Here is a 50,178-nt window from a genome sequence, read left to right on the forward strand (position 1 = left end):
GCTCTCGGAAGATGAAGTAAAGGCCCTGATCGAAGAGATCAAGGCCCAGGTTGGAGCTCAGGGCCCCAAGGACATGGGGAAGATCATGAAGGAACTTACCCCGAAGACGAAAGGCCGCTTCGACGGTCGTCGCGTGAGCGATCTCGTGAAAGCAGCTCTTGCTTAATTAGAATTCTTCCAGTCCGTTTGGCGCGGCAAGGATTACTTTGTTCGCCATTCCGATGAATAACCCGTGGCCCAAAAGCCCGGGTATTTTATTTAATTCAAAGTCGAGCTTTGCCGGGTCTGCAATCGGGCCGAACTTTGCGTCGGCAATCAGGTTTCCGGAGTCGCTGATGACCGGACCATCTTTGCCCGGAGCACCCATGCGGACGGCGAGCGTTGCACCGAGTTTTGTTACTTTGTAAGTAACCGATCCGATGGCGTTCGGAAGAATTTCGAGAGGAACGGCGAATTTTTCGCCGAGGGTCTGCACTTTTTTGCCCGAGTCCGCGATGATGATGTAATTGTCTGCCATGGAGGCGACGATCTTTTCGAGGAGGTGGGCGGCGCCGCGGCCCTTGATCAGGTTCTTTGCCGGATCGATTTCGTCAGCTCCATCGATTGCGATGTCCAAGTGGGTCGCTTCGCCGAGGTCGATCAGGGGAATGCCGAGCTTGCGGCACTGAAGCGTGGTGCTCCAGCTGGTGCTGACGGCGGTCACCTTCAGACCTTCGGTCTGGATGCGTTCGCCGAGACGTTCTACCATGTAAGCGGCCGTGCTGCCTGTGCCGAGTCCAACGGTCATGCCGGATTCGATCATGTTAGCGGCGCGGACGCCTGCTGCTTTCTTGAGTTCGTTTAAGTCAGCCATTATCGCCAGTGTCTCCCAAAGTTGTTTTGTTCGTCTTCTGGAAAATCTTCGTCGAAGTCGTCATCGTCTTCTTCCGTGTATTCGTCGGGAAGGCCCGTTTCGAGTTCGGTGACCGAGGGTTCGGTGATGTCCACGATGGTGATTTCGAATGTTAAATCTCTGCCTGCAAAGGGATGGTTTCCGTCGAGCGTGACGGTTTCTTTTTGAATTTCCTTGATCGTGTAGATTGTCGGATCTTCGTCATCGCTCTTGTTGCAAATGTCGCGCGGGTCTTCTGGAATGGAGAATTCCGTCATGTTTGAATCGCGGACCATTTCGAGTTCCATGCCGAGCCAAAGTTCGCCGATGTTGCGGAGCTCTTCCTTGGAAACCTTGATAATCAAGTCTTTGCGGTACGGTCCGTATCCCTTGTCATAGGGAATATGGGCTGTGATATGGTCTCCGACGTGATGGCCTTCCAAGGCGTTTTCAAGACCTTCGATCACGCTGTCGCAACCGTGCATATAGACGAATGGGAAAGATTCGGGAACTTCCTCGATAATTACGCCGTTTTCGTCCTTTAGAGAGTAGCCAATGCTAACTTTTTTGTTTTTCTGAACCGTTTCCATCAAGCCCAAATATAGAAAAGCTATATTAATTTCCATGTTATACGGGATCTATTCTGACATTCATGCGAACTTGCCCGCGCTCGAAGTCGTTTTGGAATCGATGAAAGCGCATGGCGTGGAACGTCGTGTTTGTTTGGGTGATATAGTCGGGTATGGAGCGCATCCGAACGAATGCGTTGCGCTGGTAAAAGAAAATGCGGATATCTGCATTTTGGGTAATCACGACAGCGTAGCCATCCAGTGGGACTCGGATACGGGATTCAACCCGTATGCGAAGAGGGCAATCGAATGGACGCAGAATGCGCTCACTCCGGAATCCAAGGAATACCTTTGCTCGCTCCCTTACGTTTTTGAAGAAAACGATATTTGCTTTGTTCATGCTTCCCCCATGTCCCCGGCGGACTGGATCTACATAACGGATTTGGAAGACGCTCTGGATGCGTTCGATCATTTTGGCGAGCGCCATTGCTTTGTCGGTCATACGCACAGCCCGGTGATCGTGGCGATGCGCGATGGAGAAATCCCGAAGGTCATTGAAACGGGTTCCTATGTTTTGGAAGACGGGGAACGCCTGTTGATGAATGTGGGAAGTGTCGGACAGCCGCGTGACCGCGACCCGCGGGCGAGTTACTGCCTGTATGATTCTGAAAAGCACAGTGTGAATCTTGTGCGTTTGAATTACGATATCAGCTTGACGCAAAAAGCGATGCGTGACGTGGGAATGCCGGACTTTCTCGTGGAACGCCTGGAACTGGGTCGATGAAGCTCGTTCTTGCTGTTTTTGGAAGACCTGGCTCTGCCTTTATCCAGGATGAAGTCGAAAAGTACACGAAGCGCTTGCGCTCTGCGAGCGTGCAGATCGAAGTCGTGGAAATGAAGCAGAGCAAGCGTGACGATCAGGTGAAGAGCCTTGCCGAAGAAGCGGCGGAATTTTCCAAACGTTTCCCCAAAGAAAATTACCAGTGGATTGTGATGGCGGAAGAAGGTAAGCTGATGAATACGATGCAGCTTGCGAACTGGATCAAGCCTCGTTTGACTTCGAACTGCGTCTTTCTCATCGGTTCCGCTTACGGCATTTCTCCCGAAATCAAAAAACAGGCGAACCTTCTGCTTTCGCTTTCACCGCTAACGTTTACGCATGACCATGCCCGTGTGATTTTAACGGAACAGCTTTACCGCTGTCTTATGGTGATAGCCGGTCATCCATATCACCACGTTTAACAGGCGCTCGTCGTTCAACCGTAGCGCGAAGGAAAACGTATGACTGCAAAGATGAATGCTTCTCTCGAAAAAAGCTTAAAGACGGTTTACGCCACTTTAGAAGAAGTGGAACGTTACCAGCATGCAAGCCGTGTTTTGGGCTTTGACCAACAGACGATTTGCCCGCCGCTCGGGATGGAAGAGCAGGGCGAAACTTCGGCGTTCCTGTCGAATAAGGCGTTCCAACTTTCGAAATCAAAAAAGTTTATTTCTGCGGCGGAAGATCTTTACGCCAAGCGTAAATCTTTGAACGAATGGGACCGCACCTTGGCGGAATCTTTGCACCGGGATTACCTGCGCAATAAGAACATTACGCCAGCGATGGACAAGCAGTTCTCTTTGGTTTTCAATAAGGCTTTTGTGAACTGGCTCAAAGCGAAGAAGGCTGCGGACTTTTCGATTTTTGCCGACTCGCTATCGGATGTCCGCAAGGTGAATTTGAAGCAGATAGCTCTTGCGGAAAAGGCGATGCGTGTACCATATGACAATCTTTTGGATGTTTACGAACGCGGCATGACGACAAAGGATTTGACCAAGTGCTTTGACGCTTGCAAGGAGCGTCTGGTGCCGATGCTTCAAAAAATTCAGAAGAGCAAAAAGAAGATCCGCACGGATTTTCTTTCTCGCAAGGTAAGCGACGAATCCCAGCGCCAGATGGCGGAATTCTTGCTGCAGACGATTGGTTTCGATTTTAAGCGAGGCGCCTTTACGACAAGCGAACATCCGTTTACGGATGGACTTGCCAAAGACGACTGCCGCGTGACAACGCATTATCATGAGGATATGTTTGCATCGAATATGTTCTCCATCATTCATGAAGGCGGTCATGCTCTTTTTGAAATGAACCAACCGAGTGAAAATTACGCGCATCACATCAACGGTTGCAAGACTTTGGGTCAGCATGAATCGGTTTCCCGTTTTTATGAAAATCGCATTGGGCGTTCCCGCGCCTTTGTGCATTTGATCTTTAAAAAGTGCAAGGAGTTTTTCCCGACCGTTTTTGAAGACGTTTCCGAAAAGCAGTTCTACGAAGCACTGAACGTGGTGAAACCGAGTTTTATCCGCACGGAAGCGGACGAGTTTACGTACACGTTCCACATCATGATCCGTTTTGAAATTGAGCAGATGATTGTGAACGGCAAGGTCGATATTCAAAGCCTTCCGCAGATTTGGAACGACAAGTACGAAGAATATTTGGGCATTCGTCCGTCGAATGACCGTGAAGGTATTTTGCAAGATGTGCATTGGGCTTCGGGCTTTGGCTACTTCCCGACGTATTCGCTAGGCAACATGTACAATGCGATGTATTACAATCGCATGAAGCAGGAAATCGATGTGGAAGACTGCATTCTCCACGGAGACTTCGGGACGATCAACGGCTGGATGAAGGAATATGTTTGGAAATACGCAGACCGCTTGAATTCCAAGGCTTGGATTCAAAAGATTACGGGCCGCGAATTTACGGCGGACGACTTTCTCGATTACATTGAACAGAAGTACGGCGAACTCTACGGCATTTAATTCACGGTTTATTTTAGAAGGCGAAACCCTTGGAAGGCGAAGCGAAAAAGAAAAGAGAATTGCATTTGACTTTCGCAGCAATGGCGGAACGGAGCATCTCCAAGCGTTTCCGCAGCAAGCTGTGGAGCCCTTTTGTTTCGGCAATCAAGACGTACCGGATGATCGATGCGGGCGATAAAATCGCAGTTTGCATTTCGGGCGGTAAGGATTCGATGCTGCTTGCGAAAATGATGCAGATGCTGCACCGTTATACGGAAAAGCCTTTTGAATTAAAGTTTTTGGTGATGGATCCGGGGTATAATCCGCAGAACCGGGAAAAAATCGAAGCGAATGCGGAACGGCTTGAAATTCCGATTACGATTTTTGAAACGGACATTTTTGAACAGACGGACAAGGTGGAACATTCGCCGTGCTACGTTTGTGCGCGCATGCGCCGTGGACATTTGTACAGCCAGGCGAGAAAACTCGGTTGTAATAAGATTGCATTAGGACATCATTTTTCTGACGTGATCGAAACGACAGTGATGAGTATGTTCTACGCTTCGCAGCTCCAGGGAATGCTTCCCATGCTCCGCAGTCAAAATTACCCGGGAATGACGCTTATCCGTCCGCTGTACAAGATTCACGAAGACGATATCATCGCCTGGAGCCGTGCCAATAATTTGAACTTTATCCAGTGTGCTTGCCGTTTTACAGAAAAGAATTTTGAAAATGAAGATGGCTCCGGTTCGAGCAAACGTCAAGAAGTCAAAGAGATTATTCGCAAATTGAAGCGTGACAATCCGAATATTGAAAAGAGCATTTTCAACAGTCTTCATGCGGTTTGCATTGAAACGTTCCCAGGTTTTAAGGCGAATGGAAAGCCGCATTCCTTTTTGGAACGCTTCGACGAAGAAAATTCCGAACTTTCATGATTGCGTGCCAAAAAAATGCGGTTGCAAACGTCGCCAAGACGCGAGCCAATATCGGCTTTGGAGTAAAGCCGTAAAGGATCCGCATGCGTTAGTCTGCGAAAAGATGTAAAAGAATGGGTGTGATGACCGAGGTGATGACACCTGTAACGCCAATGGCGAGGGAGCTCATCGCACCTTGAGTTTCACCCATTTCCAAAGCTTTAGCAGTGCCGACTGCATGCGAAGCCGTTCCCACGGCAATGCCTTGCGCCACGGGATGCTTGATTTTGCAGACTCGGCAGATGATCGGGGCAACGACGCCGCCCGTAATTCCTGTAATCACAATGGACGCGATTGTAATCGCTGGGATGCCACCGATGCTTTTCGAAAGTTCAACGCCCATCGGAATCGTGATGGACTTGGGTAAAAGTGAAAATTTTAACACGTCTTCAATTTGGAAAATTCCTGCGCAGAGCGTTACAATGGCGAAAGAGGTTAAGGTTCCCACGAGGATTCCGATCAAAATCGGAACGAGATGCGCTTTCAGCTTATCGAGCTGCTTGTAGAGCGGCACGGCGAGTACTGCTGTTGCAGGGCCAAGGAAAATCGAAATATAATCACCGCCGAGATTATAAGTTTCCAGTTTGATTCCGCTGATGAGTAAGAAGCCGATGATCAAAACGGCAGCGATCATCATCGGGTTGCAAATCGAAAGCTTGAATTTTCGACTGCAGGCGACGCCGACTTCATAAGCGACGATCGTCAAGACAATTCCAAAAAAAGGAGTGTTCAAAACTTCACGCATCTTTTTTCCTCTTTTTCTGGACGTTTACCATAATGTCGGTGACTTTGCCAGTGACGGCGAACGTAACGATTGTCGCAAGGACGCTGAGCAAAAAGAAAAGGATCAAATTGCCCTTCAGTACACCGTAAACGGCCAAAATGCCAATGGTCGGCGGAAGAAAAAAGAAGGGGAGCCGCTTCAGGAAAAAATCCGACATCTCTGCAATTTGATCCACTTTGACGAGTTTTGTACAAAGTAACAAAAAGAGGATCAGCATGGCTAAAATATTACCGGGCAGGGGGATTCCGCAAACTCGGTGAAGAAAATCTCCGATGAAGCAAACGGAAAGAATCAGAGCTAATTGGAGTAGTAAACGCATTGTGCGCCAAAGATAAAATTTTTATTTTTATGGCTATGAATATTTTTGACAAATTGGGGCAAGTTTTGCCCTCCGTAGAAAGCCCCGCCCGTTATATGGGCGGAGAAGCGAATAGCATTGTGAAAGACCCTTCTAAAATGGTGGGAACTTGTGCTTTTGTTTTTCCCGATTTGTACGAAATAGGCCTTTCGAATAATGGCTTGCGCATTTTGTATCACGTGGTGAACCGTGAACCGGATTTGTACATGGAAGTGGCGTTCGCTCCGTGGGACGATATGGCGGAACAGATGCGCAAACATGATATTCCGCTGTACACGCATGCGACTTGGAAACCTGTCCGCGAATTTGATGTGGTCGGCATGTCACTCCAGTCGGAACTCAATTTTACCAATGTGCCGTATGTGCTTGAACTCGCTGGCATCAGCGCCTTCTCCAAAGATCGTAAAGAAGACGATCCGATTATTTTGGCGGGTGGTCCTGCAATGGCGAACCCTGAACCTGTCGCCGATTTTTTTGATGCGTTCAATATTGGCGATGGCGAAGAGATGTTCCCTAAGATCGTGCGGACGGTGGGGGAATGTAGAAGAAAAGGGATGCGCCGATTTGAAATTTTGGAAGCGATTTCAAAAATCGACGGTGTGTACGTTCCAGTATTTCGCCAAGTCGTCGAGGGGGAATATAAACAGCTCGTTCCGGCAGAACCCGCTGTAGGCTCTTACGAACATACAAACGGTGTGCGTCGCATTTTTATTCCGGAACTCAAAAAAGAAGATTGCCCGGTCAAGAATTTAATCCCGAACATGCGCTTGGTTCACAACCGCTTTAGTGTGGAAGTGATGCGAGGCTGTGCGCAGGGTTGCCGATTCTGCCAGGCGGGTGTTTGGTACAGACCGTGCCGCGAACTCAATCCGGATGATGTGATAGATCTTGCGAAGGAAGGCTTAAAGGCGACAGGTGAACAGGAACTCGGCCTTTTGAGCCTTTCCACGGCAGACTATAAGCCGATTGAATCGTTGACGGATTCGATTATCGATGACGCTTTCTTTGACAATGTAGACGTGTCGCTTCCGAGTATTCGCGTCAGCAGCTTCGGTCAGCACCTCGCAGAAAAAGTCGCCGCCTTGAAGGGTGGACGCAGTGCGACCTTTGCACCGGAAACCGGTTCGGAACGTATCCGCAAGATGATCAACAAGACGATCACCGATGAAGACATGTACAGTGCGGCGGACTATGCTTTTTCTTCGGGCCTGAACAAGATCAAGCTTTATACGATGATAGGCTTTCCGACAGAAGACGATGCCGATATGGAAGCTTTTTGCAATCTCATCGAGAACCTGGTGAAGATCGGCCGTAAGCACATGCGCGGATTCCAGATTTCCGTGAGCATAGGTATTCTCATTCCGAAGTCTTTCACGGGCTTGCAGTGGGCTGGCTTTATGGATGAGGAAACGTCTTGGAATCATATCCAGTATGTGCGCAAGCGGTTCTTTAAGCATCCGAATGTGAAGGTGCAGTGGGCGGACTGGAATACATCTCGCCTGGAAGCGTTCTATAGCCGTGGCGACCGTTCTCTTGCCCCGATGATTTATGAAGCCTATAAGCGCGGTATGATCTTCGAAAGTGATGGACATCGCATTCGGGCCAAGGACTGGGAAAAAATTTGGGACGACTTCCATTATGACGTCAGCTGGATTTACGAAACCCGTCAAAAGGATTCCGTTTTTCCGTGGGACTTTATGCACATCGGTGTTACCAAGTCCTTCCTCTGGAGAGAGTATCAGAAAGGCTTTAACCCGGAAATTTTGAAAACGGCAAAGCCCGTTCCGAACTGCAAATGGGGCGATTGCCAACATTGCGGAATTCCGGGGAGCGGTAAGGAAGTTCGACTGGCGAATAATCCGGTTCGTTACGCAGCACCGAGCCGTACACCGGAAGAAATCAAGAAGCTTGTGGCGGAACGTCGCCCGGTTTACGATCAGCGGTACGCGTACAAGATTACGTTCCAAAAGACAGGTCTTAGCCGTTTCCTTCCGCACCAGAACATGCTCAGCGCGTTCGTGCGTTCCTTTGGAAGGGCAGAAGTTCCGCTCCGCTACAGTGAAGGCTTTAGCCCGAAACCGCGCATCATCAACATGGGCGCTCTACCGCTGGGTCTCGAAACGGTCTGCGAAATCCTCGGCGTGGAAACCTTAAAACCGTTGGATCTTTCGCCAGAAAATCTGCCGAAACTGATGGAAACTTTGAGCGAACCGTTTCCAATGGGCATGAAGGTTTTGAATATTGAACCGCTTACGTACAAGCTCTCTTCTCGCTGTCCGAAGTCGATGACGTATTCCTTTAAGCCGGAGGTTTTGCCGGAAGGCTTGGTTGAAAAGTTCCAGTCGAAGACGCTTCCTATCGTGCTGAATCACCGCGGTCATGAAGTGAACTTGAACGAACATATTCTGGATTTGCAGATATGCGACGGAAGAATCTTTATGCGTGTGAAGTGCAATGAGCAGGGCGGTACAGCAAGCCCGTATCCGCTCTTTGGCGGACTGATGGGCGTTAAAACGGCGACGGCGACGGTCGATGATGTCACACGTCAGTATTTAATCCGGAAGGAATCCATGGAATTCGAAGACTAAGCTTTACTGCATCCAAGTATTGTTGAAGTCGAATCCGATGGTGAACGAAATCTTCGTCGGGGAAATCGCCTTCGGCAAAACCGGAATGTCGATCGGGTTTAGACGACTTCCAGCTTCTCCGTTTTCGTCTTCGCCTGCGCGGTCTAAGCCGCGGGCAAGGTTCAGCGAAATGTTGAAGGGCAACGTGTAGAACAGCTTGTTTGCCAAGCGGAATTCTAGGCCCACGCTTCGATCCCAGAAATCTCGCGATTTGAACTTGGAAATCGGAATGCCGTGGTCGTTCCACGCTGCACCGACTTGAGCGTAAAGGTTCAAGAAGAAGTCACGCGTCGAGAAAATCCAGAATTCATTACGCCAGTCTTCAAAGATCGGGAAGAGGTAGTGAATTTCTGCCTTCGCCATTTTAAGACCGCTGCGGTTGAACTTTTCGCTTGTTATCAAATACGGATAGCCTTCAAGCAAAAGAGGCGTGTAATAGTAACTGTCGAGTGTATCCCTGGAATCCTTGGCACTCCAAGCTCCGATGCCTGCATAGGTTGCGCCAACGGCTATGCGGGAACCCTTTCGAATCGGCGCGGCAATGCTTCCGTGCGTGTTGAAGTAGAAACTGTGCAAGTTGAAGTTCCGGTACTTCGGTTCGATTTTTCCGCTCGGGCTAATGGTAAAGCTTTCGGCAAAAGTACCCGGACGGAACAAGTCGGAATTCGCAAATTGATAACTCGCCGAAATTCCATTTCCAACGCCTGCGGTATTTGTCGCTGTCGCTTCTGCGGTTCCGCCGTCGAGCGTAAATCCAACGCTTACGGCAAGGCGCTTCTGGTAAGTCCATTCCAAGTTTTTGTCGTACAGGTTGAAGTTTGCCCAATCGTAGCCACCGCTTACATAAACGCTGTCACCTGATTTGAAAACGCTGTAAGCAGCGGACGCTTGAATGGCATTGAGCGGAACGGAATAATGGGTTGTTCCCACGGAATCTTCGTAGCTTCTCGGATCCTCATAGCGCACCGTATCTATGGAACGGTAGTTCGCATGCGTATAAGAAATTCCAAACGTTACCGGAGTCGAATGGTTTTCCAGGGAGGCGACGAATTCGCGTTCGATTTTCGGATTCAGACCGTCACCTGTGATGTATTTCCAACCGTTGCCGACTTCAAATAAAATCCCGGCGGAAATGATGTTCTTCTTTAGCGGATCGGAAAGTGACATGGCAAAGCCGAGCTTCGGAGTCGCTTGGCCATCGCCTTTCACGCCAAAGTCCGGAGAGCGTTCCTGCACCATAAAGATCGGGGCTATCAGGAACTGTGTCGGGATCGGCTTGTAATTGCGTTCGCTGCCTGCAAATGCAATGTCGGCGTACTCGAGTTCCTTCTGGATTTTTTGCGGAAGCGAACCCGTCAGGACGAGTGGCGGTGTCACCGGCTTTTTCAAAACGGAGTCTCGTTTGGAAACGAGCGTGTCGATTTTGCAAGCGGTCAGCACCACTGCGGAATCTACAACTGTAGAATCCTTGGCGCTCGAATCTTGGAGTGCGAACTGCGGTTTCGGACAAGTCGTAAAAGTTGTATCGTAAAGAACGATCACGGAATCTTGCATCGCATCGTAATCTGTGAGTTCTATCGAGTACAGCGAAAATCCGTCTTTATCGTAGTTCGTGTAATAAACGGTTCCCGAATCAACGACTGGAGTAAAGGCGCCACCGACAACGTTTGTCAGCGGATGTTCTGCATCCCCGTTCAGCTTTTTCGAATACAGATTAAAGATTCCGTTTTTATTGCTCGAGTAGATAAGCGTTTCGTTATCGATCCAGTTCGGGTCGCGGAGGTCAAAACCTTTTTGTGTCAAATCTTGCAGGCCCGAACCGTCGCTGTTGATCACGAGGATGCCGCGGACGGAATCGTCAAAGTAGCTGAAAGCGATCTTCTTTCCGTCGGGGCTGAACTTCGGAGAAAAGATGTTGTAATAAAGAAAATTGGAATCCGGAACGAAAATGTCTTGGGTCTCTGCTGGACCTTTTGCCCCGGAATCGGGAACGGTCGTTTTGCTGAGAACGAAACGGGTTGAATTGATTTCTCGGCGGGCAAAGACGATCTCTTTCCCATCAGGGGAAATGTCTGGGTAAACGGCGTCGGCAAGAGCGGTCGCAAGTTGCATGTTGCCGTTCGTATCGGCGATAGCGATGTCAAAATGAACGTGTCCATTGCGGTCGCGCTTTTTGTAGGTGGTGTAGGCAAGGATCAGTCCACGGCCCGGAATTTCGCGAACGGAAATGCCCTTGTCGAACCAAGGCTTTTCCGGTTTGAAACCGCTCTTGGCAAAGTTTGCAAGGTCAATGATCGAATCTTGGACGGTGATGGTAATGCCCGAAGCGGAATCCGTTACCGTTGAAGAATCTTCGGCATGGGTCGGAATCTTAAAAATACCGCCATCGAACCAAGGCCCTCCAAAGTTCGAAACTCCGTAGATATTTCCACCTGCGACAATCGGAAAGTCATTGTAGAAGGCATCCTCGGTCCATTTTTTACCCGTTACGAGAACGCCTAGGCTTTTTTCCTGTTCCTTGTAATGCGCGGTGATTTCTTCTTTCCAGTTCTTGTATAGCGTTTCTTCGTCGATACCGATGACTTTTTCGATCGCTGCGGAAAGCGTCACCCGGTAGGGCTTTGAAAGTTCCGACCAAATGTTCGGTATTGCTTCAGGACCGTATTTAGCGTCGATGTAACGGACTAGGGAAAAACCCTGCGTATACGGACCGAGTTCCGCATCGAGGGAATTATCCGCAAAGTCGTGCATGTATTTTAGATCCAAAAGGTCTTCGTTCAATGAAGCGACGCGCAAAAGCATATCGCGGTGCGAGTCCCAAGCATCGAACCCCATGCGTGATGATTCAAATTGGGCGGTACCTTCGGCAAACCAAAGCGGCTGCAAGGTAAACGGCAAAAGAACGCTTGCGTTTTGGACATTGCGTTCGTTGTAATAATCGATGTAAGAAACCTGAAGCCCATAAACCCAATAGGGAAGCTTGCTTCCGCTTTCAATGCTAACGAGATGCGAAAACTCATGCGTCACTACGTCAGCGATCCAAGGGTGCGTGCTGCGGATCTTAAAATCCCAGTTCGAAAGGAAGATGTTCACCGTATTTTCATTCGGTATAGCAGAACCGTTGGCGTACAGGGCGTTCTGCAGCGAAACGTCGGTCTTGAGAGGCATTTCAATTTTGTACCGCGAAACGATGGAATCGTAAACCGCTTCTGCAGTCGATGCGACAATCCCTGCATGGGTCGTGTATTCCGCAGGGTATGCGTAATTGAAATGAGCAGAGGATGCGACTTTCCAACGGATGTCGCTGTTGTTGCCCGAAAAACTGAGTTCCGTCGCAAAAACGGAACTACAAATTGCCAAGGCGGCATAAGAAACAGAACGCAAATATCTCACAATAGGATTAATATACAAACTAGCGCTTGAAACGCTTATGGATTTCGCTCAAAGGAAGCCGCATTAAGGTAGGACGTCCACTTGGCGAACTCATCGGATCCTGGGTTGTCAGGAGCGAGGCCATGAGTTGCGTCATTTCTTCTGTACTAAGCTTATCTCCAGCTTGGATCGCGTTGCTCTTTGCCCAAGCTTTGGCAAGCGTTTCTTGGGACGGATTGCCCGGATTTTCGCCTTCAAAGACAGCGGAAACCAGCTCACGGAGTGATTCTACGGAACGGGAGAACTGCAAATCGCGAGGCGTACCGCGAAGTTGGTAAGTATTCTTGCCAAAAAGCTCCAAATGGAAGCCCAGCTGGTCAAAGGTTTCGAGCAGGCTCGGAATCATGCTCGCTTCCGCTGCCGAAAATTCCACAATTTCTGGAAAGAGCAGTTCCTGGCTTTCGAGAGATGCTTGCGCACCTAAGGAATTCAAAGCCTGCTCGTAAAGGATTCTCTGGTGCGCCGCATTCTGATCGATCAGCAAAAGCCCTTCACTATCTTCGCATACAAGGTAAGTATTCGCCAGCTGAAAGAATTGGGGCGGGGTCGACTTATCCATGCGGGTAGGCGGGCGCAGATTCTGCGGCGAGAGCGGAATAATGTTGCCGTTTTCCGGCAAAGAGAAAAGATCTTGGATGATGTCGTCGGGGTCGTCGGACCGGTACTTCGAGGGCTTTTCCCGAACCGTTTTTTTCGCAGGTTGTGGGCAGGGGAAAGGCTTGGGCATCGGAGCGCTTTTTGCAAATGCCGACGGATCCTTGGCAATTGTCGCCGGAGAAAGATCTTGAGTATTTTCTTCTTCTGCGGCAGACGCTTTGCGTGTAAAGAGAGGCTCGGGGTGGTGCGCTAGCATACTCGGGGCGGCGGCCCTTGGCATCGGGCTCGGAGCTGTAATCTCTTCAAGACTGATTGTTGGATGATCTTCTTCCGGCTTTTGGAACGCATTGCGGATCGCGTGATGAACGGCAAGGAAAACATCGTTTTCGTTTGCAAATCGCACTTCGCGCTTGTTCGGGTGCACGTTCACGTCGACGGCGACGTCATCCATTTCTAAAAAAAGAACGGCAATCGGCGCATGGGTGGAACCATAAGGCTCATACGCCCGCGTCACGGCTTTTGTCATCACTGGATTCCAGATCGGTCGCTTTTGTACATAAAAATAAAACTTGCTTCGTTTGTTCTTTAAAGCGTCCGGCGGAACGGCGAATCCCGAAACGCGAATGCCCGCTTCTGCGTAATCGACAGGGATCATGACGCGGGCTGTTCCCGCACCCAAGGCTTCGGCGATACGGCTGCGCAAATCGTTTCCTTCAACACCCGTGAAAACGTCTCGTCCGTTGACTTTGTAATCGATGCGAACGTTCGGGTTTGCTATGGCAAGGCGCGTGACCGTGTCGAGAATGCGCGACGCTTCTAAGGTATCGCTTCCGAGGAATGTTTTGCGCACGGGAGCGTTAAAGAACAGGTCTTCAACGAGAAAACTCGTGCCTCGGGGAGAAGCGTTTGTCGATTTACAGTCCGGCGTGCCGCCGGTTAAATGTACTTGGTGCGCTTCTTCTGCGTTTTCTTCACGGCTTGTGATAGTCAGTTTGGAAACTGCGGCAATCGATGCGACCGCTTCGCCGCGGAACCCATTTGTCGCCAAGTGGAAAAGATCTTCTGCGGTTTTTAACTTGGAAGTCGTGTGCGGTAGATAGCACATATCCAGATCGGCTTCCGACATGCCGCAGCCGTTGTCACGGATCATGATGGAGGATTTTCCTCCTTCCGAAATCTGCACTTCAATGCGTGAGGCTCCTGCGTCTAAAGCGTTTTCCATCAATTCTTTGACAACGGATGCAGGACGTTCCACCACTTCGCCAGCGGCGATTTGGTTGATAACTTCTTCGGGAAGTGCATGAATGCGGGAATTTTCCATGATTCATAATATAGAAAACTGCAAAAAACGCAAAAAAAACGTAAAAAAGCATGATATGCAAATTAGGAAATAACCAAAAGATGCAAAAAAAAGTAAATTTTAAGTATGCAGGACACTAAAATACCGAATGTTTTTTTGAAATTGGCGTATAGCGAGTTGCTCCTTTCGTATTGCACGGAAGATCTTGTCCCGCTCGTTCAAAATGCAAGCGTTTCCAGTCGAAAGTTGATTGAAAATGCTTGGCTGGAAGATGAAATGGTGAGAGTGGAAGACAATGCCCTCATCATTGAAGGTTTTTCGAACTGGCTTCTGTCCAAGGGTGAAAATCTCGACACCTTTGCAGATCGCATGTTTGAAAAAATGAGACATTTGCATTCTGTATCTAAACGAGCCATTTTGCGCTCGTATTTGCCGTATATTCATGATTTTTATGAAATGCCGGACCAACGTCAAGGCGTTTTGCGCTACAATGAAAAGCGCAATCTGTTCCACGAAAACTTGCGTTTTGTGGAAGGACCGGTAGAAGGCGATAACCGTCATGATTTCTTGATCGGTCGCGACAATGGCGCAAGTCATCCTGCTGCGGTCTACTCCGAATGGCTTTTGCGTTCTATGCGGCAAGCTCCTTGCCTGCTGGATCTCCCTGCTTATGAATCCGTTAACCAGCATTCTTGCCTCTGCTCTGCTGAAGAAGCTTTGCTCGGCCGTTTGGCGGGCAGCCAGGAAGGCGATAGCTTCTATGTGAGCGGAATTGCAGTCGGTAAGGTGGTGAAGTTCTCGGAATGCATCGAAAAGCTTCCGATCGATCTTGGCATCTCGGATCTTGGAGACAAACTCTGCGTCCGTGCCGATACCGATGTGATCGATACGTTTACTGGAACGCATCTTCTGTACAAGGGTCGCTATTACGGCGCTCCGGTTTCCATTGCAGAATTCGTTTATACGAAGGATGTGCGTACCAAAGATCCGTTCTTGGGACTCATCTCTTCGCTTGTTCTAGAAGAATACAGCGTGTGGCCGCCGGTCCAGAAGGCACACGATGAACTTCTGCACAAGATCAACCATGTGGCTGAAATCGTTTACTACGAAGCCGATGACTCGATTTCGGTGAACGGCAAGCATTTGATGCGTAACGTGCCGGCTCGTATTCTGCGTAACGTGCTCCGTGAATATTCGAAGACGGGCCGTGAAGAATTCGAAAACCGCGAATTTAAGCGAGATCCGGAAATTTGTATCGATCCGGTGAACCCGAACTTTGAAAGCCGGTTGAACCGTGTCGTGGATCATTTGGAAAAGGTTTCCGACGTGATGAGCTTGAACCGCCATCGTCGCGGGGGCTTCCGTTTTGAACCGCACTGCCATATCGATTTTCGCGAGGAACCGGCTGGAGTTCGCAAGTTGAAAAATAAGCAATAAATAAGAGCAAGTTTAGAGGCTACGATTCTATATTATATACGTAGAATTTGGCGGAAAGGTAAATCCTCTAACAACTCTATCATTGCTCCCCTCCTGGTAAGTTCGGGGTTCGATCCGCCAGCTTTTTGAAATCCTGTGATATAATCGCAGGATTTCTTTTTGTTTCTATTTACATTTGTAAAGGTTGTTAAACGAGATGGCTGTGGAAACTATGGTAAAAAAAATAGATGCAGTTGGATTGGATCGTGAAGGATATACCTTTATCGTTGCGAAAGATGGAACGGTTTACTATACAGGCGAATTGACACGTCATCTGTCGCTCATGTCAAGAACCTCCTGTCAAATGGAAGATATTGCATGGGGCGGTATTTTAAATGACCGCGGCGACTGGGTGCGTCGAAGCTATGACTTTGGAGATGCGCCTACGGTTGAGATTCGCAATGCTGTGATTTCTGCGATTCAAGAGCAAATTTATGCGTAATCTGTATTGCAACTAAAAAGTTGCAACGTTGGGAGGGGCATAAAATCCGTATTCAGGTAGAATACGGATTTTGTTATGGAATCTTATAGAAAGAAGTGTTCAAGGCTAGATTTGTCCTTGCATGAAAAGCGTTTTTGAATATGATGATTATCGGGGGTATTTGAAGGATGTGCATGATTATGGGAATCGTGCGAGCTTTTCTTGGCGTGCGATTTCGTTACGGGCTAATATTACCAATCCGAATTTCTTACGTCAGGTGATGCTAGGGGAACGAAACTTGAGTGAAAAGACGATGGATGTCGTCGGCAAGGCAATCGGCCTTCAAGATGCGGAACTTGAATATTGGCTTTTGCTTGTAAAGCTTGGCCAGTCCGATAAAGATGAGTCAAAAAGGCATTACCGTCAAGAACTCGCTCAATTCCGAGGGGCGGTTAGTCCGGTAAAAATTGGAGAAGGATTTTCTGAATATTATCGGCATTGGTATATCCCTGCGATTCGGGAACTGGTGACGCTTTTTGACTTTAAGGATGATTTTGCCTTGCTCGGAAGATCCGTTTATCCGCCGATCACGGAAAGCGAGGCGAGATCAGCGGTTCAGATCCTTGCGCGTTTTCACTTCATTTATAAGGATGCTGATGGACGGTGGGTGGAATCGGACCGGGCTCTGCGTAGCGGAACTCCGAAGCAACGATCTGCTTTGATTCATTACCATCGGGAAATGCTCGGAAAGGCGTCGGAAGCACTTTTTGCTTTAGATAAGGATAAACGCTTTGTGGGGGGCATGACTTTAGGTGTTTCCAAGGAATGTTACCGGAGAATTCTTGCGGAAACGGAAAAGTTCAAGAACCGTGTTGCGTCACTTGCGCTAAATGATTCTAAAGGCGATAAGGTGATCCAGGTGGCGGTACAAATTTTTCCGATGGGGTATTCACCGGATAGAAATCGATAAGGAGAGAAAATCACGGGAAAATGATTCGATGGATATTTCGTTTTGCTGTTTTAGGGAATCTGTTGTCATTTGCATCTTGCGGTGTGGACGTTGCAGGGGGGACTAGCGAGCATGAAAACGTGCTGAATTCAAAACAGGATTTAGAATTGTTGGATTCAATCAGTTGTTATCAAGTGGAAGCCGGCCGCTGTCGGGACATTGGTTTGGTTGTGCATTCTCATCATGCCGGCTCCACTTCGAAATACAAACCTTGTCGAATGAAAAAGCGTTGCATTTATAAAAGATTATCTTTTTACTATGCATCAAACGATTTTACTTTCTTTGCTTTTGATTACAAGCCTTTTTTCTGCTAACGATTCCACAATCACTGCAGTAACATTGCCGGCGGATACGACAGGAAGTGTTGCAGAAGCCGAATTGCCAGTGCAGGATTCGGTTGTAAAAACGACGGTGCAGAATCCAGAAGTAACGTCTGCAGATACGGTTGTGGCTGCGCCTCAAAATATTGAACAGGCGATTCTTGCGGAACCGATGCCTGCTGGTGAAATGGTTCGCCGTGCGCGTTTCTATTTGTTAAAGGCTCTGATTTCGCATAACAAGGAACAGGCCGTTCAGACGATTGAATATTTAAGGTCTCAGTATTCGTCCGTGCTCTGCCCGTTCAGCGGAATGGAAGAAGGCTTGGCCTATATGCATGCTGCCGTATACGATTCGGCGCTCACGGCCTTGGTAAAGGAACGTCGTTTGTTCGCGCCGAAAGCGAGAAAGGCGGTGACGTATGAAGATCAATGCGTGGTCGATGCCCGCAGCAACAATCTGCGTTCGTCTCGCTTGATTCAAGACGAACTGTTCGTGTATCTCGCGGACAATTTCCCCAAAACAGCTTCTCAAATCGACAGTCTCGTTCTCGAAATCCAAAACTCGTCTGTCGAAAATTTCTACAAGGATGCGGCGCCTGCGTTTGTCCCGGTCGTCTTTAATGCATCCTGGGGCCGTACAGAGGCTTCGACCATTCAAAAGGTTTCTACGGCAGGTTCCGCCTTTTTCGCCAAATATCCGGCAAATGAAAACGGCGCATGGCTCGAAGCGAACTTTGTAGAACCGTTGCAAAAACGTGCCTCCAATGAAACAAAGGATTCAAACGATCCGATTCAGAATCATCTGTATACGAGCGGAGTCGGCTTTGAATTCTTGAGCGGTATCGGGATGTTCGCCGGAGACTTGAAAGATGAATTCCATCACAAGTACTGGAGCTATTACGCGGCGGTGCCCATTCAAATTTTCCGCTTTGTCTTTACCCCGTTCCTTTCTTTTGGTACTCTTGAAACGCGCAACAACCGTCAGTTCTCGGACGTGCTCTGGGAAGAAGACAGCGATCTTTACGTTTACTCGAGCGGTATCAGCCTTGGCTTTGTCGTGTTTGACAGCCGCTATGTGAAGTTGGAACCGTTTGTAGGAATCGCTTCGGCGGAATCCATTCTTCCGGATGACAATAGTGATTATTACTATTACGCCGACAAGCCGAACAACAATTACTACCGCTTAAGAAAATATGTGAAGCATGAAAATTCCGTCGAGTATCTTTTAGGGGCAACGGGTGAAGTTCGACTTCTTACGATTGCTTCTCGGAATGTGCATGCTCCGCTGAATTCGATTTCTTTACGTGTCAAGTATATAGCGCAGTTTCTCGATCATGACTTTGGGTACAAAAAGATTGAAGGAGTCTCGCATAAGGTTCTTGCGGGCGTCGGATTCTTTATTTGGTAATGGGAAAAAAAGGCGAATCAGTCGTCGATAAACTGATAAACGTCTTCGCCTTTTTTTGACATGCCGAACTGGGTGCGGGCAATGGATTCGATGTAGAAGGAATCCTTCTGAAGGCGCTCGCCTTCGAGCTTGCGAATTTCGAGAATCTTTTTCAGAGAATCGGCTTCGAATTCTAGGTGGGCAATCTGCTTTTTGAGCTTATACTGATTCCAAAACCCTGTTTCTCCAAACGAAAACGACCACGCCATCGCCGCTAAAATCGTGGCGACCGCCGTGATGGTAAGTTGGATAAGACGCTTCCGAATATTCAAAGATTACTCCGCCGATGAAAAGTGAAATGCGTTTCCGTCTTTGGAATGGACGAGTCCCGCAATTTCCAGCTCTGTCAATATAGCAAAAAGCTCCGAAATCGGAAGAGAGGAACTTGTGCATAACTCATCTAAAGAGTGGGTAAATCCTGCATGTTGGGTAAAAAGAGTTTGTGCGGTATCGCTGATTTGTATGCCCATATGGGGAAGGTCTTGTGGTGTGATGTCGGAGAGACGCTTGCTTCCGCAGAGGTCCGCAAAATCTTTGGTATTCCAAATGGGAGTGGCGATGCCTGATGCGAGGCAGTCGAGCGGACCCTGGGCATTTGAAGAAAGCAGGTTTCCTGGCACGGCGAGAACTTTTCGTCCGAACTTTTGGGCGTATTCCACGGTGATCATGCCTCCGCCGTGTTTTTTACTTTCGACAAGCGTGACGCTTTTAGAAAGCCCTGCAATGATGCGGTTCCGCATGGGGAACATGAATTTGAGTGAAGCCTTATCGCCCGGGTATTCCGAAACGATAGCGCCACCCGCTTCGAGGATGCGATGGGCAAGAATCTTACGTGTCCCAGTGATTTCCGCTTCGATGCCCTGAGCGATAATCGCAACGGTCGGAATGGAAAAATGAATGGCTGCGGTATGACAGAAACTGTCAATTCCTTGGGCGAGGCCGGAAACGACAACCGCATCGGTTCCGCAAAGGCTTTGCAAAAGTTTTTGGCAAATTTCTTCGGCGCTATCGCTTGCGCGACGGGTGCCGACCATGGCGATCCAGGATTTTTCAAAGCTCGGCAGGGATCCGCGGTAATAGAGCGCTTCGGGGGAGCCTGGAATTTCACGGAGGACGGCGGGGAAGTCTTCTCGTTTCAGTTCTTGGACGGGGAAATTATTAGTTTTGATTTCCATGAAATACTCCTTTGCAGATTTGGTAAAGATTATGCAGCGGCTCCGTTCCAAAGATGGGTGCCCGTGGGATAGAAAGCAGACGACGCAGAGCCTTCTCCCGTATTTGATTGAAGAATCTTCGGAATTTATCGATGCCGCACAGGCAAACGATAAGGCGCACATGTGCGAAGAACTCGGCGACGTACTTTTTCAAGTAGTATTTCATTCCCAGGTCGCAAGCGAACGTGGCGAATTTGATATTGACGATGTGACAGATGCGATTTGCGCAAAGATGATGCGTCGTCATCCGCATGTATTCGGCAACTCGCATGTGAAAAATGCGGACGAGGTTTCGAAACGCTGGGAAGAAATCAAGGCGACGGAAAAGAACAACGAGGAAATGAAGGACAAGTCCGTGATGGACAAGGTTTCCCGCAGCATGCCTACACTTGCCCGCGCCCAGGACATGGGACGCCGTGCCGCTAAAAACGGTTTTGACTGGAAGGGAAACGAACCTGTCTTTGCCAAGGTTCACGAAGAGTTCAACGAATTCTTGGAAGAATATAAGAAGTCGACAGAAGAAGATCCGAACCGCGACCGCATGGAAGAAGAATTCGGCGATCTGCTGTTTACGCTTTGCCACTTGGCGCGTCACGTCGGGTTGAATGCCGAAACGGCTTTGAATCGTGCCACGCATAAGTTCGACGCTCGCTTTCGCACATTGGAAAAGCTCGCCAAGGCAAAATACACCGAAAAGTCCCTGCAGGAACTTACTCCCGAGGAATTGCTCGCTCTTTGGAGCGAAGCCAAAGCGGAAGCTAATCAAAAATCAGGTTATTGACGGAAAGACCTACGAAAAAGACGAGCAGGTAGCCGTACCAGAGAACCGTCAGCGGGTAATTCATCACGCGCTTCGGTTTGCTTTCAATCGTCTTGTTTTTTTCTGCAATACGGATCAAGTTCCGTCTAAAATAGAAGGCGGTGATGGCTGTGCCAATGAGACTTGCCAAGATGCAAAGGATTGTCGAAAGCATGTCCCAAAAATAGATATTTTTCGGATTCTAGAAGGATATTTGCCAAATCAAGCCCAAAATGCACCAATTTGGATCCGCTCAGTTGCCCGATTCCGTCAAATTTTCTCTATTTGTTGCCGTTGACGGCTCGTTTATGTAAACGATCCTTTCTTTTATGAGGTGTTTTTGGATAACCGGGAAAAACTGAATTCCTTGATTGCCGCGGCTTGTGAAGCCGTTGGAGCTGAACTTGTCGAATTTGACATGTTCAAGGCTGGCAAACGCGAAGTCCTTCGCATCTATATTGATAAGGCAAACGGTGTAGACGTGGAAGATTGTGCGGCGGTGAGCCGTCGTCTTTCCGATGCGCTGGACCAGGATGAATCCCTCATCGAAGGTGCATTTACCCTGGAAGTCTCTTCTCCCGGGATCGACCGTCCCCTCAAGTCCACTCGCGATTTCGAACGCAACCTGAACCAGTTGTTGCGCATTACCCGCGAAACGGGTAAGCCGCTTACCGGCACTCTGACTGCGGTGGATGAACAGAATTTAGCCCTGTCTGTAAAAGGCGTGACAGACGCGGTCTTGGTTTCTCGGTCCGAGATCCTCTCTGCCAAAGTAGAAGTTCAATTCTAAAATAAAGGCTCTTATGACAACGAAGAATAAGGAACCCCAGATCAATTTACTCGATGCGCTCAAGACCGTCGTCGATACAAAGAACATCGATAACTCTATCGTCGAAGGCGCTTTGAAGGATGCCTTGATTACGGCAGCTCGCAAGTATCTGAACATTGATAAGCACTTTGATGTGAAGATTGACGGAGAAACGAATGAAATTTCGATCGCTCTCGTCGTTGATATTGTGGACGATTATCCGGACTACGACCCGTCGCTCGATGCAGAAACCGTTCAGGAAATGGACGAACACTACATGCTCGTCGAACAGGCTCGCGACTTGAACCCGGACGTCCAGCCGGGCGATCACCTCGAAATGGAACTCCCGGTCTCCGCATTCGGCCGCCAGGCAATCCAGACCGCTAAGCAGTTCCTCATCCAGCGGATTCGCGATGCAGAACGCAGCAAGATTGTGGACACCTACCGCAACCGTATCGGCTCGATTGTGAACGGTGAAGTTCTCCGTATCGAAAGCCGCAACGCTATCGTTTCGATTGGCCGTCAGACCGAGGCGGTTCTCCCGTTCAAGGAACAGCTCCCGAAGGAACGCTTTGCCCAGGGCAGCTCCGTGAAGGCTGTCATTAAGGATGTCGCTGACTCCGCCAAGAACGGCGCTCAGGTGATCCTCTCCCGTACAAGCGAAATGTTCCTCTATGAACTCTTCCGTCAGGAAGTGCCTGAAATCTTTGAAGGCGCTGTGGAAATCCGTGGCGTGGTCCGTGATCCGGGCTATCGTGCAAAGATCTCCGTTGCTGCTCGCGATGCTCGTATCGACCCGGTCGGCGCTTGTGTCGGCATGAAGGGGGCTCGCGTTCAGGCTGTCGTCCGTGAACTCGGTAACGAACGTATCGATATCGTTCACTGGAATCCGGATCTGATCACGTTCATTCGCCACGCTCTTTCTCCGGCGAATATCGTGAAGTACTTTGAAATCCCGGGCATCCGTCGCATCGTCATCGTGATTGCCGATGAAGACCTCGCCCAGGCAATTGGCCGTAACGGTCAGAACGTCAAGCTCGCTTCCCAGCTTGTGGAACGGGATCTCGACGTGTTTGGAGAAAAGGAATGGTCCGAAAAGAGCGATGAAGACAAGCAGAAGATTTTGACCGCTCGTCCGAATGAACTCGCTAAGGCTGAAGAACTCCGCGCTCAGGAAGTCACCTTGTTCAAGGATGAAGTTCCTAGCGAAGCCGAACCGGCACCGGAGGATGAAGCTGTGTCGGCTGAAGAAAATTCGGATCAGGAAGGTCAGGTTTAAGAAGTAGAAGCTTATTGGAGCAAAAGCATAGATGAGTAATGAAATCAAGATCACACCGGGTGAATGGGCCAAGAAGCATGGCGTAGATGCCAGTCGAGTCGTTGCACTGTTGCACGAGAATGGAGTGCAGGTGTTAACGCCGTTTACCCCAGTTCCCCAAATGGCTTTTGCTTCGATCGAAGCTCAAGTGATGGACGAAAAGGCAAAGGCTGACGCTCGCAAGGCAAAGGCCATCGGTCTTCGCAAGAATTTGAAGAAGAATTCGTCGGAAGAAAAAGAAGCCGAAACGCCGGCTAAGCCTTCAACTTCGTCGACCTCGGCTGGACGCCGTACGATTACGGGTAAATTCATGGGTGGAAAGGTGAAGGTGACGCGTTCGACGACCGCACGTCCGGCTGCCGCAAAGGCGACGAAGACAACGTTGACGCCTGCCGCTCCGAAGCCTGCTCCGACTCCTGTCGCAAAACCGGCTGCTCCTGTGGCTCCGGTGGCGCCTGCAACCCCTGCACCTGCCGTGAAGCCGACTCCGGTTGAAGCTCCGAAACCAGCAACTCCTGCCGCGGTTCCGGTGGCACCTGTCGTAAAACCGGCAACTCCTGCAGCTCCTGTCGCAAAACCGGCTGCTCCTGCTGTAGCAAAGCCTGGCACACCGGTCGCGCCGAAGCCGGCAACTCCGGCTGCAAAACCGGCATCTGCCATTGTGAAGGCAGCTCCGGTGGGTGAACTGCGCCAGGTTGAAATGAAGGCTCAGGTCTTTAAGCCGGATGCCGCAATTCTTGCCCGTATTGAAAAATCTCGTCAGCAGGCCGCTGCCCAGCACCGTTCTCGCAATAACGGATCCGGTCAGGGCTATACCGGTCACTTTGGACCGAGCGCAAACGGTGGTAACTATCGCGGTAGCAACAACCACTATCGTGGAAATGACAATAATAACGGTGCACGTTCTTTTGGCGGCAGTCAGTCCCGCGGTCCGCGTTTCCCGGGTCAGAACATGCAGGATGTTTTTGCCAATGCGCAGAACAACGCGAATGGCGGAAACAACAATCGCTTTGGCGATAACAACAAGTCGGGGCAGAACCGCGGCGGTAACAATGACCGCTTTGGCAAAAACAAGCACGGCGGCAAGAACGGTCGTGACAGTAAGGACAACCGTTTCGATCAGAGCGAACAGCAGGATTCGATCCGTCAGAACGTTTCCCGCGTGATGGCTTCGCTTTCGAAGAACCCGGTGAAGAAGGTCTATCACAAGGATAAGGCCGCTTCGAATGACGGTGAACAGAAAAAGATTTTGAAGACTTCTGACTTCATCACGGTCGGCGAACTCGCCGGTATGATGGATCAGATGCCCGCACGTGTCATTGCAAAGTGCATGGAAATGGGCATGATGGTCACCATCAATGCTCGCTTGGATTTTGAAACGATTCAGGTCCTCGCCGACGAATTCGGCTATGAAGCGCAGCTGATGGAAGAATATGAAGAAGAAGTTCTCGGCGTGGAAGAAGAAAAGAGCGAAGATCTCGAACCGCGTCATCCTGTGGTTACCGTGATGGGTCACGTGGACCACGGTAAGACTTCTCTCCTCGACTGGATTCGTAAGACCCATGTGGTGTCGGGCGAATCGGGTGGTATTACTCAGCATATCGGAGCTTACGAAGTGACGACTTCTGTGGGCAAGGTCACGTTCCTCGATACGCCGGGTCACGAAGCATTTAGCGCTATGCGTGCTCGCGGTTCCCAGGTGACGGATGTGATCGTGCTCGTTGTCGCTGCGGACTCCATGGTGATGCCGCAGACGGTGGAATCGATTGAACTCGCTCACCGCGAAAAGGTGCCGATGGTCGTTGCCATAACGAAGATCGACCTTCCGACTGCAAACCCGGATAAGATCCGCGCTCAGCTTGCTGACCGTGGTGTCGAAGTCGAACAGTGGGGTGGTACCGTGAGCTGTATCGAAGTTTCGGCTCGTACCGGTCAAGGTATGCCACAGCTTTTGGAAACCCTCGCTCTCGAAGCAGAAGTCTTGGAACTCAAGGCTTCGAAGTCCGCACGTGCCCGTGGCGCGGTCGTGGAATCCAAGCTAGATGCGGGTAAGGGTTCTATGGCAACCGTCTTGATTCAGAATGGTACTCTCCACATCGGTGACCCGTTTGTTTGCGGTGTCTATGCGGGTCGAGTTCGTGCGATGTTCGATGACCATGGTAAGCAGATGAAGGAAGCGGGCCCGTCCGCTCCGTGTCAGGTTCTCGGCTTTGACGGTACTCCGCAGGCAGGCGACGAACTCAGCGTGGTGGAAGATGAAAAGACCGCACGTGAAATTGCTTCCAAGCGTCGTATGGCGGCTCGTGAACGCGATCTCCGCGCTCGTAAGTCGATTTCTCTCGAATCCGCTTATGAAGGCGTCAAGAACGGTACGGTTTCTGAACTCAATTTGATCATCAAGGCAGACGTGGGCGGTTCTTCTGAAGCTATCGCTGCAAGCCTTGAAAAGCTTTCGAACAGCGAAGTCAAGGTCAACATTATTCGCAAGGGCGTCGGTGCGATTACCGATTCCGATATCTTGCTCGCTTCGACTTCTCAGGCTGTGATCGTCGCGTTCCACTTGATGCCGTCGCTCTCTGTGCGTGAAATGGCTCAGAAGGAAGGCATTCAGATTAAGACTTACCGCATTATTTACGAAATCATCGACGATATCAAGAATACGGTGGAAGGTCTTCTGAAGCCGACGACTCGCGAAGAGCTCACCGGCGAAGCCGAAATCCGCCAGCTGTTCAAGATTCCGAAGATCGGTATCATCGCAGGCTGTATGGTGACGGATGGCGAAGTCGACCGGAACAGCCATGTGCATGTTTACCGCAACGGCGTCGAACTCGGTTCTACCGTGGTTCAGTCCCTCAAGCGTCACAAGGACGATGCGAAGTCCGTTGCCCGCGGCTTTGAATGCGGTATCGGTCTTAAGGGTTATGACAACCTCCAGGAAGGCGATATGCTTATGTTCTTCAAGGAAGTTACCGTTGCCCGTACACTCGCAGACGTTGCACGTGATGAAGCTGCCGCCAAGGCCGCTGCAGAAGCGAAGAAGGCCGCTGAAGAAAAGAAGGATGCTTAATGCCTCGTAATTCTCACAGCCATTCCAACCGCCGTGTACCGCGTACTGTCCGCTTGGACGAACAGTTCCGCGAAGAAATCAGCAAGCTCCTGATGAAGGGCTTGAAGGATCCGCGGATCGGTTTTGTAACGATTAGCCGTGTGGAAATCACGAACGATCTGAGCTATGCGAAAGTCTTTATTTCCGTGCTCGGTTCCGATCGTGAAAAGGCGGCGTCCTTGATTGGACTCCGCAATTCCGCGGGTTTTATTCGCACGTACCTCGGCAAGGCCTTGAAAATTCGCAAGATCCCACAGCTCTCGTTCCTGTTGGACGAAAGCCTCGATCATGCGATGCATATCGAAGAAATTCTCGCCGAATTAAAGGAACAGGGTGAACTCTAACCTTCCTCCTTCTGGACTGATTCTTTTAGATAAAACAGCGGGTGTTACCTCGTGTAACGCCCTTTTCCCTATTCGTAAAATTTTTAAGACGCGTCGTGTCGGTCATGCGGGTTCGCTCGATATGCGAGCATCCGGTTTGATTGTGGCTGCTGTAGGCAGAGCGACTCGTCTTTTGCCGTTTGTAGAAGCGGGCGAAAAAACATATTCGTTCTGCGCCCACTTTGGCTATTCGACGATTACGGATGAATGGGACGGTGAACTTGCCGAACAGGATCCGAGTTCGGAGCCGATTTCGGAAGAAGCGGTGCGTCAGATTTTGCCGCAGTTCATCGGTGAAATAGATCAGGTTCCGCCGGACTTTAGCGCGATCAAGTTGAACGGCAAGCGTGCTTCGGATTTGAAGCGCAAAGGTCGCGATGTGGAACTCAAGGCGCGTAAGATTACGATTCAGAATTTGCGCTTTGAAGGCAAATGCGAAGCTCCGGAAGGCATTTCGGGCCGTATCCGTAGCTCGTATCGGTTTTCGTGCGACTGTTCCAAGGGAACATATATCCGTTCGCTCGTCCGCGATATGGCGAAGGCTTTGGGAACGGTCGGTGCGGTTTCGGGAATCCGCCGGACGCGCATTGGACATTTGAATGTGACGGATGCGGTCAAGTCGGAAGAGCTTTGCGAAGCTTCGTTGATGAAACCGCAGGATTGCATGAAGTTCCCTGTAGTGAGCCTGACCGATAAGCAGGTAGAAGCTTTGCGTCAGGGCCGTGAAATGACGTGGAACAAGGAACCGATCCAAATCGAAGAAGGCGCTCCGAACATGGTTCTCGCTGTGGATAAGGACGGCGATTTAAAGGCGGGCTGCTCTTTTGAAAATGGAAAGCTTGCTCCAAAATTCTATTTGGGTTTGGATTGATGACGGACAAGGTTTTACGTGCTGCAACAGTGGGAAATTTTGACGGTTGCCATTTAGGGCATCAGCAAATTTTCCAGATTCTTCGCAACGAAGCAAAGGCGCACGGACTTGTGCCGACTGTGATTTCTTTTGAACCGCATACGCGCCATGTACTCGGCATTCCCGGTCATCCGGCTTTGCTCACGACCACCGAAGAAAAGGGCGCGTTTGTGCGTTCTCTCGGTTTGGATTTTTTGGCACTTCCGTTTTCGCGAGAAGTGGCAGAACAGCCGTATCAGACTTTTATCCAGAACGAAATTTTAGACAAGCTGAACGTGAAGTTTTTGGTGCTTGGACACGATCACCGCTTTGGCGCTGCGGGCAAGGGAAGTTTTGATGCAATTTTACAGACCTTCCCCGAGCTTCCGGCGATTCAGGTTTCTGCCAAATATAAAGATGGGGAAGTCTTAAGTTCTTCCCGTATTCGGGATGCCTTGGAAAAGGGTGCAGTCGAACGTGCGACGACTTTCTTAGGACGTCCTTACCGCTTTCATGGAATTGTCGTTGCGGGAAAGCGCATCGGCAGAACGATTGGATTTCCGACGGCGAATGTGCAGACCGGCGTGTATAAGCTGATTCCCAAATACGGAGCTTACGCTGCCGTCGTTCGTCTTCAAGACGGTTCGGCGCACCGGGCTGTGGTGAACATTGGACTTCAGCCTTCGATCGGCGATTTGCCGCTTGCTGTGGAAGCGCACATTTTGGATTTTAACGCGGACATCTACGGTCAAACGATTGACGTGGACTTGCTCACGTTCATTCGTGCGGAACAGAAGTTTGCATCTATCGACGATTTGAAACGCCAGATCGGCATGGATGCGGACTTTGCCCGCAATTATTAAACTTTTGGACTCACCCAAAGATTACGGACTGCATTGAGCACGGCGAGAATCATCACGCCGACGTCTGCAAAAATAGCCGTCCACATATTGGCAATGCCGAACGCGCCGAGCAAAAGACAGAGCGCTTTGATTGAGATACAGAAGACGATGTTCTGATGCACAATGCGCATGCATTTTTTTGCCACATTCATCGCGGTCGAAATCTTTAACGGATTATCGTCCATCAGCACGATGTCCGCGGCTTCGATAGCGGCGTCAGAGCCCATCGCGCCCATCGCAATTCCGATGTCTGCACGGGAAAGAACGGGGGCGTCGTTGATGCCGTCGCCGACAAATGCCAAGGTTTCGGAAGGGGACTTTTTCGCTTTCAACAGTTCTTCGACTTTTTGAACTTTATCCGCCGGAAGAAGTTCTGCAAAGAAACTGTCTAGCTGGAGAGTTTTGGCAACATTTTCCGCGACCTTCTGCGTGTCACCGGTCAGCATAATCATTTGTTTGATGCCCTGTTTTTTGAGGGCGGAAATCGCCTGCTTGGAATTTTCCTTGATGATATCGGAAATCACGATATGGCCCGCATATTCTCCGTCAATTGCGACGTGGATGCATGTGCCGATGCGGTGACATGCGTGCCATTTGGCTCCGACATCATCCATCATTTTGCTGTTGCCGACACAGACGATTCTACCGTTTACAAGAGCTTGGATTCCGCGGCCCGAAATTTCTTGAATGTCATCGACTTCGCAGCCGTCCGCTTCGTCGCCGTAGGCCTTTCTTAAAGAGTTTGCAATCGGATGCTTGGAGTAACGTTCTACGTGGGCGGCCAAATGCAACAACTCGTTTTTGTCAAGCTTTTCCGGGTGAATCACCGTGACTTCGAAGTTTCCCTGGGTCAAGGTTCCCGTCTTGTCAAAGACAAGCGTATTCGTTTTTGCAAGGATTTCTAAATAGTTCGCCCCTTTGATTAAAACGCCTGCGCGTGAAGCGCCTCCGATGCCAGCGAAGAAGGAAAGCGGAACGCTCACCACGAGAGCGCACGGGCAACTGATCACGAGGAAAATCAAGGCGCGGTAAATCCATTCTGTCCACAGAGGATCTCTGCCGATCGCAAACAGAACGAGCGACGGTAAAGTGGCGAGGGCTAGTGCGGAAAGGGTGACGATTGGCGTGTAAACCTTGGCGAACTTGGTAATGAACTTTTCGGATTTTGTTTTTTGGGAACTCGCGTCTTCGATGAGTTCTAGGATCTTGGCGACGGTGGATTCTCCAAATTCCTTCGTGGTGCGAATTTTTAGGACACCGCTCAGATTGATACTGCCCGAAATGATTTCATCATTTTCGTTCACATCGCGCGGTAAAGATTCGCCGGTGAGCGCAGATGTGTTGAGGGTCGAAAAACCTTCTACGACAACGCCGTCGATAGGAACCTTTTCGCCGGGCTGTACCACGATAATCGTGCCGACTTCCACATCGTCCGGGTCGACTTGTTCGAGTTTACCGTCATCGGTTTCGATGTTCGCATAATCCGGGCGAATGTCCATGAGTTTTGCAATGTTTTGTCGGCTCTTTCCCACGGCGTAGCCTTGGAACCATTCTCCAATCTGATAAAAGAGCATCACCGCAATCGCTTCGACATAATCGCCTGTCTTAAAGAGTCCCAGGAAAATGGCGCCTAAAGTGGCGATCGCCATCAGAAGGTATTCGTCAAACGGCTGCTTGTGCCAAATGCCTTCTGCCGCCTTCTTCAACACGTCGTAACCGACGATCAGGTAGGGAATCACGTACAGGACAAAACGCAAATAGCCTTCGATAGGCACAAAATGCAGCGCGATTAGCATCACGGCGGCAGTGATGATTCGGATCAGATTTTTCTTTTGTTTTTGGCTCATAGGGATTCTCGAAAGCTAAGGTAAAAGACCGCATTTCTGCGGTCTAGGGGTTTTAGAAGAAGACTTCGCAGTCGGATTCGACTTTTTTGCAGTTTTCGCGAACGGCTGTCATCACGGCGGTTTCATCAGCGCCTTCGTCAAATTCCACCTTCATTTTAAGCAGCATGAAGTTTACGGAAGCGTCTTTCACGCCGGCAGTGTTTTTGGCGGCGGATTCCATTTTACCTGCGCACACAGGGCAGTCCACATCGATTTTATAACTCTTTTTCATTTCAAACCTCATTTTTGAAAAGTTTTCTTCAAAATAACGATTAAATAATCGTTTAATTGAACTATGGATAATATAGATTCTGAATTCTCCTTTCGCAAGATGATTAAGCAAATATTTAATCGTTTGGAGTAATTTGTGTCGGAATATTGCTATTTTTAAAAAAATGGATTAGATGAAGGGTAACAAGTTGCATCACGAACATCCGGTGACTGAAAAAGAGCTGATTTTAGCGAAACGCATGCCGACAGAACGCGCGGCAATTCAGGTGGCGGATGCCATGAAACAGTTAGGCGATGTTTCGCGACTCCGCATTTTTTGGCTGCTTTGCCACGCAGAAGAATGTGTGACAAATATTGCAGAACTCGTGAGCATGTCGAGCCCTGCGGTTTCTCATCATTTAAGACTTCTCAAGGTGGCAGGCTTGATTGTATCGCGTCGCGTAGGGAAGGAAATGCTTTATACCGCATCCGATACTCCGCTTGTGCGTCAGCTGCACCATACGATTGAATCCGTAGCGGAAATCACCTGTCCAGAAGAAGATTAGAGACTTTGCCATCATGCAAAAAATTCAGAAAGTAGCTGTTGTCGGTCTTGGAGCGGTCGGTGCAGTCGTTGCCGAACAACTGCAAGCGATTCTCGGAAAGGAACTCTACTGCATCATGGATGCAGCCCGAAAGGCGCGTTATGAAAAAAGTGGAATGTCCATCAACGGCAAAAAAATCGACTTTCACTTTGTGACGCCAGATGAAGTTCCCCCGGTAGATCTTCTGATCTTTGCCACGAAAAATCTCCAGCTGAAAGATGCTTTGGACGTTGCCCAAAAGGCGGTCGGTCCGCAGACGGCAATTCTTTCGCTGCTCAACGGCGTACATTCCGAAGCGGAAATAGAAAAGGCTTTTGGTGCAGAAAAAACACTCTACGGCTTTATTGTGAATTTGCAATCCATCAACAAGAGCGGCGTTATCGATTGTGCTGCGAAGGGAATTATTCTTTTTGGTGAAAAGGACAATCGTGTTTCGGAACGGGTACGGGCAATTTCGAATCTTTTTGAAGCGGCGCATGTAACACATAAGGTCCCAGAAAATATCCGCTTTGAAATGTGGAAAAAGCTGTTGATGAATACGGTCTTTAATTCGCTCGGCGCAATCTGCCGTTCTACATTTGGCGGATTCCATTCTCCGGTAATGCAGAAAATGGCCCGTCAAGTGGGCCGTGAAGTGATTGCTGTCGCGAATGCCGAAGGATTCCCGCTCACGGAGGAACATTTGGAAGAAGATTTGCGCATCACGTGCAATTACACGCCTCTTGGCAAATGTTCCATGCTCCAGGATGTGGAAGCGGGCCGTAAAACGGAAAATGCTTTCTTCTGCGGCACGATCTGTGAACTTGGAAAATCGCACGGCATTTCGACCCCTTACTGCGAATTCTTGGGCGGCCTTTTGGAAGGAACGGAATACGCCCGGGAATTGCAAAAAAAGGCTTAGATCAAGGTTCGCACGACTTGAGGCTTGTAGCCTTCTTCGTCGAGCCGCTTCAAGATCTGCTTTTTGTGTTCTGGACCGTAAGCTTCCATCGTAATCTGCAATTCGACTGCGGACTGACGGTTGATCGTAAAGAACTGGTTATGTTCAAGCTTGATGACGTTACCGTTTGCCTTGGCGACGACGTCGGCAACTTTGGAAAGCGTTCCTGGACGGTCCGGCAAATGCACCGCAACAGTAAAGATTCGGTCTCGCAAAATAAGGCCCTTCTGCACCACGGACGACATGGTAATGACATCCATGTTACCGCCCGAAAGAATGGAAACGATTTTCTTTCCTTTGACATTTAAATGCTGGATGGCTGCAACGGAAAGAAGCCCCGAATTTTCCACGACCATCTTGTGGTTTTCCACCATATCGAGGAACGCGAGAACGAGCTCTTCATCTTTGACGGTGAGGATATCGTCTAGGTTCTTGCTGACGTAGGGGAAAATCTTGGATCCTGGCGTTTTGACCGCAGTTCCGTCAGCGATGGTGTTTACGCTTGGCAAGGAAACAACCTTGCCCGCCTTGATGGAACTCAGCATGCAGGCAGCGCCTTCCGGCTCTACTCCGATGACTTTAATGTTCGGGTTCAAAAGCTTGGCAAGAGTCGAAACGCCTGTGGCAAGCCCACCGCCACCGATCGGGACGAGAATATAATCGACTAATGGCAGCTCCTTGAAGATTTCCATGGCGATCGTACCTTGCCCTGTCGCTACAGCCAGATCGTCAAACGGATGGATGAACGTGTAACCGTGCTCTTGGGCAAGTTCCAGAGCTTTTGCGCAGGCGTCATCGTAAACGTCGCCGTGTAAGATGACTTCTGCGCCGTAAGACTTGGTGCGGTTCACCTTGATGAGCGGAGTTGTTGTAGGCATCACGATGACCGCTTTGGCGCCATAAGCTTTGGCTGCATAGGCGACGCCCTGAGCGTGGTTGCCTGCAGAAGCGGTAATCAAGCCTTTCGCTCGTTCTTCTGGAGAAAGCGTGCTGATCTTGTAATAGGCGCCACGAAGCTTGTACGCGCCGGTGAGCTGCATATTTTCAGGCTTAAAATAAACTTTATTTCCGGTACGCTGGGAATAGAAGTCTGAATAGATCAGCTTCGTTTCGAGCGTGATACTTTTGACCGCTTCGGAAGCTTCTTCAAAGGCTTCGAGCGAAAGCATTTCCTTGTGCATGAATAATCTCGTCGAGTTTGTTGTTTTACGCTGGGAATGTAGTTTTAACGTGCTTGAACGTCAACTAAAATTGTAGGATTTAGAAAGGCTGAATTTTTAATGGAGCGTAAAATCGGGGCAAAACACTTTTTATCGCAGGATTTGTCGATCAGTTTTTTCTTAAAAAGAAAAAAAGCTATTTTGCATGCCCATGAGCGATTTAGAAACGGATAGCAAATTCTTAAAGAAAAGCGTGATTATTAATGTCATCGGAACCATCCTCAAGGTTTGCGGTCCGCTTCTCACGATTTTGCTCGCCCGAATTTTTGGCGCAGCGGATTTTGGCGTTTTTGTCTCAACGCAAACGCTTCTTTTGACGATTTCACGTTCGTCGACGCTCGGCCTAGACAAAGGCTTGTATTGGTACTTGCCGCAGAATCGTCTGAACGGTCGTCCGGCTTATGAAGGAGTGATGGAGTCCTTTTGGGTCTCGGCGCTGGTGGCACTTATTTGCACGCTGGTGATTTTTGCCGGATCCTTTACACCGCTTATTTCCAAGGAGCTTCCTTGGTATGCATTTTCGCTCGTGTTTTATGCGGTCTCCTATGTTTTAAGCAATACTTCGGAAGGAAATCGCAAACCGCAAAATGCGGTCTTTATCAATTCGTTCTTTGTTGCAGTGCTTTCTCCGCTTTCGTCGATTGTGATGCACTTTTTGGGAATTCCGCATGCGCTTCCGCTTGGCCTTTTGATCGGGCAGATTTGCGGATTTTTGCTGCACTTTATTCTGGTGCAAAAGCAGTTCCCGGAAATGCCTTTGATTCCGGTGAAGAAAATTTCCAAGGCGTTGCTCGTTTATTCTTTACCGCTCGGTTTTAACGAATTCGTTTCTTCGTTCCTCATTCGTTCGAGCCTTTGGATGGTGATGCTTTTTCTTGGACCGGAAAAGGCTGGCGCTTACGGCATCATGGTGACGATTTCGAATGCCTTGCAGACGATTCGTGTGGGCTTTACACCGATTCTCACTCCTGTTGTTGCAGGAATGGACAAGGACCGTTTGCATACCGATTTAAAACCCGTGTATTCTTACTGCGTTTCGATGGTGACGTATATTCAGTTGCTAATCGGCTTCTTCATCATTCTTTTTCCGAATGAAATTTTGAATATCGCGGGTAAAGACTTTATTGTGCAACCGGAAACGCTAGGCATTTTGCTGTTGGTGCATTTGCTCGCTGGTTTCTGGGGTATGGCGATTGTGATCATGAACGGTCTTGGAAAAAGTCTGTACACGCTCAAGATGAATATATTCTCGCTAGGAATCGCTCTCGGGTCGGGATATTTTCTGGTGCCGGCTTATGGACTTGTGGGGGCGGCGCTTTCAATGCTCTGCTACAATGTTGTAGCGATGATCTGGAATAACGTTTATTTGGCGAAGATGAAACTCTGGCCGTATTCGAGCAAGCTTATCAACCGTTTCGTTTGGATCTGTGTGCTGATCGCTTGCTACGTTGTGTTGAACGTGGGAAATTTTGAATTGAGTCTTTGGCAGAAAGCCGTTGCCTATTTGGTTGCCCTGGCTGCCCTAGGGATTCAATGGCTTTACGACAAAAAGAGCGCGAATCCTATTCCTTCCACCAAGCGTTGAAATCTGCGTAATGCGCTTTTCTTCGGGCGGGAGCTATTGAATAATTTCTAACTTTTAGTCAGGTTTTATAATGTGAGGAATGCAGCATGTTGAAGTTCTTATATATACTGACAAGCAATGAGAAAGATATTTATTACGAGCAAACGCTGGTGTCTGTTCTTTCGCTTCGCCATTACAATCCCCAGGCTTTCATAACATTATTGGTTGACGACAAGACAGACAAAAACTTGGTGGGTTTTAGGAGCGAAATCAAAAACCTGATAGACGAATACAAGGTTGTTCCCTTTGATGATAGATTGTCAAATATGGTCCGATCCCGTTTTCTAAAAACGAACATGCGGAATCTGATCGAGGGAGACTTCTTGTACATCGATGGCGATACCGCTGTAGTAGACCGGCTGGATTCCATTTTGTCTAATGTGACGGGGAGCGTTTGTGCGGTTGCCGATTTGCATGCGTCCGAAAATGACAAGTACCATTTAAAGCACAAGAAAATGTTGGCCCACAAGAAAAAGATGAATTTTTCCCTGTCCCTAGGCGAGAAATATTTTAATAGCGGGGTCATCTTTGCAAGGGACGATGTCCCGGCCCATGAATTCTTTACGAAGTGGCATGAATTGTATCGGCAGTGTGCCCAAAATGGAATTTTTACAGACCAGATTTCTTTTAATGAAATCAACCATGTTTTAGGCCATCCCATTGAGGAATTGCCGGGGGAATGGAATTGTCAAGTCCGCGAAGCCTATAACCATCTGTATCGAGTAAAAACTATATATCCTATCCTTTGTCGGTCCAAGATTATTCATTTTTTTTGTACGGGAATTGACGGAAAAAAAGAACCTCATCCCCTGATGAGAAAAGATTTTTTTGATAAAATCAAGGCTCAGCAGGTTGTAGACGAAATTTCCATGCAGATCATTTGCTCCGCCAAGAATCAGTTCTGGGGTGCTCCTGAAAAATTGGACGAAAGCGTCTCTTTTCCCAAGTTTTTTCTGTTCCGCCAGTTTCCCAAGGTATGTAAATTGTTGAAATGGCTGAACGTGATTTGATTTTAGTACGCTGCAGGAGCCAAGAAAGCCTAAGTGAAGGACGTTCCTCAGCCTGTGTCTGCGCTAGTGGGTTCTTTTATATTAGCTCTTGGTTACGGGTTCAACGCCGGTAACTGTAGAATGAAGGAATCGTATATTTTAAAGATATGATCAAATACCTTTTTGTTTTGACTAGTTCGCCGAAGGATTTCTATTGCGAACAGACCTTAGTGGCGATCGCATCTTTGCGCGATCATAATCCGGGCGCGTTCGTGACTCTTTTGACAGACGACAAGACGGCGGAAACTCTCACCGGTCCGCGGGCCGCCATCAAGGACGCGGTTGATGAGCTCAAGGTCTTGACCTTGGACGAAAAGTTCACGCCGATGCTCCGCTCTCGTTATTTGAAAACGGTGATGCGCAATGTCGTAGACGGAGATTTTCTTTACATGGATTCGGACATCGCGGTCGTGGGCGATCTTTCGATTCCAAAAGAATGGGAAGGCGGCATTTACGCCGTACTCGATTTCCACACGAATCTTTCAAAAGCGATCAACCGCAAGAAGGTTTTGAACAACGCGAAGAGGATGGGATTTTCGCCGATTCTGAACGACGAAATCTTTAACGGGGGCGTGATGTTTGCCGCCGATACGCCAGAAGCCCGCAAGTTCTTTGAAACGTGGCATGAACTGTGGCTTTATTGCGTTTCTAAAAATTTCCCGTATGACATGGCAAGCCTTGCCGAAACGAACTTCAAGTTCGGCTACATCACGCAGAAAATGCCGGGCGGTTGGAACTGCCAGCTCGCTTACGGCAACCGTTTTTTGCCGACGGCCAAGGTTTTGCACTTCTTCGGTTCCCGCATCGTGGATACATGCGGTCACAAGGTTCCGGAAAGCATGAACCTGTTCCTTCCGAAAATTTTGCGCAAGGATTTCTACACGAACTTGAAAAACCTTCCGGTGACGGTCAATGCCGACAAGAGCATTTCGATCAACGCTTATTATGACGATGTAATTTTGCATGCAAAGGAAGCGTTTGAGTACCAGACAAAAAAGGTCGGTGCTGCAGGCGCATACATCATTCGCAGTTACGCATTCGCCAAGTCACTCGCTTGGCTGTACAAGAAAATGCCGATTCTTGTAAAGCCTTTGGCGTTGCTCGGAAAGATCCTTGGATAGCTTATGAATCTACTGTTTAACTTAGTTGCTGTCCAACCGATTCACAGTGCCAAATTTCACGGTGGTGGAAGCTACGGCGAAGTAATCTTTTGGGCGCTAGTCAAACGCGGGGCAAAATTCTCTTGCGCCTACGACAGTCAAAAGTATTTGGCCCCGAAGATCGTAGAAGCTTGTGAAAAACACGGGATACCGCTGTACGATATTCAAAAGCGTTCTCCGCAGCAGATTATTGACGGAAATCAGATCGATACATTTTATACGCCGCTGTACTCGCTTGAAGCCAAGTGGCAGATTCAGGTAAAACGCTTTGTGTTTACGTGGCACGGCGTACGCGCCTTGGAACTGCAATACAGCCCGCTCGGAATTTCTTTTGCCAAAAAGTTCGGTCAAAAGATGGAAGCGCTTGTGCGTTACCGTGCAAGCTGGAAGAAGTACTTTTACAAGCCGAAGTATGCAGAACTCGCTGCAAGGATTGCGAAGGGTGAAGTCCAGACGATAACCGTGAGCGAACACAGCCGTGCATCGATCAAGGCGTTTTTCCCGGAACTCTTGGATAAGGAAATCCCTGTATTCTACAGTCCGATGACGGAAGTCGAAGGCAAGGGAAATCTGCCGGCTGGAGTTTTGCCGAAAAAGTTCTTTTTGCTCACCAGCGGCGCTCGTTGGGAAAAGAACAATTTGCGAGCCGTAAAAGCCTTTGATGATTTGATTTCGATTCAGCCGAATTTGGATATGAAGCTCGTGATGACGGGCGCGACAAATCCGCAGGTATATCTGAAAGAGGTAAAGAACCGTGACCGTTTTGTGCTGTTGAATTACGTGGAAACGGAAGAGCTTGAACTTTTGCACGAGAACGCGTACGCGTTTGTTTTTCCTTCGCTGAATGAAGGCTTTGGCTATCCGCCGATGCAGTCGATGCGCTATGGCGTACCGGTTGCGGCAAGCGGTACCACGTCGATTCCGGAAGTATGCGGAGATGCGGCGATTTTCTTTGACCCGTATTCGGTAAGTGAAATAGAAAATCGCATGATTCAGCTGTTAGATCCTGAAATTTACAAGAAGTATTCGGACCGGGGGCTTGCCCGGTATGCGGAAGTGCATTGCCGTCAGAATGAAGATTTGGAAAAAACTATTGATTTTATTTTGAATCTATGAAAAAGATTTTAGAACTGTTGAAGAATCCGTTTATTCAGATTACGCTGTTTGCTTTTGTGCTTCAGACGTTTTTGTTCGCTGTCTTTTATATGTTGCCCGACCCGCTTGGACTTTCCATGACGGAAATGTTTTCGGGGAGAATGCTTTGGCAGTTTACGATGACTTACGGAGCGATCCTTGTTCTGTCGGCGCTGTTCGCATTTGCCAAGGCTCCACGTGCACTTTCGATCTTTTACGTTTTCTACTTCTTTTTTGCCATTGCCGATTATGAGGTCTTTCGTTTTACGCATCAGAGACTTTCGTATTCTTACTTGCGGACTTATTTTCATTTGTCGAATATTTCGGATGCAACGACCATTTCGACTCTCGGTGGCGAATCGGCTACGGTTTGGTTTTTGGGCGCGCTCTTTGCGACGGTGTCGGCTGCGGTCTTCTTTTGTGTGTATTGGACGAATCGCAAGTGCCGTTTGAAGAAAGCGGGCAAGCCGACCAAGCTTGTGTTTGCAAAGAAAATTCCGGTGACAATGCTCGTGTTGGGCCTTGCGCTTTCGGTGATTCCGTTGATTTTATTCTTGGCGGGAACGCGTGGCACGGTAACAGTTCCGCTGATTCACTTCCCGGTGGATATGCGTTTTACGCTTGGCAAGCATACGATCACGGCTCCGATTTTACATATTGCGGCAGAAGAATCGTTTGAATTTGTGCGGGATAATTACAAGATTACCGATGAACTCATGAAAGAATTGGATTCTTTTTTACCCGCGGATTTTGCGGAGAATCGTGTGAGCCTTGAATATCCGGGCTTCCGCAAGGCTTCTGCTGCTAAATTCAAGGCGACGCATCCGTACAACATCGTTTTTATTTTTGGGGAATCTTTCAAGGGCTGCATTTTCAATCAGATGCTCGAAGGGGATACTACCCTTGCTCCGAACATTTGGAAGTTGGCAAATGACGGTGCGATTTGGTTCAAGAATGCGTTCAGCAGTGGATATCCGACGGTGCGCGGCACCATGTCAACGTACTTGGGCTTTCCTTCGCATCCGAACCGGGATTTGCCGAGTTTTTATGCGTCGAATCGTTTCAAGGGGTTTCCAGAATATTTGACCGATTATACCCGTGCTTATGTGACGATTTCGAATCCGATTTTTGACCATACGCTCCCGTTTGTGGAACGCTTTTTCGGAGATAATTGGCATGTTGTTCCAGAACCTAAAATTCACGGTACTATGGATAGCTTGGGGGCAAATCTTGCGATTGAAACGCTTGCAAAGATGCCGACCGACAAGAATTGGTTCCTGCTCTTTAACACGATTGCTTCGCATATTCCGTTCCAGAATTATCCAGACGCATTTGACGCAAAACCGGACGATGCGATGTACCGCTACCGCGCCGCTGTACGTTACACCGATCAGCAGTTGGGCCGTTTCTTTGAAGAACTTTCCAAGCGCCCAGACTATGACAATACGGTGGTGATTTTGCTGGGCGATCACGATACGCCTGTGGATTCGTTGGACTACCGTGTTCCGCAACCACTTGGCGTTTCCGCTTCGCAGATTTTTATGTGCATCTTCTCGAAGGATACAAATTTGGTGAAAGGTTTGACGGTGCGTGAAGATGTCGCTGCCCAGCATGACATCGGCCCAACTGTGATGGATTTAGCCCAGGTGCGAGGCGCAAATCACTTTTGGGGCTATGACCTTTTGACGGATCAACGCCCCGAAAATCAACCGTCGATATTTCTTACGCAGAATGCCTATTACCTTGGATTCCGGGATTCTGTGATTGTCGGCGGGCTTGAAAATGAAGATGTCTTTGTCGGGAAAAAGGGAGTATACCGGGAGTCTTCCGATGCAACTGCAAAGGCGTGGAGAGAAAATGCGATTGGGGCAAGTAAAATAATCCGAACTTTGCTCCGAAACGACAAGATGATGCCGCCCGAGTAGGCTTGTGCGAAATCAGGTGGAAGAAGGTAAGAGCGTAAGCCCCCTCCCTTCGACCCGCAAATCCGTTACTTTGTCGGTGGTATTTCCCTTTTCAGGCTTGAAAAGGGGAATATTTGTATATTTTCACCATGGATACTCAAAAGTCGCTCATCGAAAGATTTTCCAATTGGTACATCCCTTTGATTTGCAAGCACCAGTATAAGGCGCTTGTTTTTTATATTCTGCTCGCCCTTCTGCTCGCATTCCCGATTCTCGTGTATCCGGGATTGAAGCTCGATGCGGACCTCGCTCATTTGCTCCCGGAAGAAACGCCGAGCGTGAAGGCGCTGAATGAATCTTATGAGAGATTCGGCAGTACCGACAAGTTCATGATCGCCATCCAGAGCGAAGACGTAGAACTCGTTGCGGCGTTGCAGGATTCCATTGCGGATTACATCCACAAAAACTGGGAAGGCGATTACGTTTCGACCCAAGTGGACAACGACAACCAGTTCTTTAAGGACAATGGTCTTCTGTACCTTCCGCTACACCACTTGGAATCTTTGCGCGACAATTTGGAAGATGTGCAACAGGAAATCGGCCGCAAAAATGGCCCGCTCGTGGTAGACCTTTTGGACGATAACGCTCCGGCAGAAAAGAAGGAACGCGTTTGGTTCGATGCGAGCATTCCGCAGGAACTTGGCCTTCCGGATGAAGCTTTGGGCGCTTTTGATACTTTCTTTAAAAAGGACACTTCCAAGTCCGAAGAAAAAAGTTCGGGCGAATGGAATGCAAAGTCCACTGTCCCGTCTCACTTGAAGAATCGCCTGATCGGCTCTCCGAATCCGGAAAACTTTGACGGCAAGATTCTCTTCAACGGCGTGGTGAATGCAAAGCTTTTGAAGCCTTCGACGGACTATGAATTTGTAACCCACATTCTTGCCCGTACCGATACGCTGTTGCAATACTTCAACGGAAAGCAGTATCCGGTGCCGACCCGCTTTACCGTGGAAGGTACCTATGAAGGATTGAAGGAAGTGGATGATGTTGCAAATGACAGTATCTTCTCTTTTGGCATCAGTCTTTTTTTGATCTTCTTCTTGACAGCGTTCTTCTTCCGCAGCGTGAAGGGACCGATTCTTGTGACGGCGTCTGTGCTTTACGCTTGCGTTCCGACTCTGGCGTTTACGGCGATTTTCTATGGAAAGTTTAACCCGTTTACGGTGTTTGTCGCTTCGATCATTTTGGGTATTGGTATTGACTATTCCATCCATATTTTGGGGACGGCGCAAAAGCTTCTGCACAAGTATGCGACTCTCGAAGAGGTGCTGGAACACGCTCAAAAGAAGATGATCAAACCGTTCATTTTGGCAAGCTTTACGACGATTGCTGCGTTCCTTACGCTTCTCGCTTCGAGCTTCCGCGGTTTCTACGAATTTGGCATTGTCGCTTCGACGGGAGTGCTCTTTAGCATGCTGACGTCGGTGCTTGTGCTTCCGGTTTTTGTGAAGTGCATGGGCGGTATTCCGAAGGCTCCGAATAACAGCTTCCTTCCGAAGTCCTGGAGTGAACAGAAAATTTTCAAGTTCTTCAAGGTGGCGGCGATCATCGGCTTTGTGATTGGAGCGCTTTCGCTGTATTACTGCCAGTATGTGGATTTTGAACACAATCTGCGCAACCTGCGCCGCGTTTCTACGGAAAAGACGCAGAAAAAGAACAAGATTTCAACCAAGGTGACGACTGCTTCGGGTAAGGCAAAAACTTCGACACCTGCTGCCGTAATGGGAAGCAAACCGGAACAGCTTGACAAGCTTTACGATACTTTGATGGTGCGCCTTCTCAAGGAAAAGGATCCGATGCTTGGAAGCTTCCTCACGCTCAAGACCTTTGTTCCGCCAAAGGATTCTCAGGAAGCGCGCCTTGAAATTATCGAAGAAATTCGAGACTTGGCCAATGCCCGCGTTTTTGACCATGCGACGGGCGAGGATTCTGTCAATATTGCAACGCTCCGTCAACTTGCCCAGGTCAAAGAATCCTTTGGCCCGGAAGATATCCCGGCGTGGACCTTGGATATTCTTCGTGAAAAGGACGGTTCTTACGGCAAGATAGGCTTTATCTACGGCGACTTCCCGAGCTGGGATGCGCATGCGTTGCACGACTTCCAGAACCGTTATGGACATTGGAATTTCGATGGCGAAAATCTGCGCACCTTCTCGTCGCAGTTCATTCTTTCGGACGTGATCGAATCGGTAAAGGCGGACAGCTTTAAGCTTGCTGCAGCGATTGTCGTCGTCATCTTTGCCACGCTCGCGATTTCGTTCCGCAAGCCGAAGCTCTTTATTTCGGGCTGTATTTCGTTTGGCCTAGGATTCTTGATAACGCTTGGAGCTCTTGGCTTCTTGACGCATACGATTGAATTCGGCAAAATCAGCATTTACAACGTGATCGTGATTCCGATGACTCTCGGTATCGGTATCGATGCGACGATCCACTTTATTTCCGCTTGGATTTCGGATAAGAACTTGACTCTGCGTGCGCTTTTGGACAATACGGGCCGCAATGTGATGGCGAGTTCCACGACGACGATCGCGGGCTTTGTGGGCTTCCTCTTTACGACGCACCGCGGTTTGCAGGGAATTGGCCACTTGGCCTGTGTCGGCCTTGCAATATTCCTCGTAACGAGCGTCGTCTTTAGCATGTTCTTATGCGGAAGCCTGTTAAAGAAGGATTCGAAGTAGTTTTTTGAAAAGCAAAAAGGTTCTCGTTAGAGAACCTTTTTTAAGAATTTTATAAACATGACTCGCATGGAGTTTCCTGATTCAGTAAGTCATCGGTATACGGTCAAGCATACCTGTGGGAATTGACATTGGGGGTTCATACTTTTTTGAATAACCTCAATTCCGCAGTCAGTTGCCGGCATCACACTTTCGCCTCGCAACATCCAAAGGCTCATGTTTAGAAACCAGTTTCGAGCGTGTAATCGGAGATTTTGATGAGCGTATCGATCAGAGCTTCCAAGCGTTTGACCTCGGCTGGTTTTTCGGCAGCGAGGTCTTTCTTTTGGTGCGTATCGCCTTCGGCAAAAAGGCCGTCGACATTTCCGGAGTTTAACGGATAACGATCGATTAAGCGGTAACCGTCAAAGCCGATGTCTGCCACTTTGGAATAGGCTCCGAGTGAAAGTCCGCTGCCGTAGCCGCGCAAAAGATTGTGACCCATGGAAACGTTCGGGACAGCCAAACCGGCGAGTTCAAGAATCGTGACGCCGACGTCGATCTGTGCCGTGGTTGCGGTATCGATCGCCGGTTCTAGGCCTTTGCCGTGAATGACAAACGGAATCCAGGTGGCGTTCGAATAGGCGCTGCCGTTCATCGTGGAAACGTCATTTTCTCCTAGAGGAAATCCGTGGTCCGCCATGATGATGACATAAGTGTTCTTGTACCAGGGTTCATTTTCGATCGAATGGATGAATCTGGCGAGCTGCCGGTCGGTGTAATGCATTGTCACTTTGATACGTTCCTGCAACGGGCGATTCTTTTCTTCATCCGTCATGCCGGCGGCAAAGTTGAACGGATAATGGTTCGAACGGCTCATGATCGTGGCGAGGAAAGGCTTATCTCCGGTGGCCAGGGAATCCCGGATAGCGGAAACGGTCTTGTCGAAGAAGCTCGAATCGTCTTCAAAGTGACGGTCGTAATGCTCTGCGGTGTACCATTTTGCCATCCACACGCCGAGATTATCCCAAGCAGGATCTGCTGCCGAGAAATAATGCGTCGTGTACCCGGAATCCGTGAGAACGGAGGCGAAGCTCGGCAAATTCACATGGGCAAGATCCGTCGCTTCGGCGAGTTTCGAATGGTGCGGCATACCGAGATGCGTCGAAAGGACGCCGCCGGTGGTCGGAAGCCCGCTCGCGTGCATACGCACCCAGGCGTGGGAATGTTTGGCGATGGAATCGAGGAAAGGCGTCGGGGAAGGTTCGTTCGGATTCATAAATCCGACGTTTAAGCCTCGGTGCGATTCTAGCAGGAAGAAAATAATATTCGGCTTTTCTGCACGGCGCGCCTTGAGCGCTTCACTTTCGGCGAGAGCTGTCTTTGGGATGCGGTACAGGGGAAGTTTTTGCCCGATTTCGGAGCTGTCAAATTCCCACAGGGAATCGCCTTGGACTTTCTGCCACAATTGTTGGTAAGCCTTCCCGAGAACGGCGACGTCCGTTGCATTTAAATGCTCGGATTTTTTCGCGGGAAACAGATCGTTGTAAACGAGAGTGACGACCGGGCGGAGCTTTGTCATGCGGGCGTTCCCCGTCCAAATCACGTAGACGAACAGGTGCGATGCGACGTAGAAAATGCACATTGCAATCAGCGGAATTTTTAACGAGCGATTTCCAAGGCCCTTACGAATCAAGCGGTAAAGCCCGTAGGTGGCAGGCAAGATCAGCGCAAGCACAAAGAACTGCAAGAACGGCACCGACAGATCATTTGCCACGTAATCGTAGAACATCACAATGGACGAAGTGTCCTTGTAAGTGTTTGCAAGTCCAAAGGAAAGGTGGCTTCCCAAAAAACGTTGCACCTCGTTGTCGAGAAGGGTCGTGAGCAAAATCGCGGAATGGAAAATCGTGTACAGAACCGTGCAAACGCGGTGCTTGTTTTTGGAAAGCTTCTTCAAAATCTTGGATTGGATATATCCAAAGAGAACCGTGAAAAGTGCAAAGACGAGAAGCGCTTTGCCGATCCACAAAAAGTCAAGACAGATGGCGTGGAAAATGTACCAGTCCGGTTTACTGACAAACGGGAATCCGTAGGGATTATTGCGGAACAAAAGCAGGAATCGCAAAAGGATATGCGATCCCCAGAACGCAAGAGATATAAAGACCAGATTCTTCCACGGAGCAAACTCCGCCATTTTGCCGGTCACGGCAGATATAAACTTTTTCATTTCCTAAAAATATTAAAAAGGGTTCGTGAAAAATCAGAGATTTTGACGAGAGAGCATTTTTTGTTTCGAGGAGGAATGCTTATATTGGATGGAATAGGGTACTTGAATTTGGAGAAAGTCCGCATGATTTCGATTCTGTTTGTTTGCCATGGAAATATTTGCCGCAGTCCGATGGCGGAATTTGTAATGAAAAAGATTGTGGCCGATGCTGGACTCGATTATGAATTTTGCATTGAAAGTGCCGCGACAAGTGCAGAAGAAATCGGGAATCCGGTGTACCCGCCTGCCCGTAAAATGTTGCAAAAACATGGGATTTGCTCCGATGGAAAGACGGCTCGCCAGATGACGGCCAAGGATTTAGAAACTTTCGATTATGTCATTTTGATGGATGAAAATAATCTGCGCAATTTAAAATGGATTTTGGCGCGTTCACCCTTTGAAAATTTGAATATTTCAAAGGATCCATGGAAACGGCGGCTGCAAAAGGTCTCTCTGCTAATGGATTATACAGATAAACCTCGGGAAGTGGCCGATCCATGGTATACAGGCGATTTTCAAGCGACTTGGGACGATGTTTGGGAAGGCTGCTCAGGACTTTTGGAATTCCTGAAACCACATTTTTCAAAATGAGAGTATTTTAGAGAATACCATGGAATTTGAAAGATTAGAGACATTACCGATTTCGCGCAGTGACTTTAACAAGTTGGATGTTTTTCGAAAGGTTTCCTTCGAAAGCTTGGCCGGCTATTTGCTCGGCTGCCGGACTTTTGTGGCGGATCCGGGGACTGTTTTGATTGATCCCGACCATCTTGAACGCAATCTGATTGTGGTGCTCGATGGATCTCTGGAAGCGCGTTCTGTCAACGGCAAGGGTCTTGTTTACAGTACGATCGAAGTAGGGCAGTGCGCTGGTGAAATGTCAGTGATCGATAATGTAAAGCCCAGTGCGCGTGTCGTGGCGAAGGAAAAGAGCCGAGTCTTGATGATTCCGGCAGATGTCGCCATGGCGATGCTCAATGCGTCGCATGATCTCTGTTTGAATTTTTTGCATATTCTGAGCAGCCGTGTGCGCAATAACAGCAATATGGTGGTGGAAGAAGAATTCCATATCCGTTGCATTGAAGAATCTTCCAAGGTGGATTCTTTGACGGGCTTGCACAATCGTCGTTGGCTTCAAGAAATGTACACGCGTGAAATGCATCGCAGCAACGCGGGCAACTATCCGCTGGCCGCTTTGATGATCGACATAGATCTTTTTAAGAATGTGAATGATACGTTTGGACATCTCGCCGGGGATCAGGTTCTGATTGCGGTGGCGCAGGTAATTGCGGACAATATGCGTCCGACGGATATGCCTGTGCGTTACGGTGGCGAAGAGTTCTCCATTTTTTTGCCGGAAGCGACGATTGAAAATGCTCGAATTGTGGGGGAACGTTTACGCAAAGGCGTGGAGTCCACTCCGATTCATCTGGATTCGGGCGAAGAAATCAAGGTGACTGTCAGTGTCGGGATTTCGGAACGCCGTAAGAATGACTCGGTTCAAGACTTGATCGATCGTTCGGATAAGGCGCTTTACCATGCAAAACAGAACGGTCGAAATCGTACCTGTTTGAACGTGGAAGACAATTCGCTTTTTCTTGTGTAATTCCAAAATTTATTTCGCCTGCGGATTTCTCTATTGATTCTCGGATTTCAGAAGGGGCGAAACTTTATCGGTTTTTTTGAAAATAAAGTTTTAGGATCTGCCGAGACGTCGTCCGCGGCGGCGGATGTTGCGGTCTCTGCGGACTTGTTCGCGTTCGACAGCGCGTTCAAGGCTCGGTTCGTATGTGCGGCCTTCCTTGTACGAGGTGTGCGAAAGTAAAAGGCGCGAAATTTTTCCGAGCTTTAAGCGTTCGAGAGTCTTTCGAATCCAGACGCGGTTTTCGGGGATATACCAAAAGAAGAAACGCTTCTGGTTTGCTTTTTGTTCGGGCGTCTTGGCGACGTAAAGAGGCTTTCCGTCCGGGTACATTTCCGCGTAATACAGCTCGGTCGCAATCGTCATCGGTGTCGGGGTAAAATCCTGAACCTGTTCAAGTTTAAAACCGAGCTGTTTCGTTTCGAGCGCAAGTTCTGCCATATCCTTTTCGGTGCAGCCAGGATGGCTCGAAATAAAGTATGGAATCAGTTGCTGACGCTTTCCGACGGCTGCGCTTTCCTTGTCAAAGAGTTCCTTGAACTTGTAAAAAAGGCTAAAGGACGGTTTGCGGATAAGGCTTAAGACCGCATCGGATGTATGTTCCGGCGCGACTTTCAAACGTCCGCTTACATGGTTGTGAATGAGCTGTTTTGCATATTCCATGTGATCCTGTTGCAGACTCTTGTCGGTCGTTTCTTGCAAAATCAAATCGTAGCGGACGCCGCTTCCAATGAAGAGATGCTTGACTTTGGGATTCTTTGCGACTTCTTTGTAAAGCTCCGTCAGGTCATGGTGACGCGTATTCATGTTGTCGCAAATACGCGGGAACACGCAACTCGGGCGGGCGCATTTTTCGCAACGGGAACGATCCTTGCCGCGCATCTTGTACATGTTCGCGCTGGGACCGCCGAGGTCCGAAATCGTGCCTGCAAAGCCCGGCATGTTTGTCACAATTTCCACTTCGCGGAGAATGCTTTCCCGGGAACGGCTTGCGATGAATTTGCCCTGATGCGCATTGATGGCGCAGAAGCTGCAACCGCCAAAGCATCCGCGATGCGTGTTGATCGAGAACTTGATCATTTCGAATGCAGGAACCGGTCCGCGTTTTTTGTAGCGCGGATGCGGAGCTCTCATGTACGGGTATTCGTAGCTTTCGTCGAGTTCACCGTATTCGAGAGGCGGGTAAGGCGGGTTGATGACAATTGTCTGTTCGCCGGCATCTTGCAGAATGCGGCGTGCGTGGATGCGGTTTGTTTCAATTTCCGTTTTGCGGTAGGCGTCGAACTGGGTGCGCTTGTTTTTTAAGCATTCTTCATAGCTCGGCAGCACAAGATCCTGCATGTCGCGGTTCTTGGGGACGCGACCTTTGGGGGCGAGGTATGCTGTCTGCGGAATGGAGTTCATGTTTGAAAACGGCACGCCTTTCTTGAGCAGATGGAGCAGAGCCTTCATCGGTTTTTCGCCCATGCCGTAAAGCAGCAAGTCCGCCTGTGTCGTGGCGAGAATCGAGGGAAAAAGTTTATCGTCCCAGTAGTCGTAATGGCTAATGCGGCGTAGGCTCGATTCAAGCCCTCCGATGACCACAGGAACGTCCGGGTAGAGCTTTTTCAGAATTTTTGTGTAAACGGTTGTGGCTCGGTCTGGGCGGAATCCCGCTTTGCCACCGGGGGTAAAGGCGTCATCGCTACGTAGACGCTTAGCCGCGGTGTAATGGTTCACCATGCTGTCCATGCCGCTTGAAATGGCAAAGAATAGGCGCGGCTTTCCGAGCTTTTTGAAGTCTCTTAAATCGTCCCGCCAGTTGGGTTGGGGGAGTATTGCTACACGATAGCCTTCGTTTTCAATGAGGCGAGACATAACGGCGTGGCCAAAAGAAGGATGGTCGACGTAGGCATCTGCGGAAATGACGATGACATCGACAAAATCCCAGCCACGCGCATCCAAGTCCTCTTTGGAAATTGGCAAAAAATCATGAGCATCCATAAGAGTAAAGATAGAAAAAAGCTATACTTGTTCAAAACTCATTTTTACAAGGACACATTATGAGCCGTTTGACTGAATCGAATGAATGGAAGGCCCTCGAAGCGAAAGCTCAAGAAGCCAAGAAGTGGAACATGCGCGAAATGTTCGCGAAAGACGCAAAGCGTGCTGAAAAGTTCAGCGCAGAAGCTTGCGGCATTTTCCTCGACTACTCCAAGAACTTGATTGATGACGAAACGATGGCGAAGCTCCAGGACCTCCTGAAGAGCGCTAAGTTCGAAGAAATCCGCGCTAAGTATTTTGGTGGCGAAAAGATCAATACCACGGAAAAGCGCGCAGTGCTCCACACCGCTCTCCGTTACAAGGGCAATGAGCCGATTTGCGTTGACGGTAAAGATGTGATGCCGGAAGTTCGCGCTGTGCTCAAGCACATGGAAGAATTCACGAAGCTCGTCCGTACCGGTAAGTGGAAGGGCCATACGGGCAAGTCCATCAAGTACGTGGTGAACATCGGTATCGGCGGTTCTGACCTCGGTCCGGTGATGGTGACCGAAGCCTTGAAGCCGTATGCCGACAAGCCGGCTGAAGGCGAATATTCCCCGGCCGTTTATTTTGTTTCGAATATCGACGGCACCCACATGGCGGAAACCTTGAAGAAGGTCAACCTCGAAGAAACCCTCTTCATCGTGGCTTCCAAGACGTTCACGACTCTCGAAACCATGACGAACGCCCAGACGGCAAAGGACGCGGTCCTCAAGGCCTTTAACGGCGACGAAAAGTCCATTGCAAAGCACTTCGTGGCACTCTCCACGAACACCGAAGCCGTTTCCGCTTTCGGGATCGACACTGCCAACATGTTCGAATTCTGGAACTGGGTCGGCGGTCGTTACTCCCTGTGGTCTGCAATCGGTCTTTCGATCGCTCTCCGCATCGGCTTCGACAACTATATGAAGCTCCATCAGGGCGCTTATGAAATGGATCAGCATTTCAAGACCGCTCCGGCAGACAAGAACCTTCCGGTGATCCTTGCTCTCATCGGCGTCTGGTACAACAACTTCTTCGACGCTTCGAGCTATGCCATGCTCCCGTACGACCAGTATCTGCACCGCTTGACCGCTTACTTCCAGCAGGCAGACATGGAATCCAACGGCAAGACCGTGGATCGCGACTCCAAGCGCGTTGACTATCAGACAGGCCCGATTCTCTGGGGCGAACCGGGTACGAACGGCCAGCACGCCTTCTACCAGCTCATTCACCAGGGCACCAAGATGATTCCGTGCGACTTCATCGCCCCGGCTAACAGCCACAACAAGGTCGGCGATCATCACCAGAAGCTCCTTTCGAACTTCTTTGCTCAGCCGGAAGCTTTGATGAACGGTAAGACTCTCGCCGAAGCAACGGAAGAACTCCGCAAGGACGGCAAGTCCGAAGAAGAAATCGCATTCCTCGCTCCGCA

At 49.2% G+C, this 50,178-nt stretch carries 42 protein-coding genes; 28 read left to right on the top strand and 14 right to left on the bottom strand.

Annotated features, from left to right (window positions below; genetic code table 11):
• Nucleotides 1-166 (top strand): GatB/YqeY domain-containing protein (locus tag MR847_RS03975; RefSeq protein ID WP_287723026.1); only part of this gene is annotated, 166 nt, incomplete at its 5' end.
• On the opposite strand, the gene rpiA is transcribed toward MR847_RS03975, so the two are convergent.
• A complete protein-coding gene (gene rpiA, locus MR847_RS03980; protein WP_106519806.1) occupies nt 167-853 on the bottom strand; it encodes a ribose-5-phosphate isomerase RpiA in 687 nt (228 codons plus the stop codon).
• A complete protein-coding gene (locus tag MR847_RS03985; RefSeq protein WP_157797956.1) occupies nt 853-1,461 on the bottom strand; it encodes an FKBP-type peptidyl-prolyl cis-trans isomerase in 609 nt (202 codons plus the stop codon). The genes rpiA and MR847_RS03985 overlap by 1 nt, the downstream gene beginning before the upstream one ends.
• 34 nt (nt 1,462-1,495) lie before the next feature.
• Between MR847_RS03985 and MR847_RS03990 the strand changes: the two genes are divergently transcribed.
• Genes MR847_RS03990 through MR847_RS04005 form a run of 4 tightly spaced genes read left to right on the top strand, consistent with a single transcriptional unit; the run spans nt 1,496 to nt 5,156 of the window.
• Nucleotides 1,496-2,224, top strand: a complete 729-nt coding sequence (locus MR847_RS03990; protein ID WP_100425758.1) for a metallophosphoesterase family protein — start codon at nt 1,496-1,498, stop codon at nt 2,222-2,224.
• Nucleotides 2,221-2,682 (top strand): 23S rRNA (pseudouridine(1915)-N(3))-methyltransferase RlmH, encoded by a 462-nt coding sequence (locus MR847_RS03995; protein ID WP_287723005.1) that lies wholly within the window; start codon nt 2,221-2,223, stop codon nt 2,680-2,682. The genes MR847_RS03990 and MR847_RS03995 overlap by 4 nt, the downstream gene beginning before the upstream one ends.
• Before the next feature lie 39 nt (nt 2,683-2,721).
• Nucleotides 2,722-4,242, top strand: a complete 1,521-nt coding sequence (locus MR847_RS04000; RefSeq protein ID WP_277002173.1) for a carboxypeptidase M32 — start codon at nt 2,722-2,724, stop codon at nt 4,240-4,242.
• A 59-nt stretch (nt 4,243-4,301) separates the two neighbouring features.
• Nucleotides 4,302-5,156, top strand: a complete 855-nt coding sequence (locus MR847_RS04005) for a tRNA lysidine(34) synthetase (protein ID WP_287723006.1) — start codon at nt 4,302-4,304, stop codon at nt 5,154-5,156.
• A gap of 88 nt (nt 5,157-5,244) precedes the next feature.
• Here the strand turns inward: MR847_RS04005 and MR847_RS04010 are convergent, their stop codons facing one another.
• Together MR847_RS04010 and MR847_RS04015 are read right to left on the bottom strand one after the other, a co-directional pair.
• Entirely contained in the window at nt 5,245-5,940 is a 696-nt protein-coding gene (locus MR847_RS04010) for an LrgB family protein (RefSeq protein ID WP_100425761.1), read from the bottom strand.
• Nucleotides 5,933-6,298 carry a CidA/LrgA family protein gene (locus MR847_RS04015; RefSeq protein ID WP_100425762.1) on the bottom strand — a complete coding sequence of 122 codons (366 nt, stop codon included), beginning with the start codon at nt 6,296-6,298 and terminating at the stop codon, nt 5,933-5,935. The genes MR847_RS04010 and MR847_RS04015 overlap by 8 nt, the downstream gene beginning before the upstream one ends.
• A gap of 65 nt (nt 6,299-6,363) precedes the next feature.
• Here MR847_RS04015 and MR847_RS04020 point away from each other — a divergent pair, with 65 nt between their 5' ends.
• On the top strand, nt 6,364-8,925 hold the full coding sequence (locus MR847_RS04020; RefSeq protein ID WP_287723007.1) for a TIGR03960 family B12-binding radical SAM protein: 2,562 nt from the start codon (nt 6,364-6,366) through the stop codon (nt 8,923-8,925).
• A gap of 3 nt (nt 8,926-8,928) precedes the next feature.
• Here MR847_RS04020 and MR847_RS04025 read toward each other — a convergent pair whose 3' ends face one another.
• Entirely contained in the window at nt 8,929-12,324 is a 3,396-nt protein-coding gene (locus MR847_RS04025; RefSeq protein WP_287723008.1) for a hypothetical protein, read from the bottom strand.
• A 52-nt stretch (nt 12,325-12,376) separates the two neighbouring features.
• Nucleotides 12,377-14,314, bottom strand: a complete 1,938-nt coding sequence (gene mutL, locus MR847_RS04030; RefSeq protein ID WP_287723009.1) for a DNA mismatch repair endonuclease MutL — start codon at nt 14,312-14,314, stop codon at nt 12,377-12,379.
• Nucleotides 14,315-14,470: 156 nt separating this feature from the next.
• Here mutL and MR847_RS04035 point away from each other — a divergent pair, with 156 nt between their 5' ends.
• The 4 genes from MR847_RS04035 to MR847_RS04050 all read left to right on the top strand — a co-directional run bounded on the left by MR847_RS04035 (nt 14,471) and on the right by MR847_RS04050 (nt 18,927).
• Nucleotides 14,471-15,730, top strand: a complete 1,260-nt coding sequence (locus tag MR847_RS04035) for a hypothetical protein (protein WP_146139500.1) — start codon at nt 14,471-14,473, stop codon at nt 15,728-15,730.
• A 202-nt stretch (nt 15,731-15,932) separates the two neighbouring features.
• Nucleotides 15,933-16,211, top strand: coding sequence for a hypothetical protein (locus tag MR847_RS04040; protein WP_287723010.1), 279 nt, complete (start codon nt 15,933-15,935; stop codon nt 16,209-16,211).
• 121 nt (nt 16,212-16,332) lie between these two features.
• Nucleotides 16,333-17,160 carry a TIGR02147 family protein gene (locus tag MR847_RS04045; RefSeq protein WP_100425767.1) on the top strand — a complete coding sequence of 276 codons (828 nt, stop codon included), beginning with the start codon at nt 16,333-16,335 and terminating at the stop codon, nt 17,158-17,160.
• A gap of 297 nt (nt 17,161-17,457) precedes the next feature.
• Nucleotides 17,458-18,927: a hypothetical protein gene (locus MR847_RS04050; protein ID WP_287723011.1), complete on the top strand. Its 1,470-nt coding sequence runs from the start codon at nt 17,458-17,460 to the stop codon at nt 18,925-18,927.
• A 17-nt stretch (nt 18,928-18,944) separates the two neighbouring features.
• Here MR847_RS04050 and MR847_RS04055 read toward each other — a convergent pair whose 3' ends face one another.
• A complete protein-coding gene (locus MR847_RS04055; RefSeq protein WP_100425769.1) occupies nt 18,945-19,238 on the bottom strand; it encodes an FtsB family cell division protein in 294 nt (97 codons plus the stop codon).
• Nucleotides 19,239-19,241: 3 nt separating this feature from the next.
• Entirely contained in the window at nt 19,242-20,141 is a 900-nt protein-coding gene (gene dprA, locus MR847_RS04060; RefSeq protein ID WP_287723012.1) for a DNA-processing protein DprA, read from the bottom strand.
• Here dprA and mazG point away from each other — a divergent pair.
• Nucleotides 20,140-20,961, top strand: coding sequence for a nucleoside triphosphate pyrophosphohydrolase (mazG, locus tag MR847_RS04065; protein ID WP_287723013.1), 822 nt, complete (start codon nt 20,140-20,142; stop codon nt 20,959-20,961). The genes dprA and mazG overlap by 2 nt on opposite strands.
• On the opposite strand, the gene MR847_RS04070 is transcribed toward mazG, so the two are convergent.
• A complete protein-coding gene (locus tag MR847_RS04070; protein ID WP_100425772.1) occupies nt 20,939-21,154 on the bottom strand; it encodes a hypothetical protein in 216 nt (71 codons plus the stop codon). The genes mazG and MR847_RS04070 overlap by 23 nt on opposite strands.
• Before the next feature lie 165 nt (nt 21,155-21,319).
• Here MR847_RS04070 and rimP point away from each other — a divergent pair, with 165 nt between their 5' ends.
• The 6 genes from rimP to ribF are packed head-to-tail and all read left to right on the top strand — an operon-like array spanning nt 21,320 to nt 28,346.
• Nucleotides 21,320-21,769, top strand: a complete 450-nt coding sequence (gene rimP / locus MR847_RS04075) for a ribosome maturation factor RimP (RefSeq protein WP_100426815.1) — start codon at nt 21,320-21,322, stop codon at nt 21,767-21,769.
• A 13-nt stretch (nt 21,770-21,782) separates the two neighbouring features.
• Nucleotides 21,783-23,066 carry a transcription termination factor NusA gene (nusA, locus tag MR847_RS04080; RefSeq protein ID WP_277002139.1) on the top strand — a complete coding sequence of 428 codons (1,284 nt, stop codon included), beginning with the start codon at nt 21,783-21,785 and terminating at the stop codon, nt 23,064-23,066.
• 31 nt (nt 23,067-23,097) lie between these two features.
• On the top strand, nt 23,098-26,172 hold the full coding sequence (gene infB / locus MR847_RS04085) for a translation initiation factor IF-2 (RefSeq protein WP_287723014.1): 3,075 nt from the start codon (nt 23,098-23,100) through the stop codon (nt 26,170-26,172).
• The gene (gene rbfA, locus MR847_RS04090) at nt 26,172-26,555 is read left to right on the top strand and encodes a 30S ribosome-binding factor RbfA (RefSeq protein ID WP_100425775.1); all 384 of its coding nucleotides are present in this window, start codon (nt 26,172-26,174) and stop codon (nt 26,553-26,555) included. Before infB ends, rbfA begins: the two co-directional genes overlap by 1 nt.
• Complete coding sequence (truB, locus tag MR847_RS04095) at nt 26,545-27,465, top strand: tRNA pseudouridine(55) synthase TruB (protein WP_100425776.1); 921 nt, start codon at nt 26,545-26,547, stop codon at nt 27,463-27,465. Before rbfA ends, truB begins: the two co-directional genes overlap by 11 nt.
• Complete coding sequence (gene ribF / locus MR847_RS04100; protein WP_100425777.1) at nt 27,465-28,346, top strand: riboflavin biosynthesis protein RibF; 882 nt, start codon at nt 27,465-27,467, stop codon at nt 28,344-28,346. Before truB ends, ribF begins: the two co-directional genes overlap by 1 nt.
• Here ribF and MR847_RS04105 read toward each other — a convergent pair.
• The gene (locus MR847_RS04105; RefSeq protein ID WP_287723015.1) at nt 28,343-30,232 is read right to left on the bottom strand and encodes a heavy metal translocating P-type ATPase; all 1,890 of its coding nucleotides are present in this window, start codon (nt 30,230-30,232) and stop codon (nt 28,343-28,345) included. The two genes, ribF and MR847_RS04105, sit on opposite strands and share 4 nt — an antisense overlap.
• 52 nt (nt 30,233-30,284) lie before the next feature.
• Nucleotides 30,285-30,503: a cation transporter gene (locus tag MR847_RS04110; RefSeq protein WP_100425779.1), complete on the bottom strand. Its 219-nt coding sequence runs from the start codon at nt 30,501-30,503 to the stop codon at nt 30,285-30,287.
• 172 nt (nt 30,504-30,675) lie between these two features.
• Between MR847_RS04110 and MR847_RS04115 the strand changes: the two genes are divergently transcribed.
• Together MR847_RS04115 and MR847_RS04120 are read left to right on the top strand one after the other, a co-directional pair.
• Nucleotides 30,676-31,047: an ArsR/SmtB family transcription factor gene (locus tag MR847_RS04115; protein WP_100425780.1), complete on the top strand. Its 372-nt coding sequence runs from the start codon at nt 30,676-30,678 to the stop codon at nt 31,045-31,047.
• A gap of 13 nt (nt 31,048-31,060) precedes the next feature.
• The gene (locus MR847_RS04120) at nt 31,061-31,987 is read left to right on the top strand and encodes a ketopantoate reductase family protein (RefSeq protein ID WP_287723016.1); all 927 of its coding nucleotides are present in this window, start codon (nt 31,061-31,063) and stop codon (nt 31,985-31,987) included.
• Here MR847_RS04120 and ilvA read toward each other — a convergent pair.
• Nucleotides 31,984-33,195 (bottom strand): threonine ammonia-lyase, encoded by a 1,212-nt coding sequence (ilvA, locus tag MR847_RS04125; RefSeq protein WP_353846835.1) that lies wholly within the window; start codon nt 33,193-33,195, stop codon nt 31,984-31,986. The two genes, MR847_RS04120 and ilvA, sit on opposite strands and share 4 nt — an antisense overlap.
• Nucleotides 33,196-33,397: 202 nt before the next feature.
• Between ilvA and MR847_RS04130 the strand changes: the two genes are divergently transcribed.
• The 6 genes from MR847_RS04130 (at nt 33,398) to MR847_RS04155 (ending at nt 42,855) form a co-directional block, all read left to right on the top strand.
• Nucleotides 33,398-34,831 carry an oligosaccharide flippase family protein gene (locus tag MR847_RS04130; RefSeq protein ID WP_287723018.1) on the top strand — a complete coding sequence of 478 codons (1,434 nt, stop codon included), beginning with the start codon at nt 33,398-33,400 and terminating at the stop codon, nt 34,829-34,831.
• Nucleotides 34,832-34,917: 86 nt separating this feature from the next.
• Nucleotides 34,918-35,880 (top strand): glycosyltransferase, encoded by a 963-nt coding sequence (locus tag MR847_RS04135; protein ID WP_287723019.1) that lies wholly within the window; start codon nt 34,918-34,920, stop codon nt 35,878-35,880.
• Nucleotides 35,881-36,026: 146 nt separating this feature from the next.
• A complete protein-coding gene (locus MR847_RS04140) occupies nt 36,027-37,040 on the top strand; it encodes a glycosyltransferase family protein (protein WP_287723020.1) in 1,014 nt (337 codons plus the stop codon).
• Between the two features lie 3 nt (nt 37,041-37,043).
• Nucleotides 37,044-38,195 carry a glycosyltransferase gene (locus MR847_RS04145; protein ID WP_106519794.1) on the top strand — a complete coding sequence of 384 codons (1,152 nt, stop codon included), beginning with the start codon at nt 37,044-37,046 and terminating at the stop codon, nt 38,193-38,195.
• Complete coding sequence (locus MR847_RS04150; protein WP_287723021.1) at nt 38,192-40,138, top strand: LTA synthase family protein; 1,947 nt, start codon at nt 38,192-38,194, stop codon at nt 40,136-40,138. The genes MR847_RS04145 and MR847_RS04150 overlap by 4 nt, the downstream gene beginning before the upstream one ends.
• Before the next feature lie 113 nt (nt 40,139-40,251).
• Complete coding sequence (locus tag MR847_RS04155) at nt 40,252-42,855, top strand: efflux RND transporter permease subunit (RefSeq protein WP_241899514.1); 2,604 nt, start codon at nt 40,252-40,254, stop codon at nt 42,853-42,855.
• A gap of 217 nt (nt 42,856-43,072) precedes the next feature.
• On the opposite strand, the gene MR847_RS04160 is transcribed toward MR847_RS04155, so the two are convergent.
• On the bottom strand, nt 43,073-45,061 hold the full coding sequence (locus MR847_RS04160) for an LTA synthase family protein (RefSeq protein ID WP_287723022.1): 1,989 nt from the start codon (nt 45,059-45,061) through the stop codon (nt 43,073-43,075).
• Between the two features lie 123 nt (nt 45,062-45,184).
• On the opposite strand from MR847_RS04160, the gene MR847_RS04165 reads away from it, so the two are divergent.
• Together MR847_RS04165 and MR847_RS04170 are read left to right on the top strand one after the other, a co-directional pair.
• Nucleotides 45,185-45,691 (top strand): low molecular weight protein-tyrosine-phosphatase, encoded by a 507-nt coding sequence (locus MR847_RS04165; RefSeq protein WP_287723023.1) that lies wholly within the window; start codon nt 45,185-45,187, stop codon nt 45,689-45,691.
• A 19-nt stretch (nt 45,692-45,710) separates the two neighbouring features.
• Nucleotides 45,711-46,706, top strand: coding sequence for a GGDEF domain-containing protein (locus MR847_RS04170; RefSeq protein WP_277002102.1), 996 nt, complete (start codon nt 45,711-45,713; stop codon nt 46,704-46,706).
• Between the two features lie 90 nt (nt 46,707-46,796).
• On the opposite strand, the gene MR847_RS04175 is transcribed toward MR847_RS04170, so the two are convergent.
• Nucleotides 46,797-48,707, bottom strand: coding sequence for a YgiQ family radical SAM protein (locus tag MR847_RS04175; RefSeq protein ID WP_287723024.1), 1,911 nt, complete (start codon nt 48,705-48,707; stop codon nt 46,797-46,799).
• A gap of 77 nt (nt 48,708-48,784) precedes the next feature.
• Here MR847_RS04175 and pgi point away from each other — a divergent pair.
• The coding region (gene pgi / locus MR847_RS04180) for a glucose-6-phosphate isomerase (RefSeq protein WP_287723025.1) at nt 48,785-50,178 on the top strand (1,394 nt) is incomplete at its 3' end.

The organism is Hallerella sp. (assembly GCF_022776125.1).
In the GTDB taxonomy this organism is placed as follows: Bacteria; Fibrobacterota; Fibrobacteria; order Fibrobacterales; family Fibrobacteraceae; genus Hallerella; species Hallerella succinigenes.

Coding starts and splice junctions, on each gene's coding strand:
- ribF (WP_100425777.1), top strand. CDS start 27,465: ATGACGGACAAGGTTTTACGTGCTGCAACAGTGGGAAATTTTGACGGT.
- nusA (WP_277002139.1), top strand. CDS start 21,783: ATGACAACGAAGAATAAGGAACCCCAGATCAATTTACTCGATGCGCTC.
- MR847_RS04105 (WP_287723015.1), bottom strand. CDS start 30,232: ATGAGCCAAAAACAAAAGAAAAATCTGATCCGAATCATCACTGCCGCC.
- rpiA (WP_106519806.1), bottom strand. CDS start 853: ATGGCTGACTTAAACGAACTCAAGAAAGCAGCAGGCGTCCGCGCCGCT.
- MR847_RS04045 (WP_100425767.1), top strand. CDS start 16,333: ATGAAAAGCGTTTTTGAATATGATGATTATCGGGGGTATTTGAAGGAT.
- MR847_RS04015 (WP_100425762.1), bottom strand. CDS start 6,298: ATGCGTTTACTACTCCAATTAGCTCTGATTCTTTCCGTTTGCTTCATC.
- MR847_RS03995 (WP_287723005.1), top strand. CDS start 2,221: ATGAAGCTCGTTCTTGCTGTTTTTGGAAGACCTGGCTCTGCCTTTATC.
- dprA (WP_287723012.1), bottom strand. CDS start 20,141: ATGGAAATCAAAACTAATAATTTCCCCGTCCAAGAACTGAAACGAGAA.
- MR847_RS04160 (WP_287723022.1), bottom strand. CDS start 45,061: ATGAAAAAGTTTATATCTGCCGTGACCGGCAAAATGGCGGAGTTTGCT.
- infB (WP_287723014.1), top strand. CDS start 23,098: ATGAGTAATGAAATCAAGATCACACCGGGTGAATGGGCCAAGAAGCAT.
- MR847_RS04070 (WP_100425772.1), bottom strand. CDS start 21,154: ATGCTTTCGACAATCCTTTGCATCTTGGCAAGTCTCATTGGCACAGCC.
- MR847_RS04140 (WP_287723020.1), top strand. CDS start 36,027: ATGATCAAATACCTTTTTGTTTTGACTAGTTCGCCGAAGGATTTCTAT.
- MR847_RS04010 (WP_100425761.1), bottom strand. CDS start 5,940: ATGCGTGAAGTTTTGAACACTCCTTTTTTTGGAATTGTCTTGACGATC.
- MR847_RS04120 (WP_287723016.1), top strand. CDS start 31,061: ATGCAAAAAATTCAGAAAGTAGCTGTTGTCGGTCTTGGAGCGGTCGGT.
- MR847_RS04115 (WP_100425780.1), top strand. CDS start 30,676: ATGAAGGGTAACAAGTTGCATCACGAACATCCGGTGACTGAAAAAGAG.
- MR847_RS04170 (WP_277002102.1), top strand. CDS start 45,711: ATGGAATTTGAAAGATTAGAGACATTACCGATTTCGCGCAGTGACTTT.
- MR847_RS04145 (WP_106519794.1), top strand. CDS start 37,044: ATGAATCTACTGTTTAACTTAGTTGCTGTCCAACCGATTCACAGTGCC.
- rbfA (WP_100425775.1), top strand. CDS start 26,172: ATGCCTCGTAATTCTCACAGCCATTCCAACCGCCGTGTACCGCGTACT.
- MR847_RS03985 (WP_157797956.1), bottom strand. CDS start 1,461: ATGGAAACGGTTCAGAAAAACAAAAAAGTTAGCATTGGCTACTCTCTA.
- MR847_RS04150 (WP_287723021.1), top strand. CDS start 38,192: ATGAAAAAGATTTTAGAACTGTTGAAGAATCCGTTTATTCAGATTACG.
- MR847_RS04050 (WP_287723011.1), top strand. CDS start 17,458: ATGCATCAAACGATTTTACTTTCTTTGCTTTTGATTACAAGCCTTTTT.
- mazG (WP_287723013.1), top strand. CDS start 20,140: ATGAAATACTCCTTTGCAGATTTGGTAAAGATTATGCAGCGGCTCCGT.
- MR847_RS04135 (WP_287723019.1), top strand. CDS start 34,918: ATGTTGAAGTTCTTATATATACTGACAAGCAATGAGAAAGATATTTAT.
- MR847_RS03990 (WP_100425758.1), top strand. CDS start 1,496: ATGTTATACGGGATCTATTCTGACATTCATGCGAACTTGCCCGCGCTC.
- mutL (WP_287723009.1), bottom strand. CDS start 14,314: ATGGAAAATTCCCGCATTCATGCACTTCCCGAAGAAGTTATCAACCAA.
- MR847_RS04110 (WP_100425779.1), bottom strand. CDS start 30,503: ATGAAAAAGAGTTATAAAATCGATGTGGACTGCCCTGTGTGCGCAGGT.
- MR847_RS04165 (WP_287723023.1), top strand. CDS start 45,185: ATGATTTCGATTCTGTTTGTTTGCCATGGAAATATTTGCCGCAGTCCG.
- ilvA (WP_353846835.1), bottom strand. CDS start 33,195: ATGCTTTCGCTCGAAGCCTTTGAAGAAGCTTCCGAAGCGGTCAAAAGT.
- MR847_RS04000 (WP_277002173.1), top strand. CDS start 2,722: ATGACTGCAAAGATGAATGCTTCTCTCGAAAAAAGCTTAAAGACGGTT.
- MR847_RS04130 (WP_287723018.1), top strand. CDS start 33,398: ATGAGCGATTTAGAAACGGATAGCAAATTCTTAAAGAAAAGCGTGATT.